Genomic DNA, 57,671 nt, shown 5'->3' with positions numbered 1-57,671 from the left:
AGCTAAAATATTTCGTAAATTCGCGATACCAGTCTGACCTTTTTGTTGGCGAACTTCAGCACTATCTTTGACCTTTTTATGTTCCCAAATAATATCATCTTGAGGTAGCTCATATAGGAAACGACTTGGCTCAGGCTGAATCACCTCTCCGAATTGCCGACGTTCTTTACTCAAGGTAAAAAATAGCTCCTTTTGTGCTCGGGTAATACCGACATAAGTTAGCCGACGTTCCTCTTCGATATTATTTTCATCAATACTACTTTGATGTGGCAATAAGCCCTCTTCCATACCAACCATGAAAACATAAGGAAACTCGAGCCCTTTGGATGCATGTAATGTCATCAGTTGCACTTGATCTGATTCTTCGGCATCTTCATTGCGTTCCATCATATCTCGCAATATTAGTCGATTCACAACCTCAGACAAAGTCATTGGCGGATCTAACTCGTTTCCTTCGAGCATATCGCTTATCCAGCCAAAAAGAGTACTGATATTCGCCATTGCCATTTCAGCAGCTTTAGGACTGGTGCTCGACTCATATAGCCACTCTTCATACTGCATGGCCTTGATCATGCCACGAATCGCGGCAATACCGTCGCCACGAATAGCATTGTCTGAAGCCTCAACAATCCAGCGACTAAATGCCTCTATATTTTGCTGAGCTTTTCCACTTAAAACACTGTGCAACTGTGGGTGGCAAGCCGCTTCAAAAATAGAGCACCCCAACTGATTCGCGAAACTCCCCAACTTTTCTAAGCTAACACGTCCAATGCCGCGAGTTGGTGTATTGATAACCCGAAGTAGCGCGTTGTCATCATCCTGGTTGACTAGCAATCTTAGGTAAGCCATCAAATCTTTTACTTCAGTTCGACCGAAAAATGACATACCTCCATTTATTTTGTATGGAATACGATTACTCATCAGAATTTTTTCAAATAAGCGAGATTGGTGGTTTCCCCGATACAGAATTGCATAATCCTTGAATTGGGTATTCTTCATAAACTTGTGGGCGAGTAGTTCGGCAACCACGCGTTCTGCTTCATGCTCTTCATTTTTGGCAATCAACACTTTAAGAGGCTCACCATAACCTAATTCTGAGAACAATCGTTTTTCAAAAACATGGGGGTTATTTTGAATAAGAATATTTGCTGTATGTAGGATCCGTTCTGAAGAGCGATAATTTTGTTCTAGTTTTACCAACTTTAAGTTGGGAAAGTCTTGTTGTAAAAGGGCCAGGTTTTGTGGTCTAGCTCCACGCCACGAATAAATAGATTGATCATCATCACCCACAACCGTAAACCTAGCGCGTTCTCCAACTAACAACCTGACTAATTCATACTGACTAGTATTGGTATCTTGGTATTCATCAACCAACAGGTATTTAATTTTGTTTTGCCATTTTTGCCGCACCTCTTGGTTATTTTGCAATAACAAGGTTGGCATCAGTATCAAATCATCAAAGTCTAAGGCGTTATAGGCTTTAAGGTGGGTCTGATACTCATGGTAAACTTTTGCGAACTCTACTTCTCCAGGAGATAGCGCCCGCTTTTGCAACTGCTCAGGCAAAATTAAGTCGTTTTTCCAATTGGAAATACACGACTGCAATAAATTCAGCTGCTCTTTATCACCATCTAAAGAATCTTCAGTTAGGTCTTTTAACAACGCCATAGTGTCTTTGTCATCAAACAAAGAAAAGCCAGGTTTAATTCCCAAGCTACGGAACTCTGACTTTATGATATTCAGCCCCATGGTGTGGAAAGTAGAAACTTTGAGGCCCCGAGCATCTTTTTTGCCCATGGTTTGGGCTACACGTTCCTTCATTTCTCTAGCAGCTTTATTAGTAAAGGTTACCGCTGCAATTTGACGGGCAGGAATACCACATTCTTGTACCAAATAAGCGATTTTATTGGTAATAACTCGGGTTTTACCACTGCCCGCGCCGGCAAGCACTAAGCATGGTCCAGAGATAAATTTAACAGCTTGATTTTGACCGTCGTTGAGTTTCATGGGAGCGTCTTTTAAATATGGCCGGGAATTGTAAAAAAATAACAGTGGAATTACTAGCCTCGTCAGTCCAAATCAGCTGTTTTACTGCAAATGCAGCAACTTCAACACACCTCTGATACAATCATATTTTTATATGGAGACTCTACCCATGTTGGACCCAAAAAAACTGGAAGATATTGCGAAGCAAATCACCGATTCAATTCCACCAGGTGTAAAAACTATGGCTGAAGGGGCTGAAGCCAAGGTCAAACAAGTACTTCAATCCCAATTGAGCCGACTAGAATTTGTTAGCAGAGAGGAATTTGATGTACAAAGTCAGGTTCTTATTCGCACGCGGGAAAAGCTTGAAGCCTTAGAAGCTCGCCTAGAAAAATTAGAAAATCCGGCTCATTCTGCTGACGAAAATTAAGATATTTTCAACCGGAAGTTACAGCCAATAGTGGCAAAGCATGCCTATCGCGACAATCATTCCAGCATAGTGATTGTTTAGGAATGCTTGAAAACAATTGGCTCTGATTCGGTCTTTTATTAAATACTGTTGATAAATAAAAAGTCCAGCCATAACCAAAAGCGACATATACATTGGCCAAGTCATATTTAAGGTGTAGGCAACAAATCCAAGTAACACTAAGGTAACCAGTTGCGTAATGCCTATGGCTAATTTATCAGCTTGAGCAAATAACACTGCGGTAGACTTCACCCCAATCTGCAAATCATCATCTCGGTCTACCATGGCATATTCAGTATCATATCCCACTGTCCAAATAACATTGATAAAGAAAAGTACCCAGCCAATCCAATGAATTTGTTCATTTACTGCCATAAATGCCATAGGAATTGCCCAACTAAATGCCGCTCCAAGCACCACCTGTGGCAGATTGGTAAACCGCTTCATAAAGGGATAAATAGAAGCGAGTGCTAACGCACCAAATGACAAAAGTATGGTTTGGTAATTTAGAGTTAATACAAGTAAAAAGGAAATAGAGACAAGCACAGAAAAAAATAATATCGCCTCTTTCTCTGTCACTTCTCCACTAACTAACGGACGAGACTTAGTACGTTCAACTTTCCCGTCAACGTGGCGATCGGCGTAATCATTAATAACGCAACCTGCGCTGCGCATGGCAAAAACACCCGCAATAAACACGACCACTATTTCCAATGGAGGATAGCCCTCACCAGCGATTAACAACGCCCATAATGTTGGCCATAGCAATAAATAGCTGCCTATGGGTTTGTCCATACGAGCTAATCTAACAAAAGCGTTAAATTTACTTTTTGTCATATTGAACTCTGTTTGGAATAGGCTGGACAATCTGGTAAAAAAATCTCAGCCACCATTAACTGCAATTGGTTAAAGTCAAACAACGAACGACGCCCCCAAAGAGGTTGTTCTTCAGTTGCCCTAATGAAATCTGTAAAGTGTAACGTATTAGGCAGCTTCAACAATTGAAAGGGACTACGTGAAAATCGGCTATCATTGAAAATAATTTTTCCCAATGGTTTGCTACCTAATTCCGCCAAATCCATTTCGCACAATTGTTGCGGTAAGACTGACCGTGCAAATACCCAAGGCTGGCCGTTACCATATAAAATCACTTCTCTGACTTGCCACTGCAGATCTTGAGAGTGAGGATTATGGGAAGTTAATTGCGTTAACTCCTCAGATTCAGGCCGCATCTGCCGTTGCCCAATTAATTCAACCTTAAAATCTGCACAGTGTGATTGCAAACGTTCGGTAAGAGAACCTGTATCTAAAAGCCAGTTTTTCAAATAGGGATCAGCCACAGGTAAGTCATCTGCGGACACCCAATTTGCTGGAATTGAAACGGGAAAGTGAGTTTGTTGAATCAAAATTGCGCTAAGTCTATGAAAATGTGACGCTATCATACCAATAGCTGTTAACATACTGAAGACAATAGAGTGAGAAGATCTATAGTCACAGTGTAAAGATTGTAATTTTCACTTTATAACTAACAAATGCGTTAGATTAATTCTCAACACTTGTTAAACTAAAGTTATCTGCATTGGCTGTTAATGTCGCCAATGAATTTGATAATTATAAAATTCGAGACAACAATATGAAATCTGTGTTTTTTGCGTGTATTTTAGCGATTACTTCAAGTCAATTTATCGGTTCAGCTCAAGCTCAATCGAATTTTGCGTACTATGGCTTGGAACCAGATATTGTCACCAATTTTTTAGGTTCGAATGCGACCAATTTAGGTTTTGTTCGCACTACGATAGAGCTAATGTTAGAAGATGCTGATTACATTGAAGCTATTGAACATCATTCTCCATTATTACGCGCGACTGTAATTGACATACTTGGTAGGCAACCTAAAGATAAAGTAAAGTCTCTTACTGGTAGAGAGGATTTCCGCAGAAGCAGTCTAGAGCAACTAAGAGAATTGATGGAGAAGGAAACCGGCAAGCCTATGATAAAAGACATCATCATCACTAAGTTTATTGTTCAAGGCGGATAAATGATCCCCCGATACACGAATAGATTAGCGACGTTTTAGGGTGTTTTGGGTAAAAAACACATAGCACCAGGCAATAGCACAACCACAGACTAATCCTAATGTATGGGCAGTATTGGCAACCGACACCCACAATAAATCAACATAGCCTAAAACCAACCATATTAGCGAAAAACCTATAATATAGTTAGGCAAAGCAAGTCCCCATTGAGGTCTAAGCCAAACACACCACCAAACAAAGCCGATAATTCCGTAAACAACACCAGACAATCCACCAAAATCAGGGCCTGACATTAACAATTGACCAATGTTAGGAATAATTGCGGTTACAATGAAAATCAATAGTAACGTACTAGAACCAAACTTTTGTTCGATGCCTTTACCAGCCAGCCACCACCAAAGCAGATTAAAGATAATGTGCATTTCATCAAAGTGAATAAATGCAGGGGTGATGGTGCGCCACCATTGTCCAGTTTCAACGAGTAAAGACCATGGCAGCAACATCATATTTTCTCTTACCCAAATAAAGCCACCAGCGATTGAACTAAGGTAAACGAGTATACAAATCCCCATGATCAACCACGTAACCGGAGTTTGCTGAAACATACTCCAACTTATTTTTGGAAATACCGACTGCCGAGCTTCTCGTGCCTCACGAAAAATTTGCTGTTCCGTTTCCCAAGCTCGTTGCTGATATTTAGGATCAGTTGGATTATCAACAAATTCTTTAACGATAAAAGCGGCTTCCTGGAGACAAGAAGGGTCATCTAACAAAACTTGATGATTGAGATCACCTTCCGTGTAAGCATAGCTAGCTGGAATATTCTGACTGATTAAATAAGTAACCAACAGCAATGCTGGACTTTCATGGCCAAAACTAACTAATTCAAGTGATTTGCTCAAAATTTTATTCTGCGTCCCCGGTTACGAAAGGTAAGCTAGCTCTCCAGGCCTCGAAACCACCATCCATACTATAAACTTGTTCAAAGCCCTGATGGATCAAGAATTGTGCGGCTTGCTGACTACTAATACCGTGATAACAACAAACGATAACAGGCGTTTCGAACTCCGTTTCTGACATAAATTGCTGCAAACTACCATTAGTTAAATGTACTGCACCTTCAACATGACCAGCTGCAAATGATTGCTCATCACGAATATCGACTAATCTCGCTTTTTTATCAGCCAAAAGCCCTTGCGTTTGCTCTACGGAAATATGTTCAAACTGCTCCAAATCGCCCCCTTATCTACTTTTTATTGTTTATGCTTACCAATTTAAAATTACTTTACCCGATTTGCCCGATTCCATTGCATCAAAACCTTGTTGAAAGTCATCGATATCAAACTGATGGGTAATTATGGGATCTAAGTTCAGTCCGGACTGCAATAGACTTGCCATTTTATACCAAGTTTCGAACATTTCACGACCATAAACACCTTTTATGATTAGGCCTTTAAAAATCACTTGGTTCCAATCTATCGCCACATCCTTTGGTGGGATACCTAACATCGCAACTTTACCACCATTGTTCATTTTAGCTAGCATATCTCGTAATGCGGAAGGGACACCTGACATTTCAAGACCAACGTCAAACCCTTCAGACATCCCTAGCTCTTGCATCACCTCTTCTAAGCTTTGATTGGCAACATTCACCGCGCGTGTTGCCCCCATTTTATTAGCTAAGTCTAAGCGATAATCATTGATATCGGTAATAACCACGTGCCGTGCACCAACATGTTTAGCCACAGCAGCCGCCATAATACCAATGGGGCCAGCGCCGGTAATCAACACGTCTTCGCCGACTAAATCAAATGACAAAGCGGTATGAACTGCGTTGCCAAAAGGGTCGAAAATCGACGCCAGTTCGTCACTAATGTTGTCGGGGATTTTAAATGCATTAAATGCAGGGATCACCAGATATTCCGCAAAAGCACCTGGACGATTGACACCCACACCTTCGGTATTGCGACAAAGGTGGCGTCTACCAGCACGACAGTTTCGACAGTGACCACAAGTTATGTGCCCCTCTCCTGAAACTCTGTCCCCTGGTTTAAAACCCCGAACTTCTTGCCCCATTTCAACCACAACACCCACATACTCATGACCAACAATCATAGGCACAGGGATCGTTTTTTGTGACCAATCGTCCCACTGATAAATATGCATGTCCGTGCCGCAAATTGCGGTTTTATTAATTTTGATTAAAAGATCATTGTGACCGACCTCAGGTACCGGAGCATCGTTCATCCAAATCCCTTTTTCAGGGTAAAGTTTAGCTAATGATTTCATTGGATCACCTTTAATTCCCTGCCTACATCGATAAAGGCATCAATTGCCTGATCAACTTGTTCGATTGTATGAGCGGCAGACATTTGAGTGCGAATTCTAGCTTGCCCTTTAGGCACAACTGGAAAAGAAAATCCAACTACATACACGCCACGTTCTAACATTTTATCCGCCATTTCACTGGCCAATTTGGCATCGCCCAACATTACAGGAATAATTGCATGGTCTTTGCCTGACAAGGTGAATCCAGCTTTCTCCATACGAGTGCGGAAGTGCTTAGCATTTCGATTAAGTTGTTGACGCAATTCATGACCTTGCTCAAGCATTGAAAACACTTTGAGTGACGCTGCGACAATCGGAGGCGCAACAGAATTAGAAAAAAGATAAGGACGAGAACGTTGACGTAGCCAATCAATCACTTCCTTTTTACCTGAGGTGTAACCTCCAGATGCACCACCTAGTGCTTTTCCGAGGGTGCCGGTAATAATATCGACTCGTCCCATAACATCGTTATATTCATGGCTCCCACGTCCATTTTCTCCGACAAAGCCAGTAGCATGGCAATCATCCACCATAACCATTGCATCGTATTTGTCAGCCAAATCGCAAATACTATGTAAATCAGCTATCACACCATCCATAGAGAAAACGCCATCAGTGGCAATAAGTTTGAAACGAGCGCCGTCTTTTTCAGCTTGGATTAATTGCGCTTCTAATGCTTGCATATCGTTATTAGCGTAACGATAGCGCTTAGCTTTGCATAGGCGCACGCCATCAATGATACTGGCGTGATTCAAAGCATCTGAGATAATGGCATCTTCAGGGCCCATGATAGTCTCGAATAGTCCCCCATTCGCATCAAAACACGATGGATACAAGATGGTATCTTGCATTCCTAAAAAATCACTGATTTTTTGTTCCAACTGCTTATGAATATCTTGAGTTCCGCAGATAAAACGCACTGAAGCCATGCCAAAACCATGTTCATCTAATCCCACCTTTGCCGCGTCAATTAAAGACTGATGATTGGCTAAACCAAGATAATTATTGGCACAAAAATTAAGTACATGCTTGTCATTTTGCACCACAATATCAGCCTTCTGAGCAGAAGTGATAACACGTTCGGATTTGTACAGCCCATCGTGTTTAACTTGTTCGATTTGCTGACTTAGATGTTGATAAAATGCTTGGCTCATGATGCCCCCAAATGAATTAGATGGCGCTATATTAAAAGATATTTTCTTAAGATAATATGGTTCATCACTGCTTTAATGTTAATTATTAGATAAACCGTTGTGTAATGTTTTAATTACATAATCAGGAGAAGGGATTAGATTCAAGATGGGAGCTAACGACTTTCACCGTCTAAGGCAAGTATTATTCAGACTGGCCATATTGCCAGATTCCATTTTTACAATACTTTTGTAATTCCTCAAACAACAAATCCTCGGGAATAGGTTTAGCAATATAAAAACCTTGAGCCATATTACAATCAAACTGCTTAAGCAGATCTATTTGCAATTGCTCTTCAATTCCTTCAGCTATCACTTTCATTTTTAAGTTTTGCACCATGGATACCGTAGAAGACACAATCTGCCTGTCAGAATCATTGGTAAGCATGCCATCAATAAAAGCCCGATCTATTTTAATAAAAGTCGCAGGCATAGTTTTTAAATAACTTAATGATGAATAGCCAGTGCCGAAGTCATCAATAGAGATTAAAAAGCCTTTATCTATTAATGATTGCATAATATCGGTGGTACGTTGAATATCGTTTACCAACGTCCGTTCAGTTAACTCCAATTCAATCAAACTGGGTTTTAATCCGGAACTATTAATCTTCTCTTCCAAATACGGGACTAAATCAGGATCGAGGAATTGAATACCTGCTAAGTTGATGGCTATTTTAAGCTCAGGATATCCGTTTTGTCTAAACCCTTGAAGAAGATCAAAGGCATTTTCAATACACCAATACCCTAAAGTAAGCATAAACTCGGTATTTTCCAAAATAGGGATAAAGTATCCTGGTGAAACAGGCCCCCTGTCAGGATGATTCCATCGCAACAATGCCTCAAAGCCCATTAAACGCCCAGTTTTCAATTCTATTTGTGGTTGCAACGAAAAACTAAAATTATCATTTATTAAGGCTATTCTAGCTTCATCTTCTAGGGCGACCTTATCGATAGCGTTTTTCGACATGGATTCAATATACAACTTAATGCAATTCCCACCATCACCTTTAGCGTGGTACATGGCAATGTCTGCACAACGAATCAGCTCATTAACATTGGTTTCTGCCGAGCTTGTATGGGCGAATCCAACACTAGTAGACACATAAAAACGTAACTGAGCTACATTAATTGGGGCTCTGAAGCGGTCGAGGAGTTTCTCGGCCACTTTGATAGCACTTTTTATGTCTTCTACATTATTCAATAATATGGCAAATTCATCCCCACCAAGGCGACACACGATACCGTTATCATCAACAACGCTTTGAAAGCGACTTGCCGCTTCCCTTAATAGTTCATCACCAATAGTATGTCCGTAACTATCATTAACTTTCTTAAAATCATCTAGGTCGAACATCATTAGTACTATGAATTTTTCACTCTCAACTAACTTTGCTAAGGCCTCCTTGATTTTGATAACCAACATATTTCGATTCGGCAGATTTGTTAGTTGATCATACATGGCCATTTTTTCAAGTTCGTTGGTTTTAGTGGACACTTCTTCATCAAGCTGTTCAAGGCGATCAGCTAATTTATTAGCGGATTCATTAAGGGTATCGAGTTCATCTTCATAATAGTGTTCAGTCACTCGGCTTTTGAGTCTAAATTGTTGATAATCTCGCAATGCTAACAATGGTAAGCGCTCAGTAAAATCAACTAAGCGTTTGCGAACATTGTTACTAATCAGATAAAACAACAACATGGCCAAAACAAAAACAATGGATGCAACTATGATTATGGTTTGTTTATAGGCCAAATGAGCCACCATCATTGGCGTAATGTCATAAGCAGCTAAAATGTAATCGTCATCCGCACTGGTTGTCGACATGGGGATGACGACTACAAAATAATGATTATCTTCAAGGGTTAGTGGTGCGCCTTTAACAAGAAGCTCATCGATAGTTAAATCGTTAGGAAATGCATTAATCAACGATTTAAATAAAGCTTGATGTTTACCTGCTAGGGGCTCTCTTATTTCAATATCTTGCGCGTTTTTAGTCTGGCGATTAAAAGGAATATATGAAAGGGCAAGGGTGGCATCTGTTGACTGATTGAGAAAGGCTAAGGTATCGATAAGACTTAAACTTAATGTAATAACAGCGGTGTTTCCATCAGCCTGAAGCAGAGGAATAGATAAAATTTGTGAACAAAGACGCTCACAAAACGTTCTTTCCTTAGAGACCTGATTTTCGAAAACATATTCAGTATTTTTTTGTATGTGCTGCGGTACTTGGGATACAGAAGAGAAAATTATATTTTTTTGATGATCAAAAAGCCAACCTTGTTCAACTTGCATGTTCAATTGCAAAAATTCAAACCGGGAAGAAAAGGTATTGCCTAACGCCCTAATCGGTTGAGACTCGTTCTGATGCAGTTGAACCAATATTTCAACCCAAGATTCAATGCGGCTGAGAGACATTTTATTCAGTAGTAGATATTGGCTTTGGTTTTGGTGCTTAATTTCTTGTTGTTTGAGTAAAAAATCCTGGTTGGTTTTCTGTAACCACAGAAAAGACATGGATATACCTAATGTTAAAAGAAATATTAACAATAACAGTAGCATTTTGTTTGTGAGGCTAAGAAAAGGCTTCATAATTAGAACCAATGGGCGAGTTGCACACCCCAAATATTCCAATATTTACGGTCATTTTGCATTGTATTAGGCATAAAAACAGGTGCTAAACGACCTGTCCCTTTAACCCGGTGAAATTCAGCTTGTAGCTGCCAATCATCTGCAAATGTCCAACTCACTCCTAAGGTAAATTGGTCTTGAAATCCAAAGTATGCGGGGACTTCACCATTAGATTGTGCTGCTCGGGCTTCGCCATCCCGGTCATTCCTATCTAAATCAAATATGTCTAATCGAGTGGTTAAAGCCAGATCCTTATTGATAAAATAGCGCCCTTGGATGTAGCCCCCCTCAGCTTGAGTGTTAGTGTTAAATCCTGCAAAAAACAAATTAGAATATACGCTTCTTTCTCTAAACAATTCGACTGCCAATAACCAATTTTGGGTCTCATAGGTTCCCTGCAGAATTAGCCGTTGAACTTGTCCTTCACCATTGATAAAAAAGTCTTCATCACCACTATTATATTCGAATTTAGAATCCAACAAACCAGCACTCAATCTCAAAGCCTGATCATACCAAACCAAGTTACCTTGATGTACGAATTTTTGCTCAATGTCGCCTGTGGCAATAGGTGCGATTAAATTTTTAGTTTGCTCTTCGCTAATTGGCGAGCTTCCATAGCTCCAATTAAACTCCCAGTCCCCCCAGGCATTGCTTGTGTTGGCAACAACAGCCGCCCCATCCACACCTAAGGCAACATCTCGAAATGCGTCAAAATAGATAGATTGAGGCAATATGATGGTAGGTCTTGTATGGGGTACATCTCGCGTGGACGAATATAGCCAGTGATAATTTTTCACTCGACCTAGATGCACATTAACTTGCCAATCTAAATTGGTAATAGCTCGCCAATCAAGAAAAAGATAATCGACACGTAAACCTTCTGGATAACGGTTACCGCCATTTAAATAGACAACCTGTCCTGCCAATCGAAAGTTAGAGTTTTCTAAGGTATATGAGCCATTTAGGCCCACCTCCGTTAGTTTGAGGGTAATATCGCCATCATCATCAATATAGTTAGAATGTTCTCCTTGAATAATTCCCTGTGCAACAAACCCTCGCCAATTGAAATTATCTGAACTTTTCGCAGCAAACGAAGCAGTCAAAAGGATAAACCCCAGTAGAACTAGCAAATTAACCGATATTTTCATTTGCTATTCTCCATAATCCGTATTGTTTTAACGCTTTCAGTACTAGAGCCGTCAAGCATATACCCTATAGCACCGGGTGTGGTACTCACTTTTTTTAGCATTTCTTGGACGTTGTCTAGCTCAATAGGTTTATCTCCTAACCCTGAGTAAGCTAGCTTATTCCAAAGCCTTTCGATTTGATAAGGGAACATTCTAAGCACATTTTTACAAAGAGCTTGATGAGTAGGGTTTTCGGTTTTCAACACGAACACAGTAATAGCCTGGCCATCAGGCCAAACCGTTTGTCTCATGGAAAATATTTTGCGCAATTGAGCAGGAGTTAATTCTTCAGTCTTAACATCAATGTTCACAATAACATTGACTGTCCTGTCTTCTGCAAAAGCCGCAGTTGCTAACATGGTCATTAAAATAAAAGTGACGTTAGCCAATCTACTTAACAATCCTTTCCCCTTTCCTCTAAAAGCAGGATTTCTCCTGAGAAATTAAGATTAGTTTATGTTTTTAGAACTTGCGCATGCTTTTTTAGGTTAATATTAGTTTTGACTACTTTTTTTAACCCTTTCGGCTAAAAAGTAATAGTTAACAGTAAAATAACGACTTTATATAAACATATTCTACTAGAGTATAATATTTACCAGCATGACTCAATCACTGATGCCGCAATCTATCAAGCTAAAAATTAGCCGTTGGCTCTATTCTTTAATCTTGTTCTGCGCCATTCCTATTTTATTTATACACTGGTTAATCAAATTTAGTTTTCGCAAAAAACATTTTAATTTGCATCGTTTAAATCGCTTCGCTATTTATCCTCAAAAAGTTAGACAAAGCGAAATTTTAATTCATTGTGTTTCCGTGGGAGAAGTAGCTGTAGCTGCTCGCTTAATCGATACCTTGTTAATTGCCAGCCCCACACTAAGTGTAACTGTTACTACCACCACCCCAACGGGTGCGGCTAACGTGAAGAACTTATTAGGTGAGAAAGTACAGCACCTGTATTTACCCATTGACCTAGGGTGGATGATGAGTCGGTTGTTCAATCAAGTCCGCCCTAAAAAAGTGCTGGTTGTGGAAGTAGAGTTATGGCCAAATATGATAAGACAGTGTGCTAAAAAGCATATCCCAATATTGTTAATCAACGGCAGAATGACCGATCGCTCTGTTCGCGGTTACCAGAAACTATCACTTTTGATTGCGCCTATGCTGCAATCCATCAACCATGTGTGCGTCCAATCCCAGAGAGATTATGATAATTACTTGAGCTTGGGCGTTCCTGCCCATAAACTGACAATTACTGGCAATATCAAGTTTGAATTAGACAATAGCATTAGCGGGATTGCTGAACCTTTAGTTTCTCAGTTTAAGGCTGAAAATAGAAAAATACTGATTGCTGGAAGTACCCACGACCCTGAGGAAAAGATTCTACTCGATGCAGCGAAATCCCTCATTGGTCAGTTTCCTGAATTGTTATTAATGATAGTTCCGCGCCACCCTCAACGTTTTGACAAAGTCTATGAACTACTCAAAAACGCCGGTTTAAATATCATGAGAACATCACAAAAAAGCCTGCCTCAGGAGCAAAACTTACAGCCTCATATTGACATTGTTTTAGTCGACCAAATGGGAGTTTTAACTGACCTATATCATTACGCAGACTTCGCATTTATCGGCGGCAGCATAGCAGTAAGGGGTGGACACAATCCACTGGAAGCGGCTGTAGCGGGTATTCCGACAATGATGGGAAATAGCACCCATAATAACCCCGTTATATGTGAAGCGCTGAAAACCAGTGGTAATCTATTTTCTGTAAATAGTAGTGAAGATGTTGTGCAAACCGTGCGTCACTGGTTGATTGATGAAAACGCACGTATTGCCGCCGGTCAGAAAGGGTATGATGTGGTCAAAGCTAACAAAGGTGCGCTGCAAAGAACCATTGCATTAATCGATGCTCATTAACCTCGAAGCGATAAGACTTCATCCACTTTCGCTTTGACCCTTTCCACTTCGATGAATTTCATTAAATCTTGACCTTTTGCCCGAGTCCCCCAAGGTAGTTGCTGCCAGGTTTTTCCTGTTTGCTGTAAAATCATCTCATCATAAACAGATACCACGTATTGCAAACTCGAATAAGGGCCGGTTCTGCGCGGGTTACTATGTGCGTAAAGCCCAATTACCTGGGTACCCACAGCCGTGGCCATGTGTGCAGGACCGGTATCAGGAGCAACAACTAAATTCGCATATTTAAGCACTGCAAGCATTTGCTTTAGGGACGTTTTGCCGATTAGGTTGGTCACTTTGTGCTGACAATGGGATGCTATTTGCTCACCTAGGCTTTTATCTAAATCAGCAGGTCCGCCGCACAATACAACTTGCATTCCTTTTTGAGTTAAATAATCAGCGATAGCCGCGTAGCGCTCTGGCAACCAATTTCTTTCAGCTTTGCTAGCCGCGGGACTGATCACTGCATAAGATTTTAGCTCAGCATGTAAATCTTGAGCCATTGCTTGCTCGTCTACACTCATTGGAATAGACCAACTCAATTGGTTAGTTGCTGGTACTCCAATGCTATCGGCAAAGCCCATAAACCCTTCTAATACATGGGCATGCTGCTGAGGGGCAATACGCTGATTAGCAAATAACCAATGTAATTCTTTGCTTCGCGCCCAATCAAAACCTATCTTTGTTTCTGCATTAATGAGTCTAGCCGCCCAGTTAGCTCTAAAGGCCACCTGCATCAAAAACAAAGCGTCAAACTTTTCCCCATTCAGATCATCTTTTAATTTGGAATAAGCTTCTTTACCCATTTTTTTATCAAAAATGATGAAACGGACGTTTGGCATATCTTTCAACAACTGATATTCCACCTTACCGATAATCCAAGTAATTTGAATATTAGGAGCATGTTTGACGATACGATCAACCATAGCTACGGCATGGCAGACATCACCAATTGCGGATAGACGCAGTAGACAGAGTTTTTGGACATTCACAATAGTAAATTCGATTGCTGCTGTAATATGGGTGCAATTTCATTACAATTCATACCATTACACAAGGGCGAATCAGAATTTATATGACAGATTTAAAGCAAACCAATGAAAAAGGGGAAATAATCCAGTTTAATCCTGAGTTTTTGCCTAATTGTCAGTCAAATTACTTTTCCCCCGAGTTTTGGCAACAACGAAACGCGATTATTGGCTCGGCGACGGGTAGAGGTACCACGTATTTTATCCAAACCCAGCATCACCAGTTAGTGCTCAGGCACTATCGTCGTGGAGGCATGATTGGTAAATTACTCAGCGATCAGTATCTGTATTTAGGTATTGAATCTACTCGCGCAGTCAAAGAGTTTAATTTATTAGACAAGATGAATAACATGGGTTTACCTGCCCCCACACCTGTTGCCTACCGAGTACGTAAAACAGGGATTTACTACCAAGCTGATTTAATTAGCCTGAAAATTGAAAATGCCAAAGATGTACACCACATTTTGCAAACGCGGCCATTAACGGAGTCAGAATGGACAGAGATAGGTAAAACCATAGGGCTGTTTCACCAGCATCAAATTTATCATCACGATTTAAATATTCACAACATCATGCTGGATGACATGGGAAAAGTGTGGCTAATTGATTTCGATAAATGTGCAGAACAAAGCGGGAATGCTTGGAAGCAGCAAAATTTAGACAGGCTACTAAGATCGTTGAAAAAAGAAAAAAATAAAATTGTTAACTTTCATTTTGAACAGCAAGACTGGTCATTTTTGATAAACAGTTACCAAGCAGATTAACGACTTCAGCTTTCAGTTATTTGTTGCGTTTATGCTTTTCAATAAAATGTAACTCATGAAGTTTTGCTTCTTTTAAAAAGCCGTACATAGCCGAAATATAAGCATGCACTAACCCTCTTCTACCAGAGAGAAACATGCCCTCAATAACATAAGCTTTCACAAACATTAATGGGAAAACCAAACACAGTTTCAAGCAAGATGGCTTCTTCCCCTTATTAAATTTTTCTTGGGCTTTCAGAGAAGAATACTTATTCTGCTTCTCCATTAACATTTCAGTGCTGTGATAGCCATGATGGGTAACCAAACCAGCAACATCTTTTTCTTTTGCTCCTTTAGCCAGCTTTACGTTTTCATGCACTAAGCGGTCGGTTGGAAATTGCACTTTATTTTTATTGTAGAGTCGAACAATAGAGCGTTTTTTCGAATTAGCAGACATTGGCATATGCCAAAACACATCCTCAAAATACAATCGATAAGCATCAGCCCTTTGTTCATCCACAGATGACTGTATAGTATCGGCAAGTTCTGCTCCAAGAATCTCATCACCATCAATGTTTAATACCCAGTCGTTCTTACACAAAGACATAGCATGGGACTTTTGTTTGGCGAATCCTAACCAGTCTTGTTGATACACTTTGGCACCATATTGTTTGGCAATCTCAACGGTATTGTCAGTGCTACCTGAATCCACGAGCACAATCTCATCAAAATTTTGAAGGCATTCCAATACTTGTTTCAGGTATTTTTCTTCGTTGAGCGTAATGATAAAAACACTAATGGGAATATGAGACATGCTTATTTATCTTCTTCGGCGGAACCGTTTTCTTGGTTGAGAGCCCACAATGCAGCGTATTTATGAAATCCATACTGCCCAAGAATTATGGCCATCAAAAAACCTCTCTTGCCATCTAAAAATCCCAATCGAAAGAGATATTGCTGCAAAAAATCCACAAAGAAGCGCAGTACCGCAAAACTCAATGACGACTTTTTATTTTTCTTAGCTTTATCTCCCGCCCCTAAAACTGCATATTTAAGATGCTTTTCTTGCACATGATAATAATCTCGCCAACTATAATGCAGTAAAGGCGATTTTAGTATTCGAACATTTTCAACAGGCATTTCTAAAGATTCATGCACACTTCGATGCTTAAAATTAGCCCCCTCTTTGAGAAACAGCTTTCCTTGTGGCGAAGCATAACGGCCATGTTTAAGGGTTTTACCAAATAAAAATGTATGCCACGGAAATTTAATGAAAGTAGCGTCTAAGTTTGGTTCACTGAGCACATCATCAATTTCTTGTTTAAGCTCTGCTGTAATCACTTCATCAGCATCAATATTCAGTACCCAATCATGCTCACAGTAAGTAAGAGCTCGATTGCGCTGTGCGCCAAAGCCCGGCCAATCGGTTTGATACACTGAATCTGTGTATTTCTTGGCAAGCTCAACCGTGCCATCAGTGCTGCCCGAATCGAGTACAACGAGTTGATCAACCCAACCCGCTAGCGGCGCTAAACTTGCCTCGATTCTATCTGCTTCATTACAAACAATCATAAAGCAGGAAATTTTTCGTCTAGTCATTGGTGACTCTCAGTTATGCTATTTTAAATGGTTACAGGCTGTATTTTATTTCAGAAAACACCGTCACATCACTTTCGGTTCCCTGCTGATTCACTTTACTAGCGTCAATAACAGCCCCTACTTTAACCTGCCAATGTCCCCATACTGTCTGGTAATACCCGCTTAGCTGGGTTATTTTTTCGGTTAGGCCTACAACCTCTTCATTTTCATTTGCATCGTCAATTTTTATATACCGAATAGCAGCTTCAAATACATCACCATCGGCAAAGTGTTTCAATACACCCAAAGAGGTCATTCGGGCATCGGTATGTCGGTCTTCTCCTAGCTCTCGATTGTAATATCGGTAGCCAGATGAATAAGTACCACTCTCATAATAGCAGTGAGTTACATCTACAATTGCATCGTCACAAGACACATTAGTATCGCTATTTTCCATATAGACCTTGGCATTCCACACATAACTAGATATACCAAAACTGCGAGTTTGATTGCTGACGTTGAATTCGCTTGACTTACCTTCATCTGCGTATTGAGCGTAAATATTCACGGGGCGTTCCATCAAGCGAAATGTATATTTCGCATCAATACCCGCCAAATGGTTACCAATATGGGTTTCCATCGAAGGGTCACATTCATCGGCTCCATCAGCACAGCGCTTTTGAAAGCTAAGCACTCTGAAAAAGTCATTCATACGATCTGGTTGACCGTCTCCCCCCCAAACAGCCAGCCAAGATAGGCCAACTTCTAACCCAGGAATAGGACGGGAAGTGAAACGACTGGCCCATATTTTTGCATCGGGCACATCGCGACTGTCTTCTAACTGCCCAACCTGTGCGGTGACATACCAAGGTCCTAAAAATGACAACCAATTAGAATCAGATTGATTGGTACGAGAACGAGATAACGCCAATGTTGGAATTGGACGAGCATTATTGGACAAAATTAAACTATTTGCGTGAGACGGTCCCCACCACTGATCAATGGAGCCCAAGCGTAAATTCCAATCACCAAGTTGATAAGCCAAATAGCTTTGGTCTAAGTTTTGTTCGCCATTGGGCTCAAAATTAACTGATAGCTTGCCAGCTAGTCTACCAACTCGTGTTTCCGAATTAATATTAAAGCGTCCTTTCTCACCCTGCTGACCATCAAAGCTGGCATATCGTGTTCGCTCACTGGCACCATATGCGGTAACCGACGAAAAAGTCTCTTTGTGTTGTTGCAGGGTCAAGTAATGTTTTAAGCGTTTGGCTGCTATGGCAGCCGCGGGAGGCATAGCAGCGGTATCAAGCTGTAATAACTGCTCAGAAATGCCTTTCCAAGGCATAGGAAATGTAGTGGTTACGCTATCTAAATAACCAAATTCGTTGAGAATTTGTACATCATAGTGAAGTTGAGGATCGGTTGTACCAACCCAAGGCGACGCCAAACTTGGTCCGGAAAAAATCAAAAACAACAAGCAAAACTGAATGCACTTAGGCACTAAAAACGCTCCATAATTAAAGTAACCTTAACACCAGTTAAGTACCTACAAAATACAAAAGGGTAAAAAAACCTCATGTATTCCGTTAGTTGATGAATACTCATCATAAATAACGATGATGAGTTAGGGCTATTCACCCTTGGATTTATGCTTACGTCTATTATAAGCTGTGTGTTTTAATTATTGAACTTCATTGAGTTGTTAATATGAACACAAAAGCCATTTATCCAGGCACGTTTGATCCTATCACTAATGGCCACGCTGACCTAATTGAAAGAGCAGCCCGAATGTTCACATCAGTGACCGTAGCTATTGCAGCAAATCCAAGCAAAGCCCCTCTTTTTACCTTAGAAGAGCGAGTAAACTTAATAAAACAAGTAACCGCCCATTTAGAGAATGTAAACGTTGTTGGATTTACAGGGTTGCTAGCGGATTTTGCAGATAGTTTAGATACCGCAATATTAATTCGTGGTTTGCGAGCGGTTTCAGATTTTGAGTATGAATTTCAATTGGCGAATATGAACAGGCGCCTAAATCCAAAGTTAGAAAGTGTATTTTTAACCCCAGCAGAGGAAAACTCTTTCATCTCCTCAACATTGGTCAAAGAAGTGGCTAAGCATCGCGGTAAAGTGGATGGTTTTTGTCATCCTGTTGTACAAAGAGCCTTATCTGAAAAATTCCATACCCACGCACAATAGTCTGTGAGCGGGTATTTTCTCCGCGAAGACAATCATCATTCCACGGGATAAATCCCGTGCTACAACTTTGAGATAAAAACCCATGGTTTGTAGGCGGGTGCTTTAGCCCCGCAGGTATGTCGTAGGCATGCGCAACCTTTCATGGCCTAAAGACCCTGCTACAACTTTGAGATAACAACCCATGGTTTGTAGGCGGGCGCTTTAGCCCCGCAGGTATGTCGTAGGCATGCGCAACCTTTCATGGCATAAAGATCCTGCTACAGCTTTGAGATAACAACCCACGGCTTGTAGGCGGGTGCTTTAGCCCCGTAGGTATGTTGTAGGCATGCGCAACCTTTCATGGCCTAAAGATCCTGCTACAACTTTGAGATAACAACCCATGGTTTGTAGGCGGGTGTTTTAGCCCCGCAGGTATGTCGTAGGCATGCGCAACCTTTCATGGCCTAAAGACCATGCTACAGCTTCGAGTTAAAAACCCATGGTTTGTAGGCGGGTGCTTTAGCCCCGCAGGTATGTCGTTGGTATGCGCAACCTTTCATGGCATAAAGACCCTGCTACAGCTTCGAGATAAAAACCCTCGGCTTGTAGGCGGGTGCTTTAGCCCCGTAGGTATGTCGTTGGTATGCGCAACCTTTCATGGCCTAAAGACCATGCTACAACTTTGAGTTAAAAACCCACGGCTTGTAGGCGGGCGCTTTAGCCCCGCAGGTATGTCGTAGGCATGCGCAACCTTTCATGGTCTAAAGACCATGCTACAACCCATTGAGGCGAGATTTTATCGCTGACAGGTCGGGCAATAGAAGGTATTACGTTGGCCAATAACCACTGACTTTATGGGGCTTTCACAGGCTACGCAAGGCTGCTTAGCACGGCCATAAACCCGTAATTCTTGAGCAAAATATCCAGGACTACCATCGGCTTGAGCAAAATCTTTTAAGGTGGTTCCACCCTGTTCAATGGCTTTTGTTAAAACATCTTTAATAATAGGGGTTAAGGCTAAATATCGCTTTTTACTCACTTTTCCGGCCTGACGACGAGGGTCTATTCCAGCTAAAAATAAAGATTCATTGGCATATATGTTACCCACTCCAACAACTACCTTGTTATCCATAATAAAGCTCTTTACCGGAACCAGCTTTCCTCGCGACATATCAACAAGTCGCTGGGCGTCAAAGTCATCCGTTAAAGGCTCTGGTCCTAAGTTGCGAAACAAGCTGTGGGATTCGTCACTTTTATCTAACCATAAACACGCACCAAATCGACGGGCATCATTCAAGCGTAAACACAATCCATCGGTAAGTTGAATATCCACATGATCATGCTTTTGCAGTGGCGTATTAATAGGCACAACGCGTAACCGACCTGACATGCCCAAGTGCAGAATAATACTACCGGCCTGCGTATCAATTAACAGGTACTTGGCACGTCGGCGGATAGTTTCAATCACCAACCCGTGTGTTAGATGTACTTCATCGGGTATTGGCCAACGCAGTTGTTTGTGGCGAACAACTACTTGGCTAATTGTCTTGCCAATCATATGGGGGGAAATACCTAGACGGCTTACTTCAACTTCTGGCAACTCTGGCATCAGTAACTCTCAAGTAACAATGATTGAATAGACATATCACGAATTTCAAATAGCTGTTGTTGATGTAAAACTAGGGTGTTATTGCCGTCTTCATAAAGCTGAAACACACGACCACTATTTTCACCCGCCAACCAAGCAATGGCTATTTTCGGCATTTGTTCAGGGAGGTCGCTGTCAGAAGGCGTCATTTTTGCCATCTCCCAGTTTTTTGCAACTGTTAACATCTGCGCTTCAGTTATCTTTCCTGATGGTCTAGCTCGCCAGCCCTGCCCTATACGCTCAATGGTGACTAACGGCATTTGCAATGTCATCAATCTAGAACCGCTTGGCAGCATACTGGCCTGTAGTTCAGCATCTCCGCCACCAGTAAGAATATTATTAGTGGAATTGAATAAAAAAATCATTAGCACCATGCTGATGATAATGACATTGTTCCAAGCTTTTCGTGATAAACGCATTTTTAATTTAGACTCGGGGAATAAGAAATATCAATAAAGCACGAATTATTGGGATTATTCAAAAGGTTATTTAATAAATAGTCAAATAACGCAAAAAACCCGGCAAAATACCGGGTTTTTCGGGAGACAAAAACAAGCAGGTTTACTTGATTTTGGCTTCCTTGAACATAACGTGTTGGCGAATTTTAGGATCAAACTTTTTGATCTCCATTTTGCCAGGCATATTACGTTTATTTTTATCAGTGGTGTAGTAGTAGCCAGTACCCGCTGAAGAAACTAATTTAATTTTATCACGCATGGTCGGGCTCCTTAAATTTTCTCGCCACGGGCACGGATATCAGTAAGAACTGAATCAATACCTTTTTTATCGATGATACGCATGCCTTTAGGCGTTAGGCGTAATTTAACGAAACGGTTTTCACTTTCAACCCAAAAACGGTGGGTTTGAAGATTTGGCAAAAAGCGACGACGGGTCGCATTTTTCGCGTGAGAGCGGTTGTTTCCTACCGCTGGGCGCTTACCAGTTACTTGACATACTCTGGACATCGTATTTGTCTCCAAAACAACTTTTAACAATTAGCTTCGCTATATTAAAGAAAAGCAATAAATCACACTAAACGCATAGCGGTAGTGACAAGAGGGCGCATTTTATACAGCATATACCAACTACGATCAAGGTTTTTGTGTGAAAAAGATCTTGTCTTTACTCGCTAATCCCCGTGTTTTTGCCAATAATTCACCAATAAAACCATGAGATACTAGCCACTTATCTCGTTAGTAGGGCTTATCACCGCCAATTGTAACGCGATAGCCAGAACGGGTTTCTGGGAAATAGTCCCACACCGCGAAATGTTGGGTACATCGGTTATCCCATAAAGCTATTGAATGAGGCTGCCAACTAAAACGCACTTGGAAATTGGGATCTTTAGCCAATTCAAACAACATCTTAAGAATACCATCACTTTCCGTTTTCGACAGTCCGACGATGCGAGTGGTATAAGATGCATTCACAAATATACCTTTTCTACCGGTCACTGGATGGGTTCTCACTACCGGATGTCGACTACATGGATAAGCCGTACCATAGTCTCCGTAAATGCTGTGATAAACGGGATTAGCATCATGTTCAGCTTCAAGGCCGCTTAAATATGTTTGCATAGCAGGTGAAAGCGACTCGTAAGCAGCGTACATGGACGAGAACAGCGTATCTCCTCCAATGGATGGCAAAGTATGTAAATACAACATCGACCCCATGGGAGGCTCTGGGTTGCAACTTAAATCAGAGTGCCAGTTATCGCCTGCAACATATTTAGAGTCTTTATCGGCATGAATCGCGACAATATCTTTATAACCTTCAATACCTGGCGCACCTGGATGAATGATAAGGTCACCAAAAACTTGCCCTACTTCACGATGCTGGTCGTGACTCAAAGGTTGATCACGAAAAAAGATAACTTGATGATCCATCAATGCCTGATTTAAATCCGCTCGCTGTTGCTCAGATAAAGGCTTGGTTAAATCCACATTGCCGATAATCGCGCCAATATTTTTTGTCATTGGTGTGACAGTGATGCTACTCATATTGTTACCTTTAAATTAAATTCTAATATGCTCACATACCGTATTGATACGTTTTGTAATCTGCCACTTGGCTATTTCTAACTGCACTTAACGCGCTAGCGTATTCAGTTAGCAAACTTAGAGAATGCTGTAAACGAGTGCGAATATAAATATCGTCTTGGTTCTCGGGTGGATTGGTATCATTCATACAAAGCTTTACGTTGCGCACGATAATATGATCAGGTATCCAACAAATTCGATTGTTTTTATAACTGCTAATGCGCAATTCAGCCACTGGTAAGTAACCCCCCACGGATGCCGATATGGCGACTATCAAGCCAGGTTTATTCGCCATTTCTTGTGCACTGCTGAATAAAAAGAAGTTTTTTAAACAACTTGGAACCATGCCATGCCAATCCGGTGTCAACACGATAAACCCATCACAACTTTGTAACTCTTTAGCAATAGGTTGCCAAGCGGTTTGTAGTCGCCCTTCTTTTTCATACCAAAAACTATCGTCAAAGTTCTCTAAGGGTTGCTTACCTAAATCCAATACGAAAGTATCAACATTTTGGGAATTTAAGTTTTGTTGAATAAACCAACCTACTTTACTGGTTTGAGACTTAGCTCGTTGACTACCGCAGATAATACCTATTTTCATGTTTATGTCTTCATTCGCTATGTTTTAGTCAAATTTAAACAAGCTCGACCAGAACTTCTTGATGTTTTACGCCCGATAAATTGAGTCAGCCTAAGAAAGTTGAGGGGGTTCGCTTTGCAGTGGTGCGCAGGCGCACAATTTCGGTGCAACCAGTCCACTCTAAAACTGAATCAAGCATTGTAAAAGACGTCTTTTTACAACTTGTTTGACGGATATGTCCAAGATAGCCCGCCATGAAATTTTTATACTAGGGTCAGTTTGGAAGCAAACAATTTCTAATCCATAGAAGTTGTTTCGAGATTAAATTCCACAAAATATAACTAAATAACGATAAAAATAGCATTGGGAAATAGCGCATGATGAAAAAAGTGTTCGATGAAGAGTTTTTTGCCAGTTTGGCCAGCTCCACATTAGAAGTAGAGCAAGCGGAAACCTTACCGCCAGAATGTTATGCCGACCAAGATTTTTTTGAATTCGAAAAAGAAGCCCTATTTAATCACGAGTGGCTTTGTGTTGGACGCGAGTCGTTAATTCCCAAAGTAGGTGACTTCTTCACGGTTACGCATGTTAATGAGCCTTTAATTATCTGCAGGGATAGAACCCAAGAAATTCATGCGTTGTCAGCCGTATGTCAACACCGAGCCATGTTGGTTGCAGAAGGACATGGTAATGCTCAAGCCTTTTTATGTCCCTATCATCATTGGGGTTACCGTTTAGATGGCACCCTATCTGGTGCGCCAGCAATGAATAAAACCTGTGACTTCAGTCGTGATGACATTGCCTTACCCAAGCTTAAAGTGGAAGTTTGGTTAGGTTTTATTTTTGTTAACTTTGACCTCAATGCAGCGCCGCTGGCATCAAGATTAACGGAAGTCACCAAATACCTGAAAAACTACGACTTGGAAAAAGCCGAAGGTCCAAGGCCCATGGATCCAGAGAAATACAACTGGAACTGGAAAGTGATGATGGAAAACAATAATGATGGATACCACGCCACTAAACTTCATAAAGGACCGCTGCACGATTTTATCCCCAGTGAAAAATCGGTATTCCCGGAAATGCCCGAAGGCGAAGCTGGCTATATTCGATTAAATGGGACGAATCATCCCGATGCAGCCTTCAACCCGCTGCAAAAAGCAATTCTTCCCATTTTTCCTAATTTAACTGACGAAGACCGTCACCAAGCGGTGTTTGCTAACTTACCTCCCTCTTTGTCGTTAGTCATTACCAGCGATATGATTATTTACCTGATTCTGCATGCCGAATCTGCCGACAGTCATAGTATGACCATTGGCTACTTGGTTGCCCCAGGCGCAATGAAAGATCCTTTATTTGAAGACAAAATTGATTTTAATATGAAAGCTGCCATGGAAATTACCGAACAAGACTTGCACGTAGATGAACTGGTGCAAGTGGGCTTACAGTCTAGATTTGCCCCCAGAGGGAGATACTCTTGGCAAGAAAAAGCACAACAATTATTAAATGAATGGTTAGTTGAGCGTTATCAATCTTGTTGGGATAAATCCAAGCACATCATCCCCATTAAACAGAGCGCATAATCATTATCTTAATTTATAGCGCAGGCAAAAATCTTTTCGTCATATACCCTTTAGCCGGTATATGACTTTTTCGTAGGTAAAGCATATGCAAACTCAAACTGATAACCAGTCAAACGCTACCATGCCAGCTATTTTCTTCGGCCATGGAAGCCCTGGCAATATTCTCGAAGATAATCAAGCAACACGAATGTGGCAAAGCCTGGGACAAGAATTTCCAAACCCTAAAGGCATAATATGTATTTCAGCCCACTGGTACACACAAGGTGTGGGTGTTACATCAATGGCTAACCCTCGCACTATTCATGATTTTGGGGGCTTTCCACCAGCCATGTATGAAATGCAATATCCCGCTCCAGGTTCACCAGAGTTAGCCGCAAAACTAGTCGATATTTTGGCTGCAGAAGGCGCAGCATTAGATGATAGTTGGGGCTTTGACCACGGTGCTTGGTGTGTGCTGGCAAAAGCGTATCCAAAGGCCAACATTCCGGTAGTGCAGTTGTCCATAAACCGTCAACAACCAGCGGAGTTTCACTTCAAAATAGGCCGAAAACTAGCCCAGCTTCGCAGCGAAGGATACTTGGTCATGGGCAGTGGCAATATAGTCCACAATTTACCCGCTATGGATTGGGGCGGTCGAGACAAAACCTATCCTTGGGCCAAACGTTTTGGTGATGCGATGCGTTCTGCGATGGTCGAGAATACTCCCGAAAAAGTAGTGCAGTATAGCTCCCTTGGTGCCGACGCCGTAGAGTCGGTACCAAATCCTGACCACTTTTTACCGATACTTTATGTTTTGGGTGCGCGCCTGCCTAAAGATACATTGCGCTTTGAAACCGCCTATGTTGAATACGGTTCGTTAGACATGACAACTGTGGTCTTTAGCTGAAAGGTGGTTTCACACAACTAAGCTGGCGTAAACAGTCAAGTAATAGACTTCCTCAGCCTTTAATCTGGAAAAATACGATTTTCATTAATACCAAATAAATAATTGAAAGGAGAGTTTATGTCACTGTTGAAAACTGACGATTTGTCAGAACAGGATCGTTGTCAAGCAAGCGCTATGCACACCTTAAAAGCCACAGTGGAAAACTGTCACTGGGGTTATTTTTCTGCCACCGAAGCCCCCGCATTAAAGGTGAAAAGTGGCGATATCATTCAAGCAGAAGCCATTACACATCATGCTGGCGATGCACCAGACTTGATGATGGACGATAGTGTCAAAGCCATTTGGGATGGTATTCCAGAAGCAGACAGAAACCCAGGTGTCCACCTCATGACAGGGCCAATATTTGTCGAAGGCGCTCAGCCTGGTGATATTCTAGAGGTTCGTTATTTGTCGATGCGTCCGCGTTTTTCTTACGGTTCAAACTTAGCGGCGAACTGGGGACATTTATATGATGAGTTTGAGCAGAAAGAGCGTGTGACAATTTACCGTTTAGACATGGCAAGCATGCAAGCTCATGGCCATTATGCCTATGACTTTAAGGGAAAGTATTTAACTCCCGGCACAATAACTAAGTGTCCAGAATGTGAGCGTGAAACCACCTTGAACGGTGTGCGTGTACCCGTTCGCCCTCATTTGGGCACCGCGGGTGTTGCGCCTGATGTGAGCGGCAGAGTCAGTACTATTCCACCGGGTAAACATGGCGGTAATATTGATAACTGGCGTATCGGCGCAGGCTCAACCATGTATTACCCCGTACAAGTGGAAGGTGGCTTATTTTCCATCGGTGATCCCCACGTATCACAAGGGGATGGTGAAATCAGCGGAACCGCCATTGAAGCTTCCCTCGATGTCACCATGCAAATTATTTTGCGCAAAGATTTTGTGTTTCCATCGCCATTGTTAGAAACCCCTAATTACTTTGTGGTGCATGGTTTTGATGAAGATCTTAATGTCGCCATGAAGAATGCCTCCATCGATATGCTTGAATTACTATCAGAACATCGAGGGTTGAGTCGTGATGATGCATACTCCCTAATGAGTGTTGCCAGTGATTTCGGAGTTACTCAAGTGGTCGACAGTGTGCAAGGCGTACACGTTAAAATTCCTCGCAGCATTGTTGACACAGGCGAACCTGAGTCAGACTAAAACAAACTATCATTTAACCTAAAACGCATGCTCTTTGAGCAGGCGTTTTTTTTATTTTTTCATTTCCCCCTCGGTCTCCCAAATCCCTTTCACTGGTATACAACTTGCTTTAGAACCTAAACGTTAAGAGAAAATCTATTTCGTAATCATACGGATTACTAAAAAAACCAAATTGCTATCCGTGCACCCACGAGAATTTGAAGAGAGAATATTATGCTTAGTCAAAGTTGGGAATACTCTACCGACGCCCACTCTAAAATTGAACGACTACCTACTTGGCAAGAAGCGTTGGAAAAATTAGGCTTGTATTGTGAGTATAAAGGCAAGTTAGAAGATTTTTATGCGGTAATGCATAATTTAACCACGCCTAACGGCATAGAATTCACCCGAATCAGCTCGGCCACCCAGAATATAATCGCTAAAAAAGAGAACACCAATGACGGTGTTTGGGTTGCCTTTCCCTTAGAAGGCAGAATGACAATTAGGGAAGGAAATCGATCTTTCGAAGTTCTGCCTGGTGATATTGTATTTGGCGCCATGGGATCAAAAACATCACTTACATTACATTCTGATTTCAGGCAGCTTTTCGTCACTGTTCCAAACATTGCATTTAACGCCCGTTTAATCGCCCCACTTCCTTCCCACATGCTGCATCTTCCAGGGCACTCTGGTCCTGCCCAAACCCTAGCAGCTATGCTGGTTTCTGTGGCCAACAACTTGGAAAAAATGACCGAAGATCAGCTTCGCCCTCTTGAAATGGCCATCCCTGAATTTCTCATTGCGGCTTTATTTCCCGAAGCAGATACCCGCTCTCTTGGCGGTTCGGCAGGTGTAAAAGCAGCATTATTACATCGAATTTGCCAAAGTATTGAAGTGAGATTGTCCAATCCAGATTTAAACTTAAATGAAGTGGCAAGTGAGCATAAGGTATCGCCTAGATACTTGCAGAAATTGTTCGAATCCGTTGATCAAAGTTTCAGCCGTTACATTCGAAATCGTCGTTTAGAACGCTGCAAAGATGACTTCGATAGCCCAGTGCACGCCCAATTATCTATCTCTGAAATATGTTTTCGCTGGGGGTTTAACGACTCCGCTTATTTTAGCCGCTCGTTTCGTGACTATGTCAAAATGTCGCCCAGAGAGTACCGCAAACGTTCAAAACAAAAAGCAGCTAAAGAGCATGAATTAAAACAGACCAGAGGTCGGCCAACGGGTGTAAAAACAACAGAAGTTAGACAGGAAAACGACCCCCGTCCTCATGTTGATGTGGCGGCCATGGCAAAACAATCCCAAGCCCTTAAATTAGCGCAAGATAAAGCCTCTTCAGTACATCATTATATTCCAGTTAATAAAGATACTATTCACTGGGGATTTTTTGACCGTGAGCTAGCCCCCGTGCTGTACATGAACTCCCATGAAAAAGTGACCATAGAAACCCTTACTCACCATGCATACGATGACTACGAGCGAATGATCAAAGATGACCCCGGTGCGGAAAGCGTGTTTAAGTGGACATCGAAACAAAAAAATGTCGACCGCAGAGGTGCGGGGCCCATGGATGCCTCCATATACGGACGAGGCGCTGGTGAAGGTTTTGGTGTTCATGTATGCACAGGTCCAATATACGTCAACGAAGCGATGCCCGGGGATATCATCGAACTGCGAATTTTAGATATTCATACTCGCCATAATCACAGTGACCAGTTTAAAGGTCGCAGTTTTGGCTCTAACGCCGCCACTTTCTGGGGATTTCACTACAATGATTTGCTCACCGAACCTAAACCTCGTGAAGTGGTGACTATTTACGAAATTGATGAATCAGACAAACCCAGTTGCGCCCATGCTGTGTATAATTATCGCTGGGTACCGCAAACTGATCCATTTGGCGTTGAGCATAAGCGTATCGATTATCCGGGAGTGCCCGTTGATCATAGCAAGACACAAAAAAACTTCGACATATTGGAAAATGTAGAAATACCTCTTCGCCCACATTTTGGTACTATTGGTCTGGCACCGAATCATGCAGACTTAGTGGATTCGGTTCCTCCTTCTAACCAAGGTGGAAATTTGGACAATTGGCGTTTAGGGAAAGGTTCAAAGGTATTTTTACCTGTCGCCGTCCAGGGAGGTATACTGTCAGTGGGCGATCCCCATGCGAGTCAGGGCGACTCAGAGCTATGCGGAACGGCCATAGAATGTTCGTTAACCGGAGAATTTCAGGTTATCTTGCATAAACAAGCCGACTTGCCCGGACAGTATTTTGATATGGATTTCCCGTTGATCGAAACTGACGATGAATGGGTAGTTTTAGGGTTCAGTCACCCTAATTATTTAAAAGAACTGGGCAGCAGTGCCCAAAGTGAAATTTATAATCAGTCAACAATTGACTTGGCCATGCGAGATGCATTTAGAAAAGCACGTCGTTTTCTAATGAATTCGCAAAACCTAAGTGAAGACGAAGCAATTTCATTATTGTCAGTTGCTGTGGACTTTGGCGTGACTCAAGTAGTAGATGGTAATTGGGGTGTGCATGCTGCTATCCCAAAAGGAATTTTCACAAATTTGACTGAAAGTGAAGATTAGGTCGATAAACTTACCAAATAAAAAAGGATAAAGCCTCGAGTGACACAAATAGTCAAGAACTTAGACGGATAATTACAAAAGTGATGACACGTAAGTTGATAGTGTAATACCCAGCAGCAAAAACGAAAATAATATATAGAAGGGTTCACACTATGTTCAAATTGAATAAGCTCTTTACATCAGTTTCGTTAGCTGTAGTTGCGATGCATGGCGCTAGCACTAAGTTAATGGCAGAAGAGTTAACAACAACAAATACAAACGACTCAAACGCTGATTCTATCGAAGTAGTTTCAGTTGTCGCTCAACGAGATATCGCCGGTTTCCTTGAAAACCAACCCAGTGGATTGTTATTTGGGTTCGAAAAATCCTTGCTAGAAACTCCCCGTTCAGCAACCTTTGTAAGTGATGAGACATTAAAAGCATTTGGAGTGACTACGGTTGATGATTTAACCGCTGTAGCCCCTGGTACTTTTACCGCATCATTCTACGGTGTTGAAGGTGCCTTAAACGTTAGGGGAACCTTAGCAGAGACTTACTTTCATGGTTTTAAACGCATCGAAAATCGCGGTACCTACCAAACTCCAATTGGTTCTACATCTAGAGTAGACATTCTTCGAGGTCCACCTACAGCCAACTTTGGTCCAGGTAAAATTGGCGGACTACTTAATCTTGAACCCAAAACGGCTAGATTGAGTCAAAGTGGTGGTTACTTACCTGAAGCCGTGGGTGAAATGCAGGTAACTCTGGGTTCATATGACAAAAAGAACGCCAGTTTTCAATTCGGATTGCCAGTGAATGTGGGCGATGCTGAAGGTGGGATCTATACCTATATTGAGGTGGAAGACTCCGGCAGTTATTACAATGATATAGAACCTGAACATCAAATGCTTCAAGTTACCGCAGATTTTGAGTTAGCCAATGATTGGAAGCTGGTTGCAGGTATAATGGCATACAATGCTGAAGGTTATGTGCAAACGCCAGGATGGAATCGGGTCACCCAAGAATTAATTGATGATGGGACCTATATTACCGGACGCGATACTGACTTAGTCGACACCAACGGTAATGGACAAATGGAATGGGCGGAGTTGTCTGCACAAGATCCCACTTATTTTGCTAAGTTGACGTCTTATCCTGACTATTATTTGTATGCCGATCCTAATGTAGCTGCATTAGACACTAACGTAGGAACGACCCAGTTGTCGCGCCACGATGTGTATACAAGTGATAGTGATTTTTCAGATACTTCGACTTTTACCGGTTTCGTCGATTTGATCAAAACCTATGAAGATGACAGCCAATTAAAACTGCAATTGTTTGCTGACTACCTCGATAATCAACGCTTTGTTAGTTACGGCTTCCCAGCTGATTACTTAGCCAAAACTGCGGAATTACGCGTTTCTTATATTAGTGCTTTTGGAAATAGCAGCGACGCGATACAAGGTTCCTACAATGTGGGTATCAGCAGTCGTTATTATGATGCTCGCCGCAAAGAGTCTTATAACGGTGGCCAAATTGCTATCAACCGTCGAGATATCTCAGTTGGTGCAATGCCGAACGACATCATAGGTTCGCCATTCAATTCTGATTTTTTCTGGGATCTAGATACCGAATCGAAGTGGAGTTATAACTCTGCATTTGCCATGGTTGATCTAACCGCAATGGAGGTTTGGAATCTGTCATTGAGCGGCCGTTATGACTACTACGATGTAGAATCCACTGAAAATGGCGATCCAACCTACTCCTATGCAACGGAAACATACGCTGAAGATAGCGAAGGTGAGTTTACTTTTAGTGCGATGTTGCTGTTGGACTTAGAGTCAGGTATTCGTCCCTACGTAAGTTACGCTGAATCTTCCGCTATCGAGTTTAGCCAAGCCGGAGATGTTTCTCCTGATTTGATTGCTAACGGAGAATGGTTGTCTGAAGGTGAGTTGCTTGAAGGTGGTATAAAGCTCGAACTATTTGACGGCGTGTTAACTGGTTCTTTATCTGGCTACAGACAAGAAAGAACCGAGTTGAGTACCGTTGGAGGAAGTACAGTTAGTCGCACAAGAAGCGAAGGTACAGAATTAGAACTGCGCATTCTTGCCAGTGAAAATCTGAGCTTTAGCATTACTAGCAATAAGCAAAAAACCGAATACATCGATGGCTTTGCTGGTTACTACATAGTTAATCCAAGAGATATTGGTTTGAACGATATCGACAACTATGGCGTTTCGATAGCGGCATTGAGTTTTGCCAGCAGCATGTATTCAGCCACGGGTAGCGACTACTACCTGGGTGAATTAGAAGACACTCGTATTCCTGACGCGGTAACCAGTATTTACGCGACTTATGCCAGTGAAGCAGGTGTGTTCGATAGCATTGGCTCAACTTGGGGAGTTCGTCATGTATCGGAGACTTCAGGCTTAGTCGAAAATTCGGTGAAATACCCTAGTTATTGGACAGTACAGGGATCTTTCTTCGCCCATTATGGTGATTGGTCGTTGATGTTGAATATTGACAATGTATTTGACGAAACCTACTTTACATCGCTTCAGGACCTATATGGCGACGTTGCTGTATTGCCTGGTAAGGGACGTGAATGGCGAGTCACTGTCAATTACGCGTTTTAAATAAAAACATCTGTGTGCAGCTGAAAAATAGTTGTATTCACACTGCACACTTTGAGGATCATTATGGGAAAGTTAAGCGCTGATAAACAAGCATGGTTTGTTTTATGCACCTTCAGTTTAAGCTTTTTTGTTGTTACTGCCGCAACCTTTACTTCTCTGGGGGTTATTCTTCCAGCCATGGTAACTGAGTTAGGCTGGGATTGGACCACTGCAGGCCTTGGGTTTACGTTCTTAGGCGTAGCTTGTGGCTTGAGTGGGTACTTACCTACAGTGACAATTAGAAGGTGGGGCGTTGCGACAACGCTCATTATTGGCCTGCTGTTACTCGCTATCGGTTTTATTGTGTTGTATTTAACAATTGAACCTATTACTTATTTTCTAGGATGTATTCTCACTGGAACTGGGTATACCTTTGTAGGTTCAGTTCCGGGCACCTATATCATTACTCACTTTTTCAAACGACGTTCAACGGCTTTTGGTTTTTATTATACCGTTGGAGGTTTAGGCGGTGTTGTTGGACCAATCGTGGTTTGGATGGCAACCAATGTGCTAGGAAACTGGCGTTTACACTGGTTAGTTATGCTAGCGGCTATTGTAATATCAGTGGGATTAATGCTGTTAGCGCTGTTATTCACAGATGCCAACCGATTAAGAACGCCTCCTAAACAAGAAAAAGTGGATACCGAAAAACAACGGGTTTATGAAACGGAACAAACTTGGACATTTAAACAAGCAGTTCGTACCCCCCAATATATTTTGTTACTCGTCGCCTATTCCACGGTGCTATTTGTGGGAATTACAGTGAACAGTTTTTCTGTCGCGCATATGACTGAAGTCGGGATCACTTTTGCCTTAGCCAGCACTTTATTGTCTGCTGAGGCATTCTGCAATGCCATATCTCGTGTTGTAGGTGGCTTTATTGGTGAATTCTTTGATCCAAAAGTCATGTTGCAGATAGCGTTACTGTTACTGGCCGGCGGAATGTTTGCCTTAAGTTTCGGACAGTCTTTAGTCACCTTAGGCTTCTTCGCTTTTGCCATTGGTTTTGGGTTTGGTTTAACCTTTTTATCCTGCACAGTGTTACTTGTAAGATATTTTGGTACAGGGCCATATTTACCCTTATTTTCGTTAATGAATATTGGTGCAACTATCGCTTCTGCAGCGCCTATTATTAGTGGCCGCATGCGCGATATATCAGGGACATTCGTTCCTCCATTCGTTTTGATTGGAATACTTCCCATGTTGGTGTTAGTTGGAATAGCATTCATGCGACCACCTAGACTCAAGCAGCAAAAAGTATCCGAACCAACCCCATCAGACCCATCAATAAATAATATGCTTGCAGCTAAAGTAGCTAGTAAGTAGTTGTTATTCAGGAGTTTTTAATATGACAACCAACAGTAAAGAATTTGGCGTGTTTTTACCCATCGCAAATGGCGGTTGGATAGTTTCAGAGAACACCCCTACTTTAGATGCTTCCTATCAGCAAAATAAAACCGCAGCCGTCATTGCAGACAGCTATAAAATGGACTTCATCATGTCCATGGCAAAATGGCGTGGGTATGGCGGTAAAACCGAACATTGGGGTACCTCTTTAGAATCCATCACTATGATGGCGGGATTAGCCGAAGCCACCAGTCACGCAAAAATTATCGCGACTGTGCATACTCTAATGATGAACCCTGGTGCGGTTGCCAAAATGATGAGCACCTTAGACCAGATTTCCGGTGGTCGAGCAGGGTTAAATATTGTTTCAGGTTCATTTCGCGATGAGCTTAACCAAATGGGTGCGTGGCGTGATGACATTGACCACGACGAGCGATATGTGTATGCCCAGGAGTGGAGTGATTTGGTGCATAAACTGTGGCAAGAAGACCACGTAGATTATGATGGAAAGTACTTCAAGTTTGAAGACTGTGTGTCACAGCCTAAACCACTTAACAAGCCATTCACTGTCTGTGCAGGCCAATCTGAACGAGGCTTACGCTTCTCAGTAAAAAATACAGATGCATGTTTTGTAGGCGGTAAAGACGATGAAGAGACCCTTAAAATAACTCGCATGGCTCGCAAGATAGCCGATGAACTCGATACGCCAGTGAAGTGCTTTTGTATGGCAACACTGATTATTGAAGACACCGAAGAAGAAGCCCAAGCTAAAGCAGACTATTACCGCGAAGGTAAAGATTTAGGTGCGATTGAGGGCATGATGCGTTCATACGGAATTGATCCGGCATTAAAAGACAATGCTATGGTCATTCGAGCACAAGGTGCATTTATGAGTCGTGAATTAGTTGGCACTGCAGAATCAGTGAAACAACAGCTGATCGAGATGATTGATAACACTGAAATGGACGGCGTCATGGTGATTTTCGACGATTACGAAAAAGGGCTACACAAATTCGGCAAAGAAATTTTGCCGGCGGTAAGAGCCCATTATGGCTGATGCTGATTTAATAGAACTAAAATCCGATTGGATAACATCCAATCGCAGCGCTTTGTGCATCGTTGATGTACAAAACGACTTTGCCAGTCCAGATGGTCTGTTAGGACAGTTTGGGCTCGACATGAGCGTGGTGCAACCCGCTGTTGAAAACATTAAAAAGTTAGTCGCAAGCGCGCGCAAGAATGATATTCCAATTATCTTTGTAGGTTTAAAAACCACGGAACAAGACGACTCTGCTGCATGGCAAGAGTGGATGAGTAGACAAGGTAGAGATGCTAAAGCTGAAAGCGCTATTTGTCGTGCAGATACCGCTGGTATGACGTTTTATGGCGCAGAGCCGCAAGACGGTGATTGGGTAATTTATAAAACACGTTATAGCGCCTTTTATGAAACACAACTGAATGACCTGTTGAAACAAAAGCAACTAGACACATTAGTGTTTTGCGGTATCACCACTGAATGTTGTGTAGAGTCTAGCGTCAGAGATGCGTTCCACCGTGATTATCATTGTATTGTGGTGAGTGATGGGTGTGCAGCTTACGATATAGAATTACATGACGCCAGTCTTCGAGCTATGGCTATCAATTTCGCTCTACTAAGCGATACCCAGTCCATCATTAAACATTGGGAGGCAGCATGAGCAGTCCTTTGTACCCATCTGATACTCAAGTAAACTACTCGGTAACAGACGATGATATTGCAGCGATTAAAGCGGCTATCAGCATAGACGAAATAACCGAACTAGCTCTCACTTTGGGTAATATTCCCAGCCAATCCGGTTATGAAGCCGAATCGGGGAAATTTGTCTTCGACTGGTTGCAAACTAACGGTTTCAAAACCCGTCAATGTGGCGCTACACCAGAACGTCAAAACATCATTGGCGAATATGGCGGTAAAGGCGTTGGTAAAAACCTATTATATACTGCTCACTTAGATACCGAAAGTCCAAGCGATAATCCACATATTAATCAACACAAGTTTTCGCAAAAGACCTTAGAGAATCCAGAGTGGGATAAGTGTTGGTTGGAAGACGGTAAGTTTCACGGTTTCCCCATCAGTAATGATCGCGGCCCGATGAGTTGTTTTTTAATTGCTGCCAAAGCATTAAAAGCAGCAGGGATTGAATTAGCTGGAAAGTTATATTTGACGGCCTGCCCAGGAGAAATTGGTCCCGAGCCAATGGAACAGTGGCAAGGCGTTGATTATATGGGGAAAGATATAGGTGCTCACTATCTGTTTCACCACGGTGGTGTAGTTGCAGATTACGCCATTGCTGCAGAAGGCTGTGATTGGGGCGTAACTTGGCAAGGTAATGGCTATGCCTTATTTCGCATTCAGTTATTTGGTGAAGGAGTTTTTACACCAATATTAGAAGCGCCAGTAGAAACTCATAAGCATCCCAATCCGATATACAAATTAGGCACGGTGATCGATGCATTACACACTTGGTCACAACAATATGAAGCGGAAAACCAGTATGTTACTACCGGTGGCGTCTCTGTTCCCAAAGTGCAAATTGATTCGATTAAAGCCGGTTCACCATTAACCTTTGGCGCCGGCACGGATGTGTGCTCTGTTTATATTGAAGTTGGTCTGACTGCGCAGCAAACGGCAGCACAACCATACCACCAGCTGAAGCAGGTAATGGCATCCTTAGATATCGATGAGTACGATATAGAACCAATGGTTGTAAGAAATGGTTTCGAGGCAGATGCAAACGCTGTCGCTCCCTTGGTGAAGTCTCTGTGTGATGCCACCAAAGCAACCCGAAATGCGCCCATTGAGTTAGCCCACCCTGCTTATTCTAGTATGTGGCGCGACCACAACGTATTTAATATGCAACGCATACCAGCAGTGACCTCCGGCATGCCTAGATGGCGCTCAACGCCACAAGATTTAGTTGATAGTGCATTAATTTATGCACTAACTGCTTTATCAGTGTGTGGCAAACGTGAATCTTAAAAATAGTGAACCAAATTATGAATACGTCACCATCTAAACCCTCTGAAGAATTAACCATAGAGCACTTAAAAGGCGACTTTGGTGCGCAAATAGTCGATGTGGATTTACAATCAGCAGATCAAGAGACCTTAGGAAAAGTCGTGGCTGCATTTCATCAACATGGTGCAATTTTATTGCGCAATCAAACCATGGAGCCCGATGACCTAATGCGCTTTATTAATGCTTTCGGTGAGCCAGAGTTACATACTCAAACCAAGTTTTGCTTACCTAACTATCCGCATATTTTTAAAATTTCGAATATGCTCGATGAAAAAGGTGAACCCATTGGTGCCCATAACGATGGTTTAGGTTGGCATACAGATTATTCTTATAAAGAAGAGCCTGTCATGTGCACTATGTTGTACGCTGTAACCGTCCCTGATGAAGGCGGAGATACATTATTAGCAGACCAAGTTGCGGCCTATGAAGATTTATCGGAAGAAAAAAAGGCACAATTAGATCCCTTAAAGATTCATCACTCCCTCGTGCATTTTATTCAAAATCGAGAATTCAATAGTTATGAAATAACCGATGAACTGCGCCGTGAAAACCCAGACGTTATTCACCCGATGATACGGGTCCATCCCGCTGATGGCCGCAAGGCCTTGTGGGTTAGTACAGGTACGGTAAAACATATTTTAGGAATGGAAGACGACGAAGCCATGGCCTTGGTGGATGAGCTAGTAGAATATATAACCCAACCGAAATATGTGTATGCACACAAGTGGCAAAAAGGTGATGTGTTAATGTGGGACAACCGCTGCACATTGCACACTGGCACCGTTTACGATGATAAAAAATACCAACGTATGGCCCATCGATTATGGGTTAAAGGCGAAAAGCCCATATCAGTAGGTGATGTATAGGCTGGTATTGATGCCAGCGCAATTCAAATAGATTTCAGGGACTGAAGTCCCTGCTACAGGTTATCTTATGGGCTGGTATTGATGCTAGCGCAATTCAAATAGATTTCAGGGACTGAAGTCCCTGCTACCGGTTATTTATGTAAATTACTCTTGGGTAAAGTGGGCTGGAATTTGCGGTGAATCACCACCTTTCACCCACAATATAATTTCATTTCCCCAAGGATCTTGGAAAGCGGCATTTATACCGTTAAATTCAGCCCAAAAATGGTCTTTCCACAAAATACTTGCCCCTCTCGTTTCTGCTCGCTCTAAAATAGCATCAATGCTGTCATCATCGCTGACCAGAATCCAAACCCTTGGTTTGCGCCCTTCAGTTGCAATAGAGCGAGGCTCAACGCCTTCTCGGTTTGGATGAGGACGTGCATTTTCAGCTTTATGTATGCCAAGGTGAAAGTTTCCAATAGTGGTTTCATTTCCGTCACTATCATGCATAACACCGCCCGGAACCATGCGGTGATATATGCCCATTGGACGTGGGTCATTCTCCCAACCAAAAACTTCGGCGTAAAACTCGCCAGCGGCGGCAGGGTCATCAGCACTAAGATCGACAAAAATAAGAGTATTGGGGTAAGTCATTATACTTTCCTGTGTTTTTAATGAAGTTCCCCTTATGATGAATCAATGATTTATCAATACTTTCATATATATGCCTTTTTAATTGATTTCAGTAAGCAATAAAACTATACCAAACCTCGCTCAGCAAAAGACACACAGTCGCCATCCCCCACAATAATGTGATCCAGTACAGTGACGTCAATTAACTCCAAAGCATGTTTGATACGCTGAGTAATATGTTGATCTGCCTGACTGGGTTCTGCGATACCCGAAGGGTGGTTGTGACTTAAAATGATTGCCGCAGCATTAACCCCTAAGGCTTGTTGAACAATCACTCGGGGGTAAACACTGGCAGCGTTAATCGTCCCAAAAAACAATTTTTTAAAGGAAATTAAGCGATGTTGACTGTCGAGTAATAATACGGCAAATACCTCGTTAGGTTCATCTCTTAACTGACTGAGAAGATATTGTTTAGTGCGATTGGCACTATCGAAAGTGTGCTTTCGAGTAAGTGATTGCGCAAAGTAACGTTTCGACATTTCCAAGGTTGCTTGAAGCTGCACATATTTTACTTCTCCTAGACCTTTTCCCAAACAAAATTGGCTTTTGCTGGCATTTAACAAACTGCGTAAAGATCCAAACTGAGTCAACAGTTCTCGGGCCAAATCAACTGCACTTGAGCCCTGTACGCCCGTTCTTAAAAAAATGGCGAGAAGTTCTGCGTCTGATAGGGCTTCACTGCCCATGGATAGGAGCTTTTCTCTAGGCCGCTCCATTTTTGGCCATTCTGATAGTTTCATGCGTCCGTGCCTGAATTAAGGTTAAAATAACGAGCTATTAGTCGTATACCACCAATTAAACCTAGCAAATGATCGCTGATCAGGCCAATATTAAGTCATATCAAATACCTAAGTGTTTTGTCTAACTTGTATATTAGGTAGAATACTGGACAGATTTTCAGTGAATATGTAGACACATGACCATTCAAAAAGACAAGGTTTTACTTGGGGTTACAGGCGGCATTGCTGCTTATAAAACCCCTGATTTAGTGCGTAAGCTAACTGCAAAAAATACGGAGGTTCGAGCTGTTCTAACGGCTTCCGCAGAACACTTTGTTAGTCCTTTAGCACTGCAAGCAGTTTCCGGCAATCCAGTTTCTAATGACTTACTCGATCCTGCGGCAGAGGCAGCTATGGGGCATATTGAATTAGCCAAATGGGCTGATACCATTCTGATTGCGCCCGCTACTGCAAATTTCATTGCGAAACTTGCCCATGGCATGGCCGATGATTTGTTATCTACTTTGTGTTTAGCCAGCAGCGCAAAAATATTTGTTGCTCCAGCCATGAACCAACAAATGTGGAAAGCAGAAGCAACACAGGCAAACCTTGCTATTTTAGCTAAGCGCGGTATCACTATAATTCCCCCCGACTCTGGTGAACAAGCTTGTGGAGATGTTGGGCAAGGTCGTATGCCCGAACCGCAATACTTGGCTGAAATAATCACCCAACCCAAACCTCTTCAACTTTTAGCGGGTAAAAAAATGGTGATTACCGCAGGGCCTACTCGAGAAGCGATAGATCCTGTTCGCTATATTAGTAATCATAGTTCTGGAAAAATGGGTTATGCACTTGCAAATGCGGCAATAGCAATGGGCGCTAAAGTGACTTTGGTTAGTGGTCCAGTCAATATAACGGCTCCTGATCAAGCAACCCTAGTTAAGGTTGAAAGCGCGCTACAGATGCATGACGCAGTAATGGGCAATATACAGGGCGCGGATATTTTTATTGGTTGTGCGGCCGTCGCTGACTATCGTCCTTCACAAGCAGTAAATCAAAAAATCAAGAAGAACAATCAAGAGTTAACCCTTACTTTTACTAAAAACCCTGATATTCTTGCAGATGTCGCAAAACAACAACGGTCAGTGTTCACTGTCGGCTTTGCTGCCGAAACGCAAGACGTTAGTCGTTATGCAAAAGATAAATTACAGCGTAAGCAGCTCGATATGATTGCCGCCAATGATGTATCAAATAGCGACATTGGATTTAACAGCGAACAAAATGCTTTGACTGTTTTTTGGAAAGAGGGTGAAAAATCTCTAGAAGTTGCCGATAAAAGACAACTTGCTTTTAAATTGATGCAATTAGTATCCGAAAGATATAAAGATAAACATGCAACACAATAATTCTAAAAATAATAATATAGTCCTACAGACAGGGAGACATATTGATGCCCGCGAATAAACGTCCAAACCGCAGAGCGCAAATTTTGCAGTGTCTGGCAAGTATGCTAGAAAGTAATCCTGGACAGCGCATTACGACGGCTAAGTTGGCAACAGAAGTGGGCGTTTCAGAGGCTGCTTTATACCGTCATTTTCCCAGTAAAGCGCGGATGTTTGAAGGTTTGATTGAATTTATTGAAGAAACGTTATTTTCTCGCATTAATAAAATCATTAATGAAGAAAAAGACAGTGCAGTGCGTATTCAGCTTATTATTCATTTAATTTTAGGATTCTCAGAAAAAAATCCAGGTATTACCCGAATTTTAAATGGCGATGCCTTAATGGGTGAACAAGAACGTTTACGCAGTAGAATTGCACAAATTTTTGAGCGGCTTGAAACCCAAATCAAACAGGTTTTGAGAGAGCGTAAACTCCGCGAAGGTAAATCTTTACCTGCGGATGAAGCTGTAATTGCAAATATGCTGATTTGCTATACCGACGGCCGTATTAATTTATTTATTCGTAGTGATTTCAAACGTCGCCCCACCGAAGATTTTAAAGAGACCTGGCAGTTCATTAACAAGCAGTTTTTTTCATAGGTTCGTTTCAATAATTTTGTTATTTCTGTTGGTATCTATTCCAGCGTAATTCAAATAGACCTCAGGGACTAAAGTCCTTGCTACAAATTATCTTGTAGGCTGGTTTTGGTGCCAGCGCAATTTAAATAGACCTCAGGGACTAAAGTCCCTGCAACAAATTACCTTGTAAGCTGGTATTGATGCTAGCGTAATTTAAATAGATTTCAGGGACTAAAGTCCCTGCTACAAATTACCTTGTAAGCTGGTATTGATGCCAGCGTAATTCAAATGGATTTCAGGGACTCAAGTCCCTGCTACAAATTACCTTGTAGGCTGGTATTGATGCCAGCGCAATTCAAATAGACCTCAGGGACTAAAGTCCCTGCTACAAATTATATTGTAAGCTGGTATTGATGCCAGCGTAATTCAAATAGATTTCAGGGACTAAAGTCCCTGCTACAAATTACCTTGTAGGCTGGTATTGATGCCAGCGCAATTCAAATAGACCTCAGGGACTCAAGTCCCTGCTACAAATTACCTTGTAGGCTGGTATTGATGCTAGCGTAATTCAAATAGACCTCAGGGACTAAAGTCCCTGCAACAAATTACCTTGTAAGCTGGTATTGATGCTAGCGTAATTTAAATAGATTTCAGGGACTCAAGTCCCTGCTACAAATTACCTTGTAAGCTGGTATTGATGCCAGCGTAATTCAAATGGATTTCAGGGACTCAAGTCCCTGCTACAAATTACCTTGTAGGCTGGTATTGATGCTAGCGCAATTCAAATAGACCTCAGGGACTAAAGTCCCTGCTACGGTTTATCTGTTTACGTTCCCATAAGAAGATTCCTTGACACTAATAATTTCTCAGCTAGTCTATAAAGAACACCTGTTCTTTATTATTTGAGCAAATTAATATGCCCCGCAAGGCCTTATACAATGTAGAAGAAGTGCTTGAGCAAGCAATTGCTGTGTTCTTGGAACATGGTTATCACGGTGCGGCTATGGATGAAATTATCGCTAGAACCGATTTCAATCGTCGTGGGTTTTATATTGAATTTGGTTCTAAACAGCAGTTCTTATACATCGTACTTGCCCATTATCAAGAGCAACATTTGGCAAAAGCCATTTCACACTTAGAGCACAATCAAGGCATGCTCTCTATTCATGGTTTTTTTACAGATTACATCGATTTGGTTAAAGGTCGAGGTTGCTTGTTAATCAACATTATCACCGAGTTGGGATTTGATGATTTAAAAATTCGAGATATTGGCAGGCATTATCTAGATCGCTTACAGATTGATTTTATTGGATGCTTGGAAAAAGCTCAAAAGCTCGGCGAGATTAGACAAGATATCAACATTGAGTCTACCGGATTGCAACTATGCAGCTACGTGCAAGGGTTTGCAGTTAACGGAATTCTAGCCGGTGACACAGATGAACTCATGCTAGCAACACAAGCTATTTTGGGCCCCCTAAAACCTTAATGAGTGTCTGTCTGGCTGACTTATTGGATTAATCCGTAAGAACCTTAATAGTTTTGTGATTAGGGGGCGGATTTCACTTGGCGATTGTCTCAGTTATCGTTAGAATTCAGGCCGGTTTTAACATCTTAAAGTGAGTAATATGACAGCCAAAAATCCTTTATTTCGTGTACAGTTTGTTAGTAATGGTGAACGTTATGAAGTTTACGTACGAGAAGTCAGTCAGGGCAGTATGTTTGGTTTTGTGGAGATTGGCGATTTTGTCTGGGATACCCATACAACACTGGTATTAGATCCAAGTCATGAAAAGTTAAAAACTGAATTTGCCGATGTAAAGCACACCTATATTCCAATGCACAGTGTGTTAAGAATTGATGAAGTGAAGAAACAAGGCACGGCAAAGATTACTGAACTATCAGATAAAGTAACGGCCTTTCCTAGTCCCATTTATACTCCTAAAAATTAGTACTTTTCTGTACCCCATACAGTAAGCTGTAAATTGATAGTTTCAGTACAATTTGTGTTAGAAACGTTATAGTTGTGGGCGTTGCCCAAATAAATAGGAAAGAATCCAAAATGCATATCCCGTTGAGCAGAATGACGATATTTTTCTTGCTGTTTTTATGCCTTCCAGCAACGGCATCCGAACAACAAAAATTGACCAAATTAATGGACAATATTTGGCAATACGAACTCTCCATATCTCCTGTTTATGCAAGCTCTCAAGGCGTACATGACTTCGATGATCAACTTGCCGACATTTCCCCTGAAGGGCTCGCCAGGCAAAATGATCAGTTCGAAAGTTTCTTACATAAACTAGATAACATAAACCAAGAACAGTTACCGCGAACAGATCAAATTAACCTGCTGATGCAACGTTATCGGATACAAAATTATGTCGATGAATATCACTTCAAAGCACATTATGTTCCGCTAACCTCAGAGTATGGGTTTCATAGTGCAATGGCTGGACTTCCACGCTCGAGTCGATTTGCTAATGTGAAGGACTATCAAAATTACCTCTCAAGGCTTGGTCAAATCCCAGCTTATTTCGCCCAGCAAATTGCGTGGATGAAAAAAGGAATGGAAGTGGGAATGGTGCAACCTAAAGCGGTTATGCTAGGTTTTGAAAAGTCTGTTGAAAGTTTTTTCAGTGGGAAAGTTGAAGATAATACTTTTTATAGTCCATTCTTAAAAATCGATGATAGCAATGCCACTGAAGCTCAGAAGCGAGCATTAATAATAGAAGCCAAGGAAGTTATCAAACGAGATGTGATGGGCGCTTATCAAAGCTTTTACGACTTTTTGGTCACCGATTATATTCCTAATGCTAAATCAGATGTTGCTTCTAAAACCTGGCCTAACGGCGAACAGATGTATCAAAATCGTGCCCAATACTATACCACCACAGATCTTTCAGTGGATGATATCCACCAGCTAGGGCTAACCGAGGTGGCGCGCATACGCGCTCAAATGCAGGACATTGTTGATGAGCTAGACTTTCATGGGAGTATCAATGAGTTTATTGAATTCTTACGTACAGATCCGCAATTTTACGCTAAAACTCCTGAAGAATTGTTGAAGTACGCGTCTTATGTAGCTAAACGCATGGATGCAAAGTTACCCAAGCTGTTTTACAAACTCCCTCGCACACCTTACGGTGTTGCACCGGTTCCCGATGCCATTGCACCGAAATACACCACAGGTAGGTATGTTTCACCTAGGCGTGATGATGAGCCAGGTTATTATTGGGTAAACACCTACGCATTAGATAAACGACCTTTATATGCGATTCCCGCCTTAACAATGCATGAAGCGGTTCCCGGCCACCATTTACAAATTTCACTCGCGTCAGAGATGCAGAACTTACCCAATGTACGCCGTTACACCTATATTTCTGCATTTGGCGAAGGCTGGGGTTTGTATTCTGAGTTTTTGGGTAAAGAAGTGGGTATTTATCAAACTCCTTATGAAGAATTTGGACGCTTAAGTTATGAAATTTGGCGCGCGTGTCGTTTAGTGGTTGATACTGGGATGCACATGAAGGGTTGGACACGACAGCAGGCTTTGGACTATATGCTGGAAAATACAGCATTGTCAGAGCACAATGTGACCACGGAAATCGATCGTTATATCTCTTGGCCGGCACAGGCCCTAGCCTATAAAATTGGCGAGTTGGAGATTAAAAAGTTACGAGCTGAAGCAGAAGAAGCCCTTGGGGATAAGTTTGATTTACGCGCTTTTCATGATGCGGTGTTGGAATATGGCTCTATTCCATTGTCAGTCCTTAGAGAAAATATCGCTCTATTTATTGAACAACAAAAAGCATTATAAATAGCAAAATATGCAGAGCTTCAATGCTCTGCAATCAATTTTGGATTAAAGCTCGTTACACTCTTTAAGCAAATAAGCAAATTCCTCTGGATCCACTGGCATAATAGACAAGCGATGGCCTTTTTTGACCAGACCAATCTGTTGTATTTGCGGCATTGCTTTTATGCTTTTTAAACTCAGTACATGTTTGAATTTTTTGACGAATTTAACATCGACCATATACCATCTGGGATTTTCAGGATCTGATTTGGGATCATAATATTTTGACTCTGGATCAAACTGGGTATGATCGGGATAAGCCTCTTTTACCACTTCAGCTAAACCTGCGATTCCAACGTTTTTACAGCTAGAGTGATATATGAATACCTGATCACCGAGTTGCACTTTATCCCGTAAAAAATTACGCGCCTGATAATTTCGAATACCATCCCAATGCTCTGTTTGATTAGGTTTATTCGCTAAATCATCGATGCTAAATGCGTCCGGCTCACTCTTAAATAACCAATAATTCATAATCTACCTTTATGCTTTTCGGTATTACCGGGGTTCATCATACTAACTATTCTCTCAAGTTACCGCAAAACTTGCATCTCTGAAATTGATCAATATACTGTATATAAATACAGTATATTATGTGCTCATTTATTCGGCGCGAATTATCCGGAGTTTAGGTTATTTATGAATACACTATTGGAACACTTAAAAAATAAACGCTTAGTCTGGCAAGGTAATCAACAAGAGCACTGCCTAACCTCTAATAGTACCGGTTATGTTGAACTTGATGATGCACTTCAAGGTGGTTTCCCACAATCGGGAATGATTGATATCCATACTCCCATAGGGATTGGCGAGTTACGCTTGCTATTGCCTGCTTTACGATATCGTCAGCAACACAAACGCTTGTTGGTATTTATTGCAGCCCCAATGCAAATTAACGGTGAAATGTTAGCGCAATTTGGGCTCAGCCTTGAGCAAGTGTTAATTGTACAACCTAATTCTGCAGAGCACGCCCTTTGGAGCGCCGAACAGTGCCTTAAAAGCGGCTGCTGTCATAGTGTGCTAATGTGGCATCAACAGCTTGAAATAGCCCAAACCAAACGTTTGCAACTGGCTGCAGAACAAGGTGACGCTTTGCATTTTGTGCTGCGGCAAAATCGACAAGTAAGCTTATCATTGCCTGTCAGCTTAGCAATGAAACTCAATGCCCATGAACAGGGAGTTGCAGTACAAATAACCAAACGTAAGGGCGGTTGGCCAGCCCAGCCCTTCAATATCAATATGACTCACACTTGGCCCGAATTGGCCCTCAGTCAACGCGCCAGTAATGTGCTGTCATTCCCGCGGGCGAAAGTCAGTTAGTATGCAGCCCCTTTGGTTATATTTACACTTTCCGCATTTGCAGTTGGACAGCCTATGTCATGGGATCTCCTTGTCTCAGGAACCGTCTGCTGAAGGCACTAATCCGCAAATGAGTACTCAGCATGCATTAGTTATATTGCATCATCAGTCAAATTGCGTATTGCAGTTAAATCAAGCTGCTATTGATGCAGGTATCCGCATGGGAATGGGATTGGGGACTGCCGCCGCACTAGATCAACATTTACAGGTATTGCCTTATAAAAGAGATGTTGAACAAAAAAAATTAGTTGAGATAGCCGAACATTTGTACTTAGTGACCTCAGATATCAGTCTTTTTCCACCGAATGGTCTGTTGTTACGGATCCACAATATGCTGATGCTATATAATGGGCTAAATGGTTACTGGCGGGTTATTAAGAACCAACTGAAAGACTTTCAGGTAACCTATTATTACGCCAGCGGACAATCCCCTTATGCAGCGAGGATCCTCGCCCGTACAGCATGGAATCAGATCAGTGATCATCTGCCTATGCTGCAACATCAAATTGGTATACGACAACTAACGGACTCTGAGCTAGATAAGAAAACCGTTAGCAAATTAGCCCGAGTGGGTATCCATAATCTTGCAGATTTGATGGCGTTGCCCCTAAAAGATGTCGCCAAACGGTTTAACATAGATTTAGTAACATACTTGGGTAGGCTAAGTGGTGAATTTCACCATTCAGTGAATTTTTATCACCCCCAATCGAAGTTTCAACGTTATCTAGAGCTACTCTACGAAATAAGTCACACAGACACTCTGCTATCGCCAATGAGACAGTTGTTAGCAGCATTAGAACAGTTTTTAAAAATCCGCGATTTACTTACTCAAAAAATTATTTTTACATTATATCAAAGGGATAATAGAACACTGACACTAGAAGTAGGATCAGCCCAAGGAGAGTATCTCGCCGACAAATGGACGAATCTCAGCACCTTAAAATTAGACAACTTGGTTTTACAGGCTCCCATATTTGCCCTGGAGCTAAGTGCTCCTGACACCCAATTACGTAGTCCCGATAAAGCTGATTTATTTAGTGCCAGTAAAGGTACTCTCACCTATTTACAGTTAATTTCATTACTCCAGGCCAAACTAGGAGAGGAAGCGATTTCGCAGGTGGTATTAGATGACGACTTTCGTCCCGAGAAAGTGAATAAATATGTACCACCACACCTAGAGGTAACATCAAAGTCGATTTCAACCTATCCATTACGACCTAGCTTTATGCTACAAACTCCTCAGCCATTAACGGAAAAAGTATCTATCATACATGGCCCAGAGCGCATAAGTACCGGATGGTGGGACAACCAACAAATCACCCGCGATTATTTCATCGCTCGTAATCAACATGGCCAGTGGCTATGGATATATCGCACCACTAAAAGCCTGTGGTTTGCCCATGGTTTTTTTAGCTAAGCTGTGAGTGAAGAAGATTAATTCGAGAGCAACCTATGGCCTACGCTGAGTTATTCTGCCAATCTAATTTTAGCTTTTTACATGGTACTTCACATCCTCAAGAGCTAGTTCAACAAGCCCATTTTTTAGGCTACGAAGCCATTGCAATTACTGATGAATGCTCAGTTGCGGGAGTAGTAAGGGCTTACACCGAAATAAAAGATCATCAACTGGCAATTAAACTTATCGTTGGAAGTTACTTTAAGCTCGATAACAGCTTAGAGTGCGTTTTGTTATGCCCTAATCGAGAGGCTTATGCGGAACTATGCCGGATCATTACGAATGCCAGAAGACGCTCACCTAAGGGGGAATATAGCTTAGCTAAGTGGGATCTTAAAACCATCAAACATTGCTTACTATTATGGTTACCCAAAGGAGCATCAAGTGTTGACGAACCATGGGCGAGCTGGTTAAAAAAGCACTATAAAAACCGTTTGTGGATCGCGGCACAACGTCACCTTACCGCCAATGAGCATGTGATGCTCGCACACTATGAGAAGCTTAGTCAGCTATTTGACCTTCCAATCTGTGCTTGCGGCGGTGTATTGATGCACAATCCAAGTCGCCTTCCCTTACAACATATACTCAATGCTATTCAGCACCGAACTACGGTTGCAGAGCTTGGGCGCGACTTAGTCTCCAATAGTGAGCGGAGTTTACGAAGTCAGGAAAAGCTCAATAAGCTATTCAAACGAACTTGGTTAGATAACGCTGTAGAGATTGCACGTAAGTGCGACTTTAATTTACGAGAATTACGTTATGAATATCCAGCAGAGTTGATCCCAGAAGGAAAAACACCCAAACAGCATCTCCGAGATCTGGTAGAAGTAGGTATTAGGAAACGTTTTCCAGAAGGCATCAAACCTGAGATCCGGCATATTATTGAGAAAGAACTAGTGCTTATTGAGGAACAAGAATATGAATTCTTTTTTCTCACTATTTACGATGTCGTGCAATTTGCCCAATCTCAACACATTTTGTATCAAGGTCGCGGGTCAGCCGCCAATTCGGTAGTGTGTTACTGTTTAGAAATTACTTCTGTCGATCCTCGCCAAATTAATGTGTTATTTGAACGTTTCATTTCTAAAGAACGAGATGAACCCCCAGATATTGATGTGGACTTTGAGCATCAAAGGCGTGAAGAGGTCATTCAATATATTTACTCTAAATACGGACGAGAGCGCACGGCCATAGCGGCAACAGTATCCTGCTATCGATTTAAAAGTGCATTGCGAGAAGTAGGTAAGGCGCTAGGTATAAATGAAACCCAGTTAGATTTTTTTATTAAGAACATTAACCGCCGAGATAGTGGTCTCAATTGGCAAGCACAAATTGCCGAACTAGGCTTAGATCCAGCCTCGATAAAAGGTAAGCACTTTATCACATTGGTAAATGAGATAATGGGCTTTCCCAGACACCTATCTCAACATGTAGGTGGGTTTATTATTTCATCAGGACCTTTATATCAGCTTGTACCTATTGAAAATGCAGCTATGGCAGACAGAAGCGTTATACAGTGGGATAAGGATGATTTAGAAAGCCTTGGCCTGTTGAAAGTTGATGTATTGGCATTAGGCATGCTCACCGCCATTCGTAAATCTTTCCAATTAATCGAACAACACTACGGACACGCTCTTAGCATCGCGCAAATAACCAAGCTCGAAGATGATCCACAAGTGTATAAAATGATTCAACAAGCCGATACCGTAGGCGTTTTTCAAATCGAGTCTCGTGCTCAAATGAGTATGTTGCCTCGTCTCAAACCGAAGACCTATTATGATTTGGTTATTCAAATTGCCATCGTTAGACCAGGACCAATTCAAGGCGATATGGTGCATCCATTTTTACGTAGGCGTGATGGCAAAGAGCCCATCGAATACCCCTCGGAAGAGGTAGCAGGTGTATTGAGCCGCACCATGGGAGTACCCATTTTTCAGGAGCAGGTTATCCAGCTAGCCATGGTGGCAGCCGGTTTTAGCGGTGGCGAAGCCGACCAATTAAGGCGGGCAATGGCCAGCTGGAAAAAAAATGGACAGCTGATGCAGTTCCAACACAAACTCATCAATGGCATGCTTGAGCGAGGTTATACTCAAGATTATGCGCAGCGCATATTCAATCAAATATGTGGTTTTGGCGAATATGGATTTCCAGAATCTCATTCTGCTTCTTTTGCGGTACTTGCCTATGTTTCATCCTGGCTAAAGTACTATTACCCTCAGGCGTTTTATGTCGGCCTATTAAACAGTTGGCCCATGGGCTTTTATCCCCCAGCGCAGTTAATTCAGGATGCAAAGCGACATCACATCAAGATACTCCCCATTTGTATCAATCAATCTGATTATGAACATATTTTACAAGCAAATGGGGGGACGTTTGCCATACGTTTAGGGTTACGTATGATTAAGGGTCTGCCCAAAGGGGCTGCAGAGTTAATGGTTAAACAGCGTCCTGCCACTGGCTATAAGTCTGTTGTTGAACTAAAGCACCTAGCTCTCCAGCGAGATCACATGGAAGCCCTAGCCAGCGCAAATGCCCTAGCAACCTTAGCTGAAAATCGTTATAAAGCACGTTGGGCATTAATGGAAACCGAGTCCGAGCTACCCTTGTTTAAAAATCAGGAACAATCATTCTTATTTGATATTACTCCCTCAGATGTGGAAGAAATGGTTGAAGACTATGCCGCCACAAGTTTGTCATTAACGCATCATCCAATTAAGTTATTACGCAACGCAGGGAAATTAGGTAAATACACAGCGGCAAAACAGTTAGCTGGCAAGCAGCATAAATCCGTCGTAAATGTGATTGGTGTTGTCATCGGAAGGCAAGCGCCAGGTACTGCAGCAGGAGTCACATTTATGACCTTAGAAGATGATACCGGCTGTAGTAATGTAGTGGTATGGCAAGCCACCGCCCGGGCGCAAAAAAAAGCCTTTTTAAAATCGAAAATACTGAAAGTCAGTGGTATTTTGGAACGCGGTGACGGTGATGTGACCCACATCATTGCAGGGAAAATTACTGATTTAAGTCACTTACTCGAAGATTTGAATACGACCTCCAGGGATTTCCACTAAGCCCTTAATAAAACGCAAGGTTTATTGAATCTGAAGCCGTTTCAATGCATCTAGGATATTACTAGGAATAGCAGTACTCTGGTTACTTTGCTTATCAACAAACACATGTACAAAATAACCTTGGGCAGAAGGAGCGCTCTCCCCTTCTACAAAAATCCCTATTTCATAGGTCACAGAACGGCTACCTAAACGAGAAACCCGTAAACCAAGGTGTAACTCTTGGGGGTAAGCAATGGGTGAGAAATACTGACACTGTGATTCAACCACAAAGCCCACCACGCCATCATTATGGATATTCAAACCACCCTCTTCGATTAAGTAGCGGTTCACTGCACTGTCGAAATATGCGTAGTATTGGACATTATTCACATGTCCATAAATATCGTTATCCCCCCAGCGAGTTTGCATGGAATAAAAAGCGTTATAATCGTCCCGAGTAAATTTTGTTGACATGTTCAAACCTAAAAACACTAGTAAGACTAGCCCCTACATTTTCACCGAGCTCTATATGCAGGGACTATCGCTTTTGTTAATCGTAAAATGGAGCTCTAACTTCCGTTAAACTTCTAAGCTCAACAGGACGTTGTAACATTTGCCCACCATCACGACCAATGGGAACCCATGGGATCTTTCCTCGTCCTTTAGCTGGTGCCAACGAGAACAAATCAAATGGTATGGAAATATAGAAACCTTTAGTAAAGCTTCCTTCTCCGTACTCTTCCGCTGAAACATTGGTAAAGGCAGCGTAGGCTCCAACAATAATGCCACTATCGAACCGTTTAGCAATATCGATATTAACACCCTTATCTTTCGCCAAGAACTGACCAGCTTTTACAGTAAGTTGCATATCTGGTAGAAACTCAGGGGTCCAATAAACGCCCGCATGACCGGTAAAGGCTTTGTAGTCGAAGAAACCTGTTTCGTTATTAAAATCACGCTGTTGAACGTAATTGAGGTCAATACCGAAAGACAAGTTACTATCCACTGGACGATATAAAATTTCGGTACCAATACCACCAAACATGGTTTCCAAATATCCGCCATACACTTGAGCATAAGTATCTTCTGCGATTTGATCGAACCAATGCAAGTAAGCATTTTCCATAGTCACGTTACCGCGAGTCACATACTCTCGAACTTGGGTACGTACTCTAGGTAATACTGCAGTTTCAGAATCGACTAAGAAATTAAACTTATCGAAGTTTTCAAGCAGGGTTACTTTTAATCCCCCCCGTATAGAGAAGTTTGGATTGAATTGATAACCGCTATTTAAATATGCTCCACCTTGATAAAGATAGAAATCTTCTGGATTACCGAAGGTTTGGATCCAAAATGTCTCCATACTGAAAAATCCTCCGGAGTAATCTTTTGGTTCATAATTATCAAACGTGGACTGATTGGGGTTTTGACGCACATAGGTAGAATGAATATCCGTATCTAACCCCTGGTAATTTGCTGCAATTTTAAACTGCTCGGCATCAATTTTTGTTTCTAACATTGGAATATTAGCCAGTGTATCCACCAACTTGTAGGTCTTAATAGAATCAGGTAACTCAGAGGCTAGAATTCTACCAACTCGTTCAGTGGCTTCTTTGTGATCACGATAACCTAATTGTGATCCATAAAAGGTCATTTCGTCTTCGCCAGTATGGGTAGCATTGATGATAAAACTACCTTCGTTCACTAAGTCGGCGTAAAGACGATCACGATTGAGCGTCGCTATCGAATCTGCAGGTTTGGCATTCGTTAATTCTCTAGGAGGGCGGTCAAATTTATGCTGCTTCACCGTATGCATATTAAAATTATATGACACACCAAAACCAAAAGTATTTCCCCTTTGGTAACTCAAATTAAAGTCCCAGTTATTGTATTTATAAACCGCCCCAAAATTCCATTCGCTGTCTTGTTCTAGGGTTCCAGCACGATCATTTACATAATCATTGCCGTCATATTCAAGTTTGAGCGTTAACCCTTCCAATGGCGTTTTATATTCTATTCCGCCAAAAACGGACGCCGGCCCCTTAAAAAATTCGTTATAGTCGATTTTTCCGCCGCGGCCACCAAACCCACCAGGGCGCTCACAAAACGAATCCTTAAGTTCACAAAAAGGATTAGTGATATTTCCTCCAGCACCTAAATACCCCGTACCTATCCCAAGGTGTATATCAAAAGGGCCTAAATTTTTACTAAAGTTTAGAAATTCGCTACTAAAGAAACCTGTTCCCCCTATGTCCATTAATCCAAAAGACACATCTGGTAAGTAATAGCCCTCTTTGATCAATCGAAACTTAACATCTATCCCTTTATCTTTAAGGGTTTGATCACCGCTAAAGCTTGCATCTTGACTGTAGAGTTGAGTCCTTACGTCAGTATAACGAACGGTAGATTCCATCCAAGGGAAAAGCTGTAAACTTGCTGACCAGAATCGATATTCATCTATATCGTTGTAATTTAGCGTAAACGAGCCTTCTTTAGCCATTCTGGCGGTGGGAGTCTGTATTAGGCCGGTACCACCGCGAACCATTTGCGATAGGTTACCGTTATCGTCGTCAAAAGGTTGCTCTGCAGCTGATACTGTTGTTGTAACTAGCGCACCTAACGCAAGGTTAGCGATTGCTGCAGAACCCCACATTTTTTTAATTCTAATCATTCAATTACTGTCCTATTTACTGCCAGTTCAGCAATAAGCTGGTTAAGCTGGGTATTGTCCGAAAACCATTGAGATTCGGCTAACGGAACATAAATTTGGCTGCCAGGCATGACTTGTTGGCAATCATGGTTCCAATAGGCAATAGGTAATTTACGAATGACCCCGTCAGGTTGGATGGCATAAATAAAACTGCTCTCTGCAGAATCTAATTTACGAATATTTGCCACAATATTTTCAATACATTGATTGTTTTCATATGTTAGCACTTTGGGCTGTGGTACTGCCCCAAAAAGATATAAGGAAGGATTTCGCTGACGAAATATTAAGCTGTACTTACCATCATCAAATAAGGGATTATAACGAAGTACAAACCTAGCAAAATCATAATCAATGGTAATGTTGATACGTTGAGCGAGTTTCCAGCTTTTTATTTGCTCGATAAGCTTATTTTGGCTAGATGAATCAAGGTCTTGGGAGAGGTTTTCAAGTTTTTGGATAAGCTCGATTCTTTTATTTTCCGCTAAATTGCTATCTAATTTGAATAATTGAGTATTAGGCCAATACCAATTAGGTTTCAAATCTATGGATTCTAGCACTTCGGTCAATCTAGGGTTTTCTGCAAAATTCAACACCCTATTATTAACGGTTACTTCCACTTGAGAATGTGCATAACTTGAAATACAAAGTGTTAACAGGGTAACTTTAAAAAGATCAATTAATCTAGTCATTAGCCGTCTCCAACAAGCGCATAGCTCTGCTAACATATTGCATATCATAACGCTCAGTTAAGCCTGAAAACTGTTGTGATGAGCGCAACAACTGTCCACTTTGCATATGATACCAATACTCATTCTGCCAACTTTCAGTATTCCCTAACGCGTCTTGGGTAGTCACATATTCTGTTATTTTTATGGTCAAAAATTGCTGTTCTAATATTGCCAGAGGAATATTACTTTCACGGCTAAAGCTAGAATGGAGTTTAACTCCATACTGTTGGGGATCTAAGTCTAAATAACTATTCCAAGTCGCATTTTCCGTAATATTGCTTTTGGACGCCATAGGATCATTATCTAAATTATCAACATAAATTAAGTTATTATCTAAACCTAAAGTACGCACTAACCTGCCATTTTGCGTAATCATTACAGCATCATCTGCAGACACCCATTTGTATTGGCTGTTTTCAATAAAGGCTAATGCCAAAGTCACATAGGGGCGTTCGCCCGCTTTTATATAAAGAAGATCGACCGGGCTTGTTAAGACAGATTCTTTGTTTAACGTCACATTGTCTTTACTACTAAAATACAATTTTATATTTTGTTGATAAGCTCTTTGAGTAGACGAGCAAGCCGACAGAAAAACTAAGCTACAGATTAGTAAGCTAAATATTATTTTCATTGTTATCCAGAATAGATATTTACAACCAATAAAAAAGCCGCCAAAAAGGCGGCTTTAAATCTTTAACCAAACTTAGATCGAAGGCGAATAAGTATAGGTAACAGGAACAGTAATAGTTGATGTACTAGTTGCAGTTCCAGTAGTAGTGACGGTAATGGTAGTACCAATACATACACCATCTACTAAATCATCATCACCTTCACACGTAGGAGTTGGAGTCGGTGTAGGAGTAACAGGACGCTCTGGAGCATCGCCATTTGAATTTGAAACAACAGCGGCTAAAATTGTAGCGCCAACTGCACCAGCAGCGATAGTACCTGCTGTTAAACCACCTAAAGCACCGCCGCCAGCACCAGCTCCGCCAGTTTGTTCTTGCTGAGCTTGTACACTAACAGAAGCTACAGCTGTAGCTACGGCTAATCCAATTAAACTTTTTCTCATCACTTTTCCTTGAAAGTATTTGACACCTGATGCTGGATATTAAAGTATCCGTGCAACGATCTCAATGGCTAATTTACGATCAGCTACGAATTTAAAGAACTTTTTAATCTTAATTTGAGTAAAACCATTTAACTGTGTTTTAAAACAGACATAAAACGTCTTTTAATTAACACTTTTGCAACATAATTCCATTATATTTCAATACCTTTAACTGTTTAAATATACTCAAAGCCATCTATTTATTGGCCTTCAGACCAGACAGCAAATTCATTGCCGCTAGGCTCCTCGAAATGAAAACGGCGTCCCCCAGGAAACGAAAAAATAGGACGTGTAATCCTACCGTTGTTGACTTTAATCTTGGTTAAGGTTTGTTCAATGTTAGCACTATAAAAAACCAGTAATGCCCCCCCTTTTTCACTGAGATTACACAAATCAGCCTTATAAAAACCACCATCTAATCCTTGATCAGAAAAAGAAGTGTAATCGGGACCATAATCAACGAACTTCCAATTGAATACAGATTCAAAAAATTGTTTTGTACCATTGAGATCCTTTGCAGCAAACTCTACATAATTTAACTTTTCATGGGTATTCATTGGTCTTCCTATTAGTTATTTAATAACGCGTTATTTTGGCGAAATTAATGTTTTTGCTGAACTTAAATAGATCCGTCAATTAAACTTGATTGCTTTCTTACTTACACTTAACTCTTTTTAATGTAGTTTATAAGGAGTTTAAGTGTGTTGGAAAATATAATGCTCAATAAGAAGTTTTTGATATGTATTCTGGTGTTGAATCTAACCTGTGTATTTTCGCCAGCTTCCCTAGCAAAAAATGACCAGAACAGGATCGAAGTTAAAGTCTTTGTCGCTGCCATGTTTGAAATAGGTAAAAACAGTGGGGATAAAGCAGGGGAGTTCCAACATTGGTACAAGCGCTACTTTAAAGACAGCACGCCGTTGCACGTTAAAGGCGCTCAGAGCCCAGTTTTTTGTAATTCAGATGGCGTATGTGGTTCAGTGTTAGGAATGGGCAAAGTCGCCTCTTCAGCATCCATGCAAGCTATTTTACTTTCCCCTCATTTCGATTTCACACAGGCCTATTACGTGCTTAGTGGTGTAGGTGGCACACCCCCTTCGAAAGGTACTATTGGCGATGTAAGCTGGGCAACCTGGTTAATTGACTATGATCTGGGACATCGATGGAAAGCAAACGAAGGAAAGAAAGGTGAGCCCACTTTTATGCCACGTAAGGGGTATGAAGACATTCGACGCTACCAACTTAATGCAAAATTAGTCCAGTGGTGCTTATCCTTAAGTCAATCCGTCGAATTAACAGATTCACAATCAGCTATGACGTATCGCATGCGCTACCCTCAAACAGAAGCTAGACGCAGTCCGTCTATCACCACCGGAACCCATGTGACCGGAGATACATTCTTTCACGGTCCTGGACTTTCCCAGCAAGCACAATACATTTCCAAGTTATATGGGGCTGATGATTATATCATTACTGAAATGGAAGCCACTGCTTTAGCGCAAGTTCTATCAAGAACCGTGGGAACAAATCGAGTAATGAGTCTTCGAGGAGCGGTAAATTTTGACCAAGGTAATCCCAACGAAAGCACTCTTGAACACTTGGATCCGGCACCAGGCGAAACAGCCGGTGGTTTTGAAGAGACAGTCGAAAACATAGTATTGGTAGGCAGTAAAGTGGTTGATACTATCGTAGAAAATTGGTCTGAATGGCAGGTTGGCGTTCCTGATTTAACAAAACAATAATTAGCTAATAAAATCTTGGATGAGTTAAATCACTCATCCAAGATGATAGTGTCAATTAACGCTGAACTGTAATACGTACAACTTTGTCATATTGACGGTGATCGAACTCACCTGTAGCAGCACCAGTTTCATCAGTCACAGGGAAAACATACCGAGGAGTCATAACAACCTCATAATTATAATCGCCAGAAGGACGCACCTCGACTTCTAAGAAACCATAATGCTTACCGCCAGAAATTAACTGCTCTCCGTCCCAAACTTCTGGAGCATCTCCATGTGCACTCCAATGAGTTAATTGAGCTTCAAGGGGCAGTAAATCAAATGGTACGTACTCAGTCGTCGGTGGATAACCTGGTCCTCTTGTTAACCACAATGTAAAACTGAGCCACTTGATCAATTGAATTCTGATCCATTTGTATCAAACTAGGTGTCTTTTGAGAGATGCCTATGATCACAAAGGAAGAGTTAATGAAAATTCAGATTTTAT

The 57,671-nt window shown here is 41.7% G+C and carries 55 protein-coding genes (2 of these 55 only partly in view); 25 read left to right on the top strand and 30 right to left on the bottom strand.

Annotated features, from left to right (window positions below):
• Positions 1 to 6, top strand: partial view of a sensor domain-containing phosphodiesterase gene (locus ACYVIL_RS02865; RefSeq protein WP_460311490.1) — the end only. Its footprint begins 2,616 nt before the window's first position; the window shows 6 of its 2,622 coding nt (coding positions 2,617-2,622); its start codon lies beyond the left edge, outside the window; its stop codon occupies positions 4 to 6.
• Here ACYVIL_RS02865 and rep read toward each other — a convergent pair.
• Positions 1 to 2,007 carry the 5' portion of a DNA helicase Rep gene (gene rep, locus ACYVIL_RS02860; RefSeq protein WP_303472956.1) on the bottom strand. The gene continues 12 nt to the left of window position 1, outside the view, so 2,007 of the gene's 2,019 nt are visible here — the first part of the coding sequence; its start codon is at positions 2,005 to 2,007; the stop codon falls past the left edge of the window. The genes ACYVIL_RS02865 and rep overlap by 18 nt on opposite strands.
• 148 nt (positions 2,008 to 2,155) lie before the next feature.
• Here rep and ubiK point away from each other — a divergent pair, with 148 nt between their 5' ends.
• Positions 2,156 to 2,416, top strand: a complete 261-nt coding sequence (gene ubiK / locus ACYVIL_RS02855) for a ubiquinone biosynthesis accessory factor UbiK (protein ID WP_303472954.1) — start codon at positions 2,156 to 2,158, stop codon at positions 2,414 to 2,416.
• An 18-nt stretch (positions 2,417 to 2,434) separates the two neighbouring features.
• On the opposite strand, the gene ubiA is transcribed toward ubiK, so the two are convergent.
• Both ubiA and ACYVIL_RS02845 read right to left on the bottom strand, forming a co-directional pair.
• Positions 2,435 to 3,292: a 4-hydroxybenzoate octaprenyltransferase gene (ubiA, locus tag ACYVIL_RS02850; RefSeq protein ID WP_460311489.1), complete on the bottom strand. Its 858-nt coding sequence runs from the start codon at positions 3,290 to 3,292 to the stop codon at positions 2,435 to 2,437.
• Positions 3,289 to 3,915 carry a chorismate--pyruvate lyase family protein gene (locus tag ACYVIL_RS02845; RefSeq protein ID WP_460311488.1) on the bottom strand — a complete coding sequence of 209 codons (627 nt, stop codon included), beginning with the start codon at positions 3,913 to 3,915 and terminating at the stop codon, positions 3,289 to 3,291. Before ACYVIL_RS02845 ends, ubiA begins: the two co-directional genes overlap by 4 nt.
• Positions 3,916 to 4,088: 173 nt before the next feature.
• Between ACYVIL_RS02845 and ACYVIL_RS02840 the strand changes: the two genes are divergently transcribed.
• Positions 4,089 to 4,493 (top strand): flagellar basal body-associated protein FliL, encoded by a 405-nt coding sequence (locus ACYVIL_RS02840; RefSeq protein ID WP_303473373.1) that lies wholly within the window; start codon positions 4,089 to 4,091, stop codon positions 4,491 to 4,493.
• Between the two features lie 24 nt (positions 4,494 to 4,517).
• Here ACYVIL_RS02840 and glpG read toward each other — a convergent pair whose 3' ends face one another.
• The 7 genes from glpG to ACYVIL_RS02805 form a co-directional block, all read right to left on the bottom strand.
• Positions 4,518 to 5,393: a rhomboid family intramembrane serine protease GlpG gene (gene glpG, locus ACYVIL_RS02835; RefSeq protein ID WP_460311487.1), complete on the bottom strand. Its 876-nt coding sequence runs from the start codon at positions 5,391 to 5,393 to the stop codon at positions 4,518 to 4,520.
• A gap of 4 nt (positions 5,394 to 5,397) precedes the next feature.
• Entirely contained in the window at positions 5,398 to 5,724 is a 327-nt protein-coding gene (gene glpE, locus ACYVIL_RS02830; RefSeq protein ID WP_303472946.1) for a thiosulfate sulfurtransferase GlpE, read from the bottom strand.
• 33 nt (positions 5,725 to 5,757) lie between these two features.
• Complete coding sequence (gene tdh, locus ACYVIL_RS02825) at positions 5,758 to 6,780, bottom strand: L-threonine 3-dehydrogenase (RefSeq protein ID WP_303472944.1); 1,023 nt, start codon at positions 6,778 to 6,780, stop codon at positions 5,758 to 5,760.
• Entirely contained in the window at positions 6,777 to 7,973 is a 1,197-nt protein-coding gene (locus ACYVIL_RS02820) for a glycine C-acetyltransferase (RefSeq protein WP_303472942.1), read from the bottom strand. The genes tdh and ACYVIL_RS02820 overlap by 4 nt, the downstream gene beginning before the upstream one ends.
• A 181-nt stretch (positions 7,974 to 8,154) precedes the next feature.
• Positions 8,155 to 10,524, bottom strand: a complete 2,370-nt coding sequence (locus ACYVIL_RS02815; protein WP_460311486.1) for a putative bifunctional diguanylate cyclase/phosphodiesterase — start codon at positions 10,522 to 10,524, stop codon at positions 8,155 to 8,157.
• Between the two features lie 77 nt (positions 10,525 to 10,601).
• Positions 10,602 to 11,786, bottom strand: a complete 1,185-nt coding sequence (locus ACYVIL_RS02810; protein ID WP_460311485.1) for a TonB-dependent receptor — start codon at positions 11,784 to 11,786, stop codon at positions 10,602 to 10,604.
• Positions 11,783 to 12,226: a type 2 periplasmic-binding domain-containing protein gene (locus ACYVIL_RS02805; RefSeq protein WP_303472936.1), complete on the bottom strand. Its 444-nt coding sequence runs from the start codon at positions 12,224 to 12,226 to the stop codon at positions 11,783 to 11,785. The genes ACYVIL_RS02810 and ACYVIL_RS02805 overlap by 4 nt, the downstream gene beginning before the upstream one ends.
• 337 nt (positions 12,227 to 12,563) lie before the next feature.
• On the opposite strand from ACYVIL_RS02805, the gene ACYVIL_RS02800 reads away from it, so the two are divergent.
• Positions 12,564 to 13,739, top strand: a complete 1,176-nt coding sequence (locus ACYVIL_RS02800) for a 3-deoxy-D-manno-octulosonic acid transferase (protein WP_460311484.1) — start codon at positions 12,564 to 12,566, stop codon at positions 13,737 to 13,739.
• Here the strand turns inward: ACYVIL_RS02800 and ACYVIL_RS02795 are convergent.
• Positions 13,736 to 14,773: a glycosyltransferase family 9 protein gene (locus tag ACYVIL_RS02795; RefSeq protein ID WP_460311483.1), complete on the bottom strand. Its 1,038-nt coding sequence runs from the start codon at positions 14,771 to 14,773 to the stop codon at positions 13,736 to 13,738. The two genes, ACYVIL_RS02800 and ACYVIL_RS02795, sit on opposite strands and share 4 nt — an antisense overlap.
• 83 nt (positions 14,774 to 14,856) lie before the next feature.
• Here ACYVIL_RS02795 and ACYVIL_RS02790 point away from each other — a divergent pair, with 83 nt between their 5' ends.
• Positions 14,857 to 15,573, top strand: coding sequence for a 3-deoxy-D-manno-octulosonic acid kinase (locus ACYVIL_RS02790; RefSeq protein ID WP_303472930.1), 717 nt, complete (start codon positions 14,857 to 14,859; stop codon positions 15,571 to 15,573).
• Positions 15,574 to 15,589: 16 nt separating this feature from the next.
• On the opposite strand, the gene ACYVIL_RS02785 is transcribed toward ACYVIL_RS02790, so the two are convergent.
• The 3 genes from ACYVIL_RS02785 to ACYVIL_RS02775 are packed head-to-tail and all read right to left on the bottom strand — an operon-like array spanning position 15,590 to position 18,631.
• A complete protein-coding gene (locus tag ACYVIL_RS02785; RefSeq protein WP_460311482.1) occupies positions 15,590 to 16,366 on the bottom strand; it encodes a glycosyltransferase family 2 protein in 777 nt (258 codons plus the stop codon).
• A gap of 2 nt (positions 16,367 to 16,368) precedes the next feature.
• Positions 16,369 to 17,151: a glycosyltransferase family 2 protein gene (locus ACYVIL_RS02780; RefSeq protein WP_460311481.1), complete on the bottom strand. Its 783-nt coding sequence runs from the start codon at positions 17,149 to 17,151 to the stop codon at positions 16,369 to 16,371.
• Between the two features lie 31 nt (positions 17,152 to 17,182).
• The gene (locus tag ACYVIL_RS02775) at positions 17,183 to 18,631 is read right to left on the bottom strand and encodes a capsule assembly Wzi family protein (protein ID WP_460311480.1); all 1,449 of its coding nucleotides are present in this window, start codon (positions 18,629 to 18,631) and stop codon (positions 17,183 to 17,185) included.
• A gap of 206 nt (positions 18,632 to 18,837) precedes the next feature.
• On the opposite strand from ACYVIL_RS02775, the gene coaD reads away from it, so the two are divergent.
• On the top strand, positions 18,838 to 19,329 hold the full coding sequence (coaD, locus tag ACYVIL_RS02770) for a pantetheine-phosphate adenylyltransferase (protein WP_303472922.1): 492 nt from the start codon (positions 18,838 to 18,840) through the stop codon (positions 19,327 to 19,329).
• Between the two features lie 775 nt (positions 19,330 to 20,104).
• On the opposite strand, the gene mutM is transcribed toward coaD, so the two are convergent.
• The 6 genes from mutM to ACYVIL_RS02740 all read right to left on the bottom strand — a co-directional run bounded on the left by mutM (position 20,105) and on the right by ACYVIL_RS02740 (position 23,596).
• Positions 20,105 to 20,917 carry a bifunctional DNA-formamidopyrimidine glycosylase/DNA-(apurinic or apyrimidinic site) lyase gene (gene mutM, locus ACYVIL_RS02765; protein WP_460311479.1) on the bottom strand — a complete coding sequence of 271 codons (813 nt, stop codon included), beginning with the start codon at positions 20,915 to 20,917 and terminating at the stop codon, positions 20,105 to 20,107.
• Positions 20,917 to 21,375 (bottom strand): hypothetical protein, encoded by a 459-nt coding sequence (locus ACYVIL_RS02760; protein ID WP_303472918.1) that lies wholly within the window; start codon positions 21,373 to 21,375, stop codon positions 20,917 to 20,919. Before ACYVIL_RS02760 ends, mutM begins: the two co-directional genes overlap by 1 nt.
• A 142-nt stretch (positions 21,376 to 21,517) precedes the next feature.
• Entirely contained in the window at positions 21,518 to 21,673 is a 156-nt protein-coding gene (gene rpmG, locus ACYVIL_RS02755; protein ID WP_216049366.1) for a 50S ribosomal protein L33, read from the bottom strand.
• An 11-nt stretch (positions 21,674 to 21,684) separates the two neighbouring features.
• Positions 21,685 to 21,921, bottom strand: coding sequence for a 50S ribosomal protein L28 (rpmB, locus tag ACYVIL_RS02750; protein WP_008845260.1), 237 nt, complete (start codon positions 21,919 to 21,921; stop codon positions 21,685 to 21,687).
• Positions 21,922 to 22,149: 228 nt separating this feature from the next.
• Positions 22,150 to 22,956 (bottom strand): TauD/TfdA dioxygenase family protein, encoded by an 807-nt coding sequence (locus ACYVIL_RS02745; RefSeq protein ID WP_460311478.1) that lies wholly within the window; start codon positions 22,954 to 22,956, stop codon positions 22,150 to 22,152.
• A 31-nt stretch (positions 22,957 to 22,987) separates the two neighbouring features.
• Positions 22,988 to 23,596, bottom strand: a complete 609-nt coding sequence (locus ACYVIL_RS02740; RefSeq protein WP_303472912.1) for an NAD(P)H-dependent oxidoreductase — start codon at positions 23,594 to 23,596, stop codon at positions 22,988 to 22,990.
• Between the two features lie 356 nt (positions 23,597 to 23,952).
• Here ACYVIL_RS02740 and ACYVIL_RS02735 point away from each other — a divergent pair, with 356 nt between their 5' ends.
• The 10 genes from ACYVIL_RS02735 to ACYVIL_RS02690 all read left to right on the top strand — a co-directional run bounded on the left by ACYVIL_RS02735 (position 23,953) and on the right by ACYVIL_RS02690 (position 37,758).
• Positions 23,953 to 25,155 (top strand): aromatic ring-hydroxylating oxygenase subunit alpha, encoded by a 1,203-nt coding sequence (locus ACYVIL_RS02735; RefSeq protein ID WP_303472910.1) that lies wholly within the window; start codon positions 23,953 to 23,955, stop codon positions 25,153 to 25,155.
• An 85-nt stretch (positions 25,156 to 25,240) separates the two neighbouring features.
• On the top strand, positions 25,241 to 26,041 hold the full coding sequence (ygiD, locus tag ACYVIL_RS02730; protein ID WP_460311477.1) for a 4,5-DOPA-extradiol-dioxygenase: 801 nt from the start codon (positions 25,241 to 25,243) through the stop codon (positions 26,039 to 26,041).
• A 117-nt stretch (positions 26,042 to 26,158) separates the two neighbouring features.
• On the top strand, positions 26,159 to 27,247 hold the full coding sequence (locus ACYVIL_RS02725) for an acetamidase/formamidase family protein (RefSeq protein WP_460311476.1): 1,089 nt from the start codon (positions 26,159 to 26,161) through the stop codon (positions 27,245 to 27,247).
• A 213-nt stretch (positions 27,248 to 27,460) separates the two neighbouring features.
• Positions 27,461 to 29,830, top strand: a complete 2,370-nt coding sequence (locus ACYVIL_RS02720) for an acetamidase/formamidase family protein (RefSeq protein WP_460311475.1) — start codon at positions 27,461 to 27,463, stop codon at positions 29,828 to 29,830.
• Positions 29,831 to 29,982: 152 nt separating this feature from the next.
• Positions 29,983 to 32,448 (top strand): TonB-dependent siderophore receptor, encoded by a 2,466-nt coding sequence (locus tag ACYVIL_RS02715; protein ID WP_460311474.1) that lies wholly within the window; start codon positions 29,983 to 29,985, stop codon positions 32,446 to 32,448.
• Positions 32,449 to 32,511: 63 nt separating this feature from the next.
• Positions 32,512 to 33,813, top strand: coding sequence for an MFS transporter (locus ACYVIL_RS02710; RefSeq protein ID WP_303472900.1), 1,302 nt, complete (start codon positions 32,512 to 32,514; stop codon positions 33,811 to 33,813).
• A gap of 22 nt (positions 33,814 to 33,835) precedes the next feature.
• On the top strand, positions 33,836 to 34,891 hold the full coding sequence (locus tag ACYVIL_RS02705) for an LLM class flavin-dependent oxidoreductase (protein ID WP_303472898.1): 1,056 nt from the start codon (positions 33,836 to 33,838) through the stop codon (positions 34,889 to 34,891).
• Positions 34,884 to 35,531, top strand: coding sequence for a cysteine hydrolase family protein (locus tag ACYVIL_RS02700; RefSeq protein ID WP_460311473.1), 648 nt, complete (start codon positions 34,884 to 34,886; stop codon positions 35,529 to 35,531). Before ACYVIL_RS02705 ends, ACYVIL_RS02700 begins: the two co-directional genes overlap by 8 nt.
• Entirely contained in the window at positions 35,528 to 36,853 is a 1,326-nt protein-coding gene (locus ACYVIL_RS02695; RefSeq protein ID WP_460311472.1) for a zinc-binding metallopeptidase family protein, read from the top strand. Before ACYVIL_RS02700 ends, ACYVIL_RS02695 begins: the two co-directional genes overlap by 4 nt.
• Before the next feature lie 17 nt (positions 36,854 to 36,870).
• Positions 36,871 to 37,758 carry a TauD/TfdA dioxygenase family protein gene (locus tag ACYVIL_RS02690; protein WP_460311471.1) on the top strand — a complete coding sequence of 296 codons (888 nt, stop codon included), beginning with the start codon at positions 36,871 to 36,873 and terminating at the stop codon, positions 37,756 to 37,758.
• Positions 37,759 to 37,902: 144 nt separating this feature from the next.
• On the opposite strand, the gene ACYVIL_RS02685 is transcribed toward ACYVIL_RS02690, so the two are convergent.
• Positions 37,903 to 38,394, bottom strand: coding sequence for a VOC family protein (locus ACYVIL_RS02685; RefSeq protein WP_303472890.1), 492 nt, complete (start codon positions 38,392 to 38,394; stop codon positions 37,903 to 37,905).
• Between the two features lie 104 nt (positions 38,395 to 38,498).
• A complete protein-coding gene (gene radC, locus ACYVIL_RS02680; protein ID WP_460311470.1) occupies positions 38,499 to 39,173 on the bottom strand; it encodes a RadC family protein in 675 nt (224 codons plus the stop codon).
• Positions 39,174 to 39,349: 176 nt separating this feature from the next.
• Between radC and coaBC the strand changes: the two genes are divergently transcribed.
• The 5 genes from coaBC to ACYVIL_RS02655 all read left to right on the top strand — a co-directional run bounded on the left by coaBC (position 39,350) and on the right by ACYVIL_RS02655 (position 44,989).
• Entirely contained in the window at positions 39,350 to 40,558 is a 1,209-nt protein-coding gene (coaBC, locus tag ACYVIL_RS02675; RefSeq protein WP_460311469.1) for a bifunctional phosphopantothenoylcysteine decarboxylase/phosphopantothenate--cysteine ligase CoaBC, read from the top strand.
• 44 nt (positions 40,559 to 40,602) lie between these two features.
• Positions 40,603 to 41,193, top strand: coding sequence for a nucleoid occlusion factor SlmA (gene slmA / locus ACYVIL_RS02670; protein WP_303472884.1), 591 nt, complete (start codon positions 40,603 to 40,605; stop codon positions 41,191 to 41,193).
• Positions 41,194 to 42,088: 895 nt separating this feature from the next.
• Positions 42,089 to 42,658: a TetR/AcrR family transcriptional regulator gene (locus tag ACYVIL_RS02665; RefSeq protein WP_303472882.1), complete on the top strand. Its 570-nt coding sequence runs from the start codon at positions 42,089 to 42,091 to the stop codon at positions 42,656 to 42,658.
• Positions 42,659 to 42,797: 139 nt separating this feature from the next.
• Entirely contained in the window at positions 42,798 to 43,121 is a 324-nt protein-coding gene (locus ACYVIL_RS02660; RefSeq protein WP_303472879.1) for a DUF1820 family protein, read from the top strand.
• Positions 43,122 to 43,231: 110 nt separating this feature from the next.
• On the top strand, positions 43,232 to 44,989 hold the full coding sequence (locus ACYVIL_RS02655; RefSeq protein WP_460311468.1) for a DUF885 domain-containing protein: 1,758 nt from the start codon (positions 43,232 to 43,234) through the stop codon (positions 44,987 to 44,989).
• Between the two features lie 45 nt (positions 44,990 to 45,034).
• Here ACYVIL_RS02655 and ACYVIL_RS02650 read toward each other — a convergent pair whose 3' ends face one another.
• The gene (locus ACYVIL_RS02650; RefSeq protein ID WP_460311467.1) at positions 45,035 to 45,502 is read right to left on the bottom strand and encodes an EVE domain-containing protein; all 468 of its coding nucleotides are present in this window, start codon (positions 45,500 to 45,502) and stop codon (positions 45,035 to 45,037) included.
• 165 nt (positions 45,503 to 45,667) lie between these two features.
• Between ACYVIL_RS02650 and imuA the strand changes: the two genes are divergently transcribed.
• The 3 genes from imuA to ACYVIL_RS02635 all read left to right on the top strand — a co-directional run bounded on the left by imuA (position 45,668) and on the right by ACYVIL_RS02635 (position 50,914).
• A complete protein-coding gene (imuA, locus tag ACYVIL_RS02645; protein ID WP_460311466.1) occupies positions 45,668 to 46,348 on the top strand; it encodes a translesion DNA synthesis-associated protein ImuA in 681 nt (226 codons plus the stop codon).
• A 70-nt stretch (positions 46,349 to 46,418) separates the two neighbouring features.
• On the top strand, positions 46,419 to 47,804 hold the full coding sequence (locus ACYVIL_RS02640) for a Y-family DNA polymerase (RefSeq protein WP_460311465.1): 1,386 nt from the start codon (positions 46,419 to 46,421) through the stop codon (positions 47,802 to 47,804).
• A 35-nt stretch (positions 47,805 to 47,839) separates the two neighbouring features.
• Positions 47,840 to 50,914: an error-prone DNA polymerase gene (locus tag ACYVIL_RS02635; protein ID WP_460311464.1), complete on the top strand. Its 3,075-nt coding sequence runs from the start codon at positions 47,840 to 47,842 to the stop codon at positions 50,912 to 50,914.
• Positions 50,915 to 50,935: 21 nt separating this feature from the next.
• Here the strand turns inward: ACYVIL_RS02635 and ACYVIL_RS02630 are convergent, their stop codons facing one another.
• The 6 genes from ACYVIL_RS02630 to ACYVIL_RS02605 all read right to left on the bottom strand — a co-directional run bounded on the left by ACYVIL_RS02630 (position 50,936) and on the right by ACYVIL_RS02605 (position 55,999).
• Positions 50,936 to 51,367 carry an acyl-CoA thioesterase gene (locus ACYVIL_RS02630; RefSeq protein ID WP_303472870.1) on the bottom strand — a complete coding sequence of 144 codons (432 nt, stop codon included), beginning with the start codon at positions 51,365 to 51,367 and terminating at the stop codon, positions 50,936 to 50,938.
• 76 nt (positions 51,368 to 51,443) lie between these two features.
• A complete protein-coding gene (locus tag ACYVIL_RS02625; protein ID WP_460311463.1) occupies positions 51,444 to 53,564 on the bottom strand; it encodes a YjbH domain-containing protein in 2,121 nt (706 codons plus the stop codon).
• Positions 53,561 to 54,292, bottom strand: coding sequence for a capsule biosynthesis GfcC family protein (locus tag ACYVIL_RS02620; RefSeq protein ID WP_460311462.1), 732 nt, complete (start codon positions 54,290 to 54,292; stop codon positions 53,561 to 53,563). Before ACYVIL_RS02620 ends, ACYVIL_RS02625 begins: the two co-directional genes overlap by 4 nt.
• Positions 54,285 to 54,962 carry a YjbF family lipoprotein gene (locus tag ACYVIL_RS02615; RefSeq protein WP_460311461.1) on the bottom strand — a complete coding sequence of 226 codons (678 nt, stop codon included), beginning with the start codon at positions 54,960 to 54,962 and terminating at the stop codon, positions 54,285 to 54,287. Before ACYVIL_RS02615 ends, ACYVIL_RS02620 begins: the two co-directional genes overlap by 8 nt.
• Positions 54,963 to 55,034: 72 nt before the next feature.
• A complete protein-coding gene (locus ACYVIL_RS02610; protein WP_460311460.1) occupies positions 55,035 to 55,403 on the bottom strand; it encodes a hypothetical protein in 369 nt (122 codons plus the stop codon).
• Between the two features lie 239 nt (positions 55,404 to 55,642).
• Positions 55,643 to 55,999: a VOC family protein gene (locus ACYVIL_RS02605; RefSeq protein ID WP_303472860.1), complete on the bottom strand. Its 357-nt coding sequence runs from the start codon at positions 55,997 to 55,999 to the stop codon at positions 55,643 to 55,645.
• A 159-nt stretch (positions 56,000 to 56,158) separates the two neighbouring features.
• On the opposite strand from ACYVIL_RS02605, the gene ACYVIL_RS02600 reads away from it, so the two are divergent.
• Entirely contained in the window at positions 56,159 to 57,184 is a 1,026-nt protein-coding gene (locus tag ACYVIL_RS02600) for a purine-nucleoside phosphorylase (RefSeq protein ID WP_460311530.1), read from the top strand.
• 55 nt (positions 57,185 to 57,239) lie between these two features.
• On the opposite strand, the gene ACYVIL_RS02595 is transcribed toward ACYVIL_RS02600, so the two are convergent.
• A complete protein-coding gene (locus tag ACYVIL_RS02595; protein WP_460311459.1) occupies positions 57,240 to 57,581 on the bottom strand; it encodes a hypothetical protein in 342 nt (113 codons plus the stop codon).
• Positions 57,582 to 57,671 lie beyond the last annotated feature (90 nt).

It is taken from the genome of Aliiglaciecola aliphaticivorans (genome assembly GCF_054782055.1).
Note: the sequence above shows the minus strand (reverse complement) of the source record. Positions and strands in the feature narration are given on the sequence as shown.

Coding starts and splice junctions, on each gene's coding strand:
- ubiK (WP_303472954.1), top strand. CDS start 2,156: ATGTTGGACCCAAAAAAACTGGAAGATATTGCGAAGCAAATCACCGAT.
- ubiA (WP_460311489.1), bottom strand. CDS start 3,292: ATGACAAAAAGTAAATTTAACGCTTTTGTTAGATTAGCTCGTATGGAC.
- ACYVIL_RS02845 (WP_460311488.1), bottom strand. CDS start 3,915: ATGTTAACAGCTATTGGTATGATAGCGTCACATTTTCATAGACTTAGC.
- ACYVIL_RS02840 (WP_303473373.1), top strand. CDS start 4,089: ATGAAATCTGTGTTTTTTGCGTGTATTTTAGCGATTACTTCAAGTCAA.
- tdh (WP_303472944.1), bottom strand. CDS start 6,780: ATGAAATCATTAGCTAAACTTTACCCTGAAAAAGGGATTTGGATGAAC.
- ACYVIL_RS02820 (WP_303472942.1), bottom strand. CDS start 7,973: ATGAGCCAAGCATTTTATCAACATCTAAGTCAGCAAATCGAACAAGTT.
- ACYVIL_RS02815 (WP_460311486.1), bottom strand. CDS start 10,524: ATGTCTTTTCTGTGGTTACAGAAAACCAACCAGGATTTTTTACTCAAA.
- ACYVIL_RS02810 (WP_460311485.1), bottom strand. CDS start 11,786: ATGAAAATATCGGTTAATTTGCTAGTTCTACTGGGGTTTATCCTTTTG.
- ACYVIL_RS02790 (WP_303472930.1), top strand. CDS start 14,857: ATGACAGATTTAAAGCAAACCAATGAAAAAGGGGAAATAATCCAGTTT.
- ACYVIL_RS02785 (WP_460311482.1), bottom strand. CDS start 16,366: ATGTCTCATATTCCCATTAGTGTTTTTATCATTACGCTCAACGAAGAA.
- ACYVIL_RS02780 (WP_460311481.1), bottom strand. CDS start 17,151: ATGACTAGACGAAAAATTTCCTGCTTTATGATTGTTTGTAATGAAGCA.
- coaD (WP_303472922.1), top strand. CDS start 18,838: ATGAACACAAAAGCCATTTATCCAGGCACGTTTGATCCTATCACTAAT.
- mutM (WP_460311479.1), bottom strand. CDS start 20,917: ATGCCAGAGTTGCCAGAAGTTGAAGTAAGCCGTCTAGGTATTTCCCCC.
- ACYVIL_RS02760 (WP_303472918.1), bottom strand. CDS start 21,375: ATGCGTTTATCACGAAAAGCTTGGAACAATGTCATTATCATCAGCATG.
- rpmG (WP_216049366.1), bottom strand. CDS start 21,673: ATGCGTGATAAAATTAAATTAGTTTCTTCAGCGGGTACTGGCTACTAC.
- rpmB (WP_008845260.1), bottom strand. CDS start 21,921: ATGTCCAGAGTATGTCAAGTAACTGGTAAGCGCCCAGCGGTAGGAAAC.
- ACYVIL_RS02745 (WP_460311478.1), bottom strand. CDS start 22,956: ATGAGTAGCATCACTGTCACACCAATGACAAAAAATATTGGCGCGATT.
- ACYVIL_RS02740 (WP_303472912.1), bottom strand. CDS start 23,596: ATGAAAATAGGTATTATCTGCGGTAGTCAACGAGCTAAGTCTCAAACC.
- ACYVIL_RS02735 (WP_303472910.1), top strand. CDS start 23,953: ATGATGAAAAAAGTGTTCGATGAAGAGTTTTTTGCCAGTTTGGCCAGC.
- ygiD (WP_460311477.1), top strand. CDS start 25,241: ATGCAAACTCAAACTGATAACCAGTCAAACGCTACCATGCCAGCTATT.
- ACYVIL_RS02725 (WP_460311476.1), top strand. CDS start 26,159: ATGTCACTGTTGAAAACTGACGATTTGTCAGAACAGGATCGTTGTCAA.
- ACYVIL_RS02720 (WP_460311475.1), top strand. CDS start 27,461: ATGCTTAGTCAAAGTTGGGAATACTCTACCGACGCCCACTCTAAAATT.
- ACYVIL_RS02715 (WP_460311474.1), top strand. CDS start 29,983: ATGTTCAAATTGAATAAGCTCTTTACATCAGTTTCGTTAGCTGTAGTT.
- ACYVIL_RS02710 (WP_303472900.1), top strand. CDS start 32,512: ATGGGAAAGTTAAGCGCTGATAAACAAGCATGGTTTGTTTTATGCACC.
- ACYVIL_RS02705 (WP_303472898.1), top strand. CDS start 33,836: ATGACAACCAACAGTAAAGAATTTGGCGTGTTTTTACCCATCGCAAAT.
- ACYVIL_RS02700 (WP_460311473.1), top strand. CDS start 34,884: ATGGCTGATGCTGATTTAATAGAACTAAAATCCGATTGGATAACATCC.
- ACYVIL_RS02695 (WP_460311472.1), top strand. CDS start 35,528: ATGAGCAGTCCTTTGTACCCATCTGATACTCAAGTAAACTACTCGGTA.
- ACYVIL_RS02690 (WP_460311471.1), top strand. CDS start 36,871: ATGAATACGTCACCATCTAAACCCTCTGAAGAATTAACCATAGAGCAC.
- ACYVIL_RS02685 (WP_303472890.1), bottom strand. CDS start 38,394: ATGACTTACCCCAATACTCTTATTTTTGTCGATCTTAGTGCTGATGAC.
- radC (WP_460311470.1), bottom strand. CDS start 39,173: ATGAAACTATCAGAATGGCCAAAAATGGAGCGGCCTAGAGAAAAGCTC.
- coaBC (WP_460311469.1), top strand. CDS start 39,350: ATGACCATTCAAAAAGACAAGGTTTTACTTGGGGTTACAGGCGGCATT.
- slmA (WP_303472884.1), top strand. CDS start 40,603: ATGCCCGCGAATAAACGTCCAAACCGCAGAGCGCAAATTTTGCAGTGT.
- ACYVIL_RS02665 (WP_303472882.1), top strand. CDS start 42,089: ATGCCCCGCAAGGCCTTATACAATGTAGAAGAAGTGCTTGAGCAAGCA.
- ACYVIL_RS02660 (WP_303472879.1), top strand. CDS start 42,798: ATGACAGCCAAAAATCCTTTATTTCGTGTACAGTTTGTTAGTAATGGT.
- ACYVIL_RS02655 (WP_460311468.1), top strand. CDS start 43,232: ATGCATATCCCGTTGAGCAGAATGACGATATTTTTCTTGCTGTTTTTA.
- ACYVIL_RS02650 (WP_460311467.1), bottom strand. CDS start 45,502: ATGAATTATTGGTTATTTAAGAGTGAGCCGGACGCATTTAGCATCGAT.
- imuA (WP_460311466.1), top strand. CDS start 45,668: ATGAATACACTATTGGAACACTTAAAAAATAAACGCTTAGTCTGGCAA.
- ACYVIL_RS02635 (WP_460311464.1), top strand. CDS start 47,840: ATGGCCTACGCTGAGTTATTCTGCCAATCTAATTTTAGCTTTTTACAT.
- ACYVIL_RS02630 (WP_303472870.1), bottom strand. CDS start 51,367: ATGTCAACAAAATTTACTCGGGACGATTATAACGCTTTTTATTCCATG.
- ACYVIL_RS02625 (WP_460311463.1), bottom strand. CDS start 53,564: ATGATTAGAATTAAAAAAATGTGGGGTTCTGCAGCAATCGCTAACCTT.
- ACYVIL_RS02620 (WP_460311462.1), bottom strand. CDS start 54,292: ATGACTAGATTAATTGATCTTTTTAAAGTTACCCTGTTAACACTTTGT.
- ACYVIL_RS02615 (WP_460311461.1), bottom strand. CDS start 54,962: ATGAAAATAATATTTAGCTTACTAATCTGTAGCTTAGTTTTTCTGTCG.
- ACYVIL_RS02610 (WP_460311460.1), bottom strand. CDS start 55,403: ATGAGAAAAAGTTTAATTGGATTAGCCGTAGCTACAGCTGTAGCTTCT.
- ACYVIL_RS02605 (WP_303472860.1), bottom strand. CDS start 55,999: ATGAATACCCATGAAAAGTTAAATTATGTAGAGTTTGCTGCAAAGGAT.
- ACYVIL_RS02600 (WP_460311530.1), top strand. CDS start 56,159: ATGCTCAATAAGAAGTTTTTGATATGTATTCTGGTGTTGAATCTAACC.